The organism is Micromonospora globosa, assembly GCF_000717585.1.
In the GTDB taxonomy this organism is placed as follows: domain Bacteria; phylum Actinomycetota; class Actinomycetes; order Mycobacteriales; family Micromonosporaceae; genus Micromonospora; species Micromonospora aurantiaca.
Genome location: NZ_JNZR01000034.1, coordinates 56825 through 114495 on the forward strand (window position 1 = coordinate 56825; position 57671 = coordinate 114495).

53 protein-coding genes and 1 pseudogene (1 of these 54 cut by a window edge) are annotated in these 57671 nt (G+C 72.9%); 35 read left to right on the forward strand and 19 right to left on the reverse strand.

Annotation, left to right across the window (positions count from 1 at the left end; genetic code table 11):
* Positions 1-90 precede the first annotated feature (90 nt).
* The gene (recQ, locus tag IF06_RS0126145; RefSeq protein ID WP_030274157.1) at positions 91-1947 is read right to left on the reverse strand and encodes a DNA helicase RecQ; all 1857 of its coding nucleotides are present in this window, start codon (positions 1945-1947) and stop codon (positions 91-93) included.
* A gap of 200 nt (positions 1948-2147) precedes the next feature.
* Here recQ and rapZ point away from each other — a divergent pair, with 200 nt between their 5' ends.
* The 8 genes from rapZ to IF06_RS0126185 all read left to right on the forward strand — a co-directional run bounded on the left by rapZ (position 2148) and on the right by IF06_RS0126185 (position 9239).
* Positions 2148-3059 (forward strand): RNase adapter RapZ, encoded by a 912-nt coding sequence (gene rapZ, locus IF06_RS0126150; protein WP_221488539.1) that lies wholly within the window; start codon positions 2148-2150, stop codon positions 3057-3059.
* Positions 3056-4060, forward strand: a complete 1005-nt coding sequence (locus IF06_RS0126155; RefSeq protein WP_030274159.1) for a gluconeogenesis factor YvcK family protein — start codon at positions 3056-3058, stop codon at positions 4058-4060. The genes rapZ and IF06_RS0126155 overlap by 4 nt, the downstream gene beginning before the upstream one ends.
* Before the next feature lie 54 nt (positions 4061-4114).
* A complete protein-coding gene (whiA, locus tag IF06_RS0126160) occupies positions 4115-5095 on the forward strand; it encodes a DNA-binding protein WhiA (RefSeq protein ID WP_013287467.1) in 981 nt (326 codons plus the stop codon).
* A gap of 264 nt (positions 5096-5359) precedes the next feature.
* Positions 5360-6364, forward strand: coding sequence for a type I glyceraldehyde-3-phosphate dehydrogenase (gene gap, locus IF06_RS0126165; RefSeq protein ID WP_013287466.1), 1005 nt, complete (start codon positions 5360-5362; stop codon positions 6362-6364).
* A gap of 52 nt (positions 6365-6416) precedes the next feature.
* Complete coding sequence (locus tag IF06_RS0126170; protein WP_030274162.1) at positions 6417-7616, forward strand: phosphoglycerate kinase; 1200 nt, start codon at positions 6417-6419, stop codon at positions 7614-7616.
* Complete coding sequence (gene tpiA / locus IF06_RS0126175; RefSeq protein ID WP_013287464.1) at positions 7617-8408, forward strand: triose-phosphate isomerase; 792 nt, start codon at positions 7617-7619, stop codon at positions 8406-8408.
* Between the two features lie 95 nt (positions 8409-8503).
* A complete protein-coding gene (gene secG, locus IF06_RS0126180) occupies positions 8504-8764 on the forward strand; it encodes a preprotein translocase subunit SecG (RefSeq protein ID WP_013287463.1) in 261 nt (86 codons plus the stop codon).
* A gap of 130 nt (positions 8765-8894) precedes the next feature.
* The gene (locus IF06_RS0126185; RefSeq protein ID WP_013287462.1) at positions 8895-9239 is read left to right on the forward strand and encodes an RNA polymerase-binding protein RbpA; all 345 of its coding nucleotides are present in this window, start codon (positions 8895-8897) and stop codon (positions 9237-9239) included.
* Positions 9240-9305: 66 nt separating this feature from the next.
* Here IF06_RS0126185 and pgl read toward each other — a convergent pair whose 3' ends face one another.
* The 6 genes from pgl to tkt all read right to left on the reverse strand — a co-directional run bounded on the left by pgl (position 9306) and on the right by tkt (position 17727).
* Complete coding sequence (pgl, locus tag IF06_RS0126190; RefSeq protein WP_030274165.1) at positions 9306-10076, reverse strand: 6-phosphogluconolactonase; 771 nt, start codon at positions 10074-10076, stop codon at positions 9306-9308.
* A 69-nt stretch (positions 10077-10145) separates the two neighbouring features.
* A complete protein-coding gene (locus IF06_RS0126195) occupies positions 10146-11162 on the reverse strand; it encodes a glucose-6-phosphate dehydrogenase assembly protein OpcA (protein WP_013287460.1) in 1017 nt (338 codons plus the stop codon).
* The gene (gene zwf / locus IF06_RS0126200) at positions 11159-12673 is read right to left on the reverse strand and encodes a glucose-6-phosphate dehydrogenase (protein WP_013287459.1); all 1515 of its coding nucleotides are present in this window, start codon (positions 12671-12673) and stop codon (positions 11159-11161) included. The genes IF06_RS0126195 and zwf overlap by 4 nt, the downstream gene beginning before the upstream one ends.
* A gap of 50 nt (positions 12674-12723) precedes the next feature.
* Positions 12724-14292, reverse strand: a complete 1569-nt coding sequence (locus IF06_RS0126205) for a hypothetical protein (RefSeq protein WP_030274167.1) — start codon at positions 14290-14292, stop codon at positions 12724-12726.
* A 101-nt stretch (positions 14293-14393) separates the two neighbouring features.
* The gene (gene tal, locus IF06_RS0126210; protein WP_030274169.1) at positions 14394-15572 is read right to left on the reverse strand and encodes a transaldolase; all 1179 of its coding nucleotides are present in this window, start codon (positions 15570-15572) and stop codon (positions 14394-14396) included.
* Between the two features lie 16 nt (positions 15573-15588).
* Positions 15589-17727, reverse strand: coding sequence for a transketolase (gene tkt / locus IF06_RS0126215; protein ID WP_013475882.1), 2139 nt, complete (start codon positions 17725-17727; stop codon positions 15589-15591).
* Between the two features lie 263 nt (positions 17728-17990).
* Here tkt and IF06_RS0126220 point away from each other — a divergent pair, with 263 nt between their 5' ends.
* From IF06_RS0126220 to IF06_RS0126230, 3 genes are all read left to right on the forward strand, one after another.
* On the forward strand, positions 17991-18950 hold the full coding sequence (locus tag IF06_RS0126220) for a heme o synthase (protein ID WP_013287455.1): 960 nt from the start codon (positions 17991-17993) through the stop codon (positions 18948-18950).
* Positions 18951-19169: 219 nt separating this feature from the next.
* The gene (locus IF06_RS0126225) at positions 19170-19502 is read left to right on the forward strand and encodes a hypothetical protein (protein ID WP_013287454.1); all 333 of its coding nucleotides are present in this window, start codon (positions 19170-19172) and stop codon (positions 19500-19502) included.
* Between the two features lie 10 nt (positions 19503-19512).
* Positions 19513-20430: an ATP-grasp domain-containing protein gene (locus IF06_RS0126230; RefSeq protein ID WP_030274172.1), complete on the forward strand. Its 918-nt coding sequence runs from the start codon at positions 19513-19515 to the stop codon at positions 20428-20430.
* Between the two features lie 40 nt (positions 20431-20470).
* Here the strand turns inward: IF06_RS0126230 and IF06_RS0126235 are convergent, their stop codons facing one another.
* A complete protein-coding gene (locus IF06_RS0126235; RefSeq protein WP_013475885.1) occupies positions 20471-21064 on the reverse strand; it encodes a TetR/AcrR family transcriptional regulator in 594 nt (197 codons plus the stop codon).
* A 62-nt stretch (positions 21065-21126) separates the two neighbouring features.
* Between IF06_RS0126235 and IF06_RS0126240 the strand changes: the two genes are divergently transcribed.
* Positions 21127-21843: a CPBP family intramembrane glutamic endopeptidase gene (locus IF06_RS0126240; protein WP_013287451.1), complete on the forward strand. Its 717-nt coding sequence runs from the start codon at positions 21127-21129 to the stop codon at positions 21841-21843.
* A gap of 25 nt (positions 21844-21868) precedes the next feature.
* On the opposite strand, the gene IF06_RS0126245 is transcribed toward IF06_RS0126240, so the two are convergent.
* Both IF06_RS0126245 and IF06_RS0126250 read right to left on the reverse strand, forming a co-directional pair.
* A complete protein-coding gene (locus IF06_RS0126245; RefSeq protein WP_030274174.1) occupies positions 21869-23536 on the reverse strand; it encodes a right-handed parallel beta-helix repeat-containing protein in 1668 nt (555 codons plus the stop codon).
* 73 nt (positions 23537-23609) lie between these two features.
* On the reverse strand, positions 23610-24572 hold the full coding sequence (locus IF06_RS0126250; RefSeq protein WP_030274176.1) for a COX15/CtaA family protein: 963 nt from the start codon (positions 24570-24572) through the stop codon (positions 23610-23612).
* Positions 24573-24670: 98 nt separating this feature from the next.
* On the opposite strand from IF06_RS0126250, the gene IF06_RS0126255 reads away from it, so the two are divergent.
* The 12 genes from IF06_RS0126255 to IF06_RS0126310 all read left to right on the forward strand — a co-directional run bounded on the left by IF06_RS0126255 (position 24671) and on the right by IF06_RS0126310 (position 38945).
* The gene (locus IF06_RS0126255; RefSeq protein WP_013287448.1) at positions 24671-25447 is read left to right on the forward strand and encodes a helix-turn-helix transcriptional regulator; all 777 of its coding nucleotides are present in this window, start codon (positions 24671-24673) and stop codon (positions 25445-25447) included.
* Positions 25444-26874 (forward strand): Fe-S cluster assembly protein SufB, encoded by a 1431-nt coding sequence (gene sufB / locus IF06_RS0126260; protein WP_013287447.1) that lies wholly within the window; start codon positions 25444-25446, stop codon positions 26872-26874. The genes IF06_RS0126255 and sufB overlap by 4 nt, the downstream gene beginning before the upstream one ends.
* A gap of 59 nt (positions 26875-26933) precedes the next feature.
* Positions 26934-28076, forward strand: a complete 1143-nt coding sequence (sufD, locus tag IF06_RS0126265; RefSeq protein WP_030274179.1) for a Fe-S cluster assembly protein SufD — start codon at positions 26934-26936, stop codon at positions 28074-28076.
* Complete coding sequence (locus IF06_RS0126270; RefSeq protein WP_013287445.1) at positions 28076-28420, forward strand: non-heme iron oxygenase ferredoxin subunit; 345 nt, start codon at positions 28076-28078, stop codon at positions 28418-28420. The genes sufD and IF06_RS0126270 overlap by 1 nt, the downstream gene beginning before the upstream one ends.
* Positions 28420-29193 (forward strand): Fe-S cluster assembly ATPase SufC, encoded by a 774-nt coding sequence (sufC, locus tag IF06_RS0126275; protein WP_013287444.1) that lies wholly within the window; start codon positions 28420-28422, stop codon positions 29191-29193. Before IF06_RS0126270 ends, sufC begins: the two co-directional genes overlap by 1 nt.
* An 8-nt stretch (positions 29194-29201) precedes the next feature.
* Positions 29202-30506, forward strand: coding sequence for a cysteine desulfurase (locus IF06_RS0126280; protein ID WP_030274182.1), 1305 nt, complete (start codon positions 29202-29204; stop codon positions 30504-30506).
* Entirely contained in the window at positions 30506-30979 is a 474-nt protein-coding gene (gene sufU / locus IF06_RS0126285; RefSeq protein ID WP_013287442.1) for a Fe-S cluster assembly sulfur transfer protein SufU, read from the forward strand. Before IF06_RS0126280 ends, sufU begins: the two co-directional genes overlap by 1 nt.
* Entirely contained in the window at positions 30976-31422 is a 447-nt protein-coding gene (locus tag IF06_RS0126290) for a metal-sulfur cluster assembly factor (RefSeq protein WP_013287441.1), read from the forward strand. Before sufU ends, IF06_RS0126290 begins: the two co-directional genes overlap by 4 nt.
* Positions 31423-32114: 692 nt before the next feature.
* Entirely contained in the window at positions 32115-32786 is a 672-nt protein-coding gene (locus tag IF06_RS0126295) for a LysE family transporter (protein ID WP_030274186.1), read from the forward strand.
* A 349-nt stretch (positions 32787-33135) separates the two neighbouring features.
* Complete coding sequence (locus tag IF06_RS32325) at positions 33136-36840, forward strand: M12 family metallo-peptidase (RefSeq protein WP_232236773.1); 3705 nt, start codon at positions 33136-33138, stop codon at positions 36838-36840.
* Positions 36841-36925: 85 nt separating this feature from the next.
* Positions 36926-37564, forward strand: coding sequence for an acVLRF1 family peptidyl-tRNA hydrolase (locus tag IF06_RS0126305; RefSeq protein ID WP_030274190.1), 639 nt, complete (start codon positions 36926-36928; stop codon positions 37562-37564).
* A gap of 163 nt (positions 37565-37727) precedes the next feature.
* Complete coding sequence (locus IF06_RS0126310) at positions 37728-38945, forward strand: RCC1 domain-containing protein (protein ID WP_030274192.1); 1218 nt, start codon at positions 37728-37730, stop codon at positions 38943-38945.
* A gap of 71 nt (positions 38946-39016) precedes the next feature.
* On the opposite strand, the gene IF06_RS0126315 is transcribed toward IF06_RS0126310, so the two are convergent.
* Positions 39017-39931, reverse strand: coding sequence for a neutral zinc metallopeptidase (locus tag IF06_RS0126315; protein ID WP_013287436.1), 915 nt, complete (start codon positions 39929-39931; stop codon positions 39017-39019).
* A 247-nt stretch (positions 39932-40178) separates the two neighbouring features.
* Here IF06_RS0126315 and IF06_RS0126320 point away from each other — a divergent pair, with 247 nt between their 5' ends.
* Positions 40179-41786 carry an ABC-F family ATP-binding cassette domain-containing protein gene (locus IF06_RS0126320; protein ID WP_013287435.1) on the forward strand — a complete coding sequence of 536 codons (1608 nt, stop codon included), beginning with the start codon at positions 40179-40181 and terminating at the stop codon, positions 41784-41786.
* Positions 41787-41962: 176 nt separating this feature from the next.
* Here IF06_RS0126320 and IF06_RS33250 read toward each other — a convergent pair.
* A pseudogene (locus tag IF06_RS33250) lies at positions 41963-42421 on the reverse strand (cadmium resistance transporter); the annotation flags it as partial.
* Between the two features lie 277 nt (positions 42422-42698).
* Here IF06_RS33250 and IF06_RS0126335 point away from each other — a divergent pair.
* The 3 genes from IF06_RS0126335 to IF06_RS0126345 all read left to right on the forward strand — a co-directional run bounded on the left by IF06_RS0126335 (position 42699) and on the right by IF06_RS0126345 (position 45852).
* Positions 42699-42926: a helix-turn-helix domain-containing protein gene (locus IF06_RS0126335; RefSeq protein ID WP_007072022.1), complete on the forward strand. Its 228-nt coding sequence runs from the start codon at positions 42699-42701 to the stop codon at positions 42924-42926.
* 43 nt (positions 42927-42969) lie between these two features.
* Positions 42970-43737, forward strand: a complete 768-nt coding sequence (locus IF06_RS0126340; RefSeq protein ID WP_013287433.1) for an enoyl-CoA hydratase/isomerase family protein — start codon at positions 42970-42972, stop codon at positions 43735-43737.
* A 132-nt stretch (positions 43738-43869) separates the two neighbouring features.
* Entirely contained in the window at positions 43870-45852 is a 1983-nt protein-coding gene (locus IF06_RS0126345) for an ABC transporter ATP-binding protein (RefSeq protein ID WP_030274200.1), read from the forward strand.
* Here IF06_RS0126345 and mug read toward each other — a convergent pair.
* The 6 genes from mug to IF06_RS0126375 all read right to left on the reverse strand — a co-directional run bounded on the left by mug (position 45849) and on the right by IF06_RS0126375 (position 50173).
* Positions 45849-46469 (reverse strand): G/U mismatch-specific DNA glycosylase, encoded by a 621-nt coding sequence (gene mug, locus IF06_RS0126350; RefSeq protein ID WP_030274202.1) that lies wholly within the window; start codon positions 46467-46469, stop codon positions 45849-45851. The genes IF06_RS0126345 and mug overlap by 4 nt on opposite strands.
* Before the next feature lie 58 nt (positions 46470-46527).
* A complete protein-coding gene (locus IF06_RS0126355) occupies positions 46528-47289 on the reverse strand; it encodes an SDR family oxidoreductase (RefSeq protein WP_030274204.1) in 762 nt (253 codons plus the stop codon).
* A 31-nt stretch (positions 47290-47320) separates the two neighbouring features.
* Positions 47321-47767 carry a hypothetical protein gene (locus IF06_RS0126360; protein ID WP_013287429.1) on the reverse strand — a complete coding sequence of 149 codons (447 nt, stop codon included), beginning with the start codon at positions 47765-47767 and terminating at the stop codon, positions 47321-47323.
* A complete protein-coding gene (locus tag IF06_RS0126365; protein ID WP_030274206.1) occupies positions 47764-48582 on the reverse strand; it encodes a DUF692 domain-containing protein in 819 nt (272 codons plus the stop codon). The genes IF06_RS0126360 and IF06_RS0126365 overlap by 4 nt, the downstream gene beginning before the upstream one ends.
* A complete protein-coding gene (locus tag IF06_RS0126370) occupies positions 48579-49496 on the reverse strand; it encodes a TIGR04222 domain-containing membrane protein (RefSeq protein WP_030274208.1) in 918 nt (305 codons plus the stop codon). The genes IF06_RS0126365 and IF06_RS0126370 overlap by 4 nt, the downstream gene beginning before the upstream one ends.
* Positions 49497-49600: 104 nt before the next feature.
* On the reverse strand, positions 49601-50173 hold the full coding sequence (locus tag IF06_RS0126375; protein WP_013287426.1) for a TetR/AcrR family transcriptional regulator: 573 nt from the start codon (positions 50171-50173) through the stop codon (positions 49601-49603).
* Between the two features lie 104 nt (positions 50174-50277).
* On the opposite strand from IF06_RS0126375, the gene IF06_RS0126380 reads away from it, so the two are divergent.
* From IF06_RS0126380 to IF06_RS0126390, 3 genes are all read left to right on the forward strand, one after another.
* Positions 50278-51123 carry a carbon-nitrogen hydrolase family protein gene (locus tag IF06_RS0126380; protein WP_030274210.1) on the forward strand — a complete coding sequence of 282 codons (846 nt, stop codon included), beginning with the start codon at positions 50278-50280 and terminating at the stop codon, positions 51121-51123.
* A 59-nt stretch (positions 51124-51182) separates the two neighbouring features.
* The gene (locus IF06_RS0126385; RefSeq protein WP_013287424.1) at positions 51183-51827 is read left to right on the forward strand and encodes an HAD family hydrolase; all 645 of its coding nucleotides are present in this window, start codon (positions 51183-51185) and stop codon (positions 51825-51827) included.
* 212 nt (positions 51828-52039) lie between these two features.
* Entirely contained in the window at positions 52040-52969 is a 930-nt protein-coding gene (locus tag IF06_RS0126390) for a serine protein kinase RIO (RefSeq protein ID WP_030274212.1), read from the forward strand.
* Positions 52970-53020: 51 nt separating this feature from the next.
* On the opposite strand, the gene IF06_RS0126395 is transcribed toward IF06_RS0126390, so the two are convergent.
* Positions 53021-53269: a DUF2630 family protein gene (locus tag IF06_RS0126395; RefSeq protein ID WP_013287422.1), complete on the reverse strand. Its 249-nt coding sequence runs from the start codon at positions 53267-53269 to the stop codon at positions 53021-53023.
* 311 nt (positions 53270-53580) lie between these two features.
* Here IF06_RS0126395 and IF06_RS0126400 point away from each other — a divergent pair, with 311 nt between their 5' ends.
* From IF06_RS0126400 to IF06_RS0126415, 4 genes are all read left to right on the forward strand, one after another.
* Positions 53581-54918 (forward strand): cytochrome P450, encoded by a 1338-nt coding sequence (locus tag IF06_RS0126400; protein WP_030274215.1) that lies wholly within the window; start codon positions 53581-53583, stop codon positions 54916-54918.
* Positions 54915-55790: a terpene synthase family protein gene (locus IF06_RS0126405; protein ID WP_013475907.1), complete on the forward strand. Its 876-nt coding sequence runs from the start codon at positions 54915-54917 to the stop codon at positions 55788-55790. Before IF06_RS0126400 ends, IF06_RS0126405 begins: the two co-directional genes overlap by 4 nt.
* Positions 55787-57346: a prenyltransferase/squalene oxidase repeat-containing protein gene (locus IF06_RS0126410; RefSeq protein ID WP_030274217.1), complete on the forward strand. Its 1560-nt coding sequence runs from the start codon at positions 55787-55789 to the stop codon at positions 57344-57346. Before IF06_RS0126405 ends, IF06_RS0126410 begins: the two co-directional genes overlap by 4 nt.
* A gap of 80 nt (positions 57347-57426) precedes the next feature.
* Positions 57427-57671, forward strand: the 5' end (the start) of a protein-coding gene (locus IF06_RS0126415) for a nitrate- and nitrite sensing domain-containing protein (protein WP_013287418.1). It continues 2248 nt past the right edge of the window; the window shows 245 of its 2493 coding nt (coding positions 1-245); its start codon is at positions 57427-57429; the stop codon falls past the right edge of the window.

Here is a 57671-nt window from a genome sequence, read left to right on the forward strand (position 1 = left end):
CCAGAGCACCACCGCGTGAACCCCAGCGAGGCCACAGCACACCGGAAGGGCCCGACCCCCACCGCGGGGTCGGGCCCTTCCGTGCGTGCGTCAGGATTCGGCGAGGACGGCCAGGATCGCCTCGCCGTACTTGGCGAGCTTGTTCTCGCCGACCCCGTTGAACCGGGACAACTCGGCGAGGGAGGTGGGCGGCTCGGCGGCGATCTGCCGCAGGGTCGCGTCGTGGAAGATGACGTACGCTGGGACGCCCTGCTCCTTGGCGGTGGCCGCGCGCCACGCGCGGAGCCGCTCGAAGACCGGCGCGGCGGCGGGGGACAGGTCGGCGACGACGGTGGCAGCGCCCCGGGGTTTGGCGGACCGGCCGGCGGCCGGGCGCTCGGGCTCCTTGCGCAGCGTGACGGTACGGCGGCGGCCGAGCACGTCCGCGCTGGCCTCGGTCAGCGCCAGCGTGCCGTAGTCGCCCTCGACTGCGAGCAGACCCTCGGCCAGCAGTTGCCGCACCACCCCACGCCACTCGGCCTCGCGCAGCTCGGTGCCGATGCCGAACGTGCTGAGCGCGTCGTGGCCGTACTGGTCGATCTTGTCGGTGTGCTTGCCGAGCAGGATGTCGATGCTGTGCCCGGCGCCGAACCGCTGGTTGCGCTCGCGGTCGAGCCGGAAGACGGTGGACAGCAGCTTCTGCGCGGCGACGGTGCCGTCCCAGGACTCCGGTGGTTCGAGGCAGGTGTCGCAGTTGCCGCAGTCGGCCACGCCGGTCTCGCCGAAGTATTCGAGCAGCTGGGCGCGGCGGCAGCGGACCGTCTCGCAGAGCGCCAGCATGGCGTCCAGGTGGGCGGCGAGGTTGCGCCGGTGCGCCAGGTCGCCCTCCGACGTCTCGATCATCTTGCGCTGCTGCACGACGTCCTGGAGCCCGTACGCCAGCCAGGCCGTGGACGGCAGCCCGTCGCGCCCGGCGCGGCCGGTCTCCTGGTAGTAGCCCTCCACCGACTTCGGCAGGTCCAGGTGGGCGACGAAGCGCACGTCGGGCTTGTCGATGCCCATGCCGAACGCGATGGTGGCGACCATGACCAGGCCGTCCTCGCGCAGGAAACGCTGCTGGTTGGCGGCGCGGGTCGAGGCGTCCAGCCCGGCGTGGTACGGCAGCGCGGGGATGCCGTTGGCGACCAGGAACTCGGCGGTCTTCTCCACCGAGGCGCGGGACAGGCAGTAGACGATGCCGGCGTCGCCGGAGTGCTCGTCGCGCAGCAGGCTGAGCAGCTGGCGGCGCGGCTCCCGCTTGGGCACGATGCGGTACTGGATGTTGGGCCGGTCGAAGCTGGCCACGAAGTGCCGGGCCTCGGTGAGCCGCAGCCGGGTGGCGATCTCGGTGCGGGTCGCCTGCGTCGCGGTGGCGGTCAGCGCGATCCGCGGCACGTCCGGCCAGCGTTCGTGCAGCATCGACAGGTTGAGGTAGTCGGGGCGGAAGTCGTGCCCCCACTGCGAGACGCAGTGCGCCTCGTCGATCGCGAACAACGCGACCCGGCCGCGTTCCAGCAGGCCGAGTGTGGACCGCACCGCGAGCCCTTCCGGGGCGAGGTAGAGCAGGTCCAGCTCGCCGGCGAGGTAGGCCGCCTCGACCCGGCGCCGCTGCGCGGGATCCTGGGTCGAGTTGAGGAACCCGGCCCGGACGCCGACCGCCGTCAGGGCGTCGACCTGGTCCTGCATGAGCGCGATGAGCGGGGAGACGACCACCGCCACACCGTCGCGGACCAGCGCGGGGATCTGGTAGCACAGCGACTTGCCGCCACCGGTGGGCATGAGCACCAGCGCGTCGCCGCCGGCCACCACGTGCTCGACGACCTCCTGCTGGAAGCCGCGGAAGGCGTCGTACCCGAAGACGCGGCGCAACACGTCGAGCGCGTCGCCGGCCGGTGGGGAGGTGGTCCGCTCGTCGGTGGGGGAGACCATCCGCGCAGTCTACGAGCGTCCCCCGACACCGACCGTCCCGGCGAGCCGTCACGAGCGCGGCGACTTGTTCCGGTCGTCACCCCGTGGAATCCCGGGCCGGGTCGCAGCCGTTAGAGTCGCTGATTGACCATGCGCGGCCGACCGGGCCGCGGCGCCACGGCTGGGGGTAGCGGGTGAGCGAGGCGCGTACAGCGGGTGACCTGGGGCCGACCGAGGCGGAGACGACGCCGGTGCGACCGGCGCCGGCCGAGTCGGACACCTCCCTGGTGGTGGTGACCGGCCTGTCCGGCGGCGGGCGCAGCACCGTGGCGCGGGCGCTGGAGAACGTCGGCTACTACGTGGTCGACAACCTGCCGCAGGCGCTGCTGCTGGACATGGCCGAGCTGGCGTTCAAGGCCGGTGGCGCGGCCCGGCGTACGGCGATGGTGCTGGACGTGCGCTCGCGCGCGTTCTCCACCGACCTGGCCGGGGCGATCCGTGAGCTGCGTGAGCGCGGCTTCCAGCCCCGGGTGGTCTTCGTCGACGCCGACGACGAGGTGCTGATCCGGCGGTTCGAGAGCGTGCGCCGCTCGCACCCGTTGCAGGGCGACGGGCGGCTGGCCGACGGCATCGCTGTCGAGCGGGCGCTGCTGGAGGAGGCCCGCGAGCAGGCCGACGTGATCATCGACACCAGCCACCTGAACGTGAACCAGTTGCGCCGCCGGGTCGAGGAGCTGTTCGGCGGCGAGGACGCCCGCCGGCTGCGGATCACCGTGATCTCGTTCGGCTTCAAGTACGGCCTGCCGCCGGACGCCGACTTCGTGATGGACGCCCGGTTCCTGCCGAACCCGTACTGGGTGCCGGAGCTGCGCGAGCACACCGGCCGCGAGGAGGCGGTCAGCGCGTACGTGCTGGGCCAGGAGGGCGCCGACGCGTTCGTGGCCGGGTACGCCGATCTGGTCAACGCCACCACCGCCGGGTTCGAGCGGGAGGGCAAGCGCTACCTGACCGTGGCGGTCGGCTGCACCGGCGGCAAGCACCGCAGCGTGGCCATCGCCGAGGAGCTGGCCTCCCGGCTGCGCCACTCCGGCATCGCCGCGAACGCCCAGCACCGGGACCTGGGGCGGGAGTGACCCTGACCAGGGTGGTCGCCTTCGGCGGCGGGCACGGGCTCTCGGCGTCGCTGCGGGCGCTGCGTCACTGCGTACCCGAACTGGACCTGGACATCACCGCGGTGGTCACCGTCGGTGACGACGGGGGCTCCAGCGGCCGGTTGCGCGCCGAGCGCGGCGGCCTGCCGCCGGGCGACCTGCGGCAGGCGCTCGTCGCGCTGGCCGGTGACCATCCGGCCACCCGGCGCAGCGCGGCGTTGTTCCAGCACCGCTTCGCCGCCGCCGTGCCGCAGGCGCCGACGCCGGCCGCGCCGGTGCCGGTCGCGGTCGGCGACTCGCTCGCCGGCCACGCGGTCGGCAACCTGCTGCTGCACGGGCTCACCGAGCTGCTCGGCGACCCGGTGGCCGCGCTCGACCACGCCGGGGCGATGCTCGGCGGGGTGGGGCGGGTGCTGCCGATGTCCCGCCAGCCGGTGGGCATCGAGGCCCGGGTCCGCGGCGCCGACCCGGAGCACCCGGACGAGGTGTCCACGGTGCGCGGCCAGCACCAGGTCGCGGTCACCCCGGGCACCGTCGAGTCGCTGCGGCTCAACCCGTCGGCGCCGGCCGCGTGCGCCGAGGCGGTGACAGCGGTACGCGCCGCGGACTGGCTGATCTTCGGGCCGGGCAGCTGGTACACGAGCGTGCTGCCGCACCTGCTGGTGCCGGGGCTGGCCGACGCGATCGTGTCCAGCCCGGCGCGGCGGCTGGTGACGCTCAACCTGGTGGCCGAGAAGGAGACCTCGGGGCTCTCCCTGCCCGACCATCTGGACACACTGCGGCGCTATCTGCCCGAGCTGAAGGTGGACCGGGTGCTCGCCGACTCCACGGCGGTGGGTGATCCCGCGGCGGTCGAACGTGCGGCAGAATCGCTGGGTGCCCGGCTGGTCCTCGCTCCCGTCGCCGTCCTGGACGGCACGCCCCGTCATGATCCAGCCGCCCTGGGCGCCGCGCTGGTGCCTGTCCTGCGCGCCGATCGTTAGACACGTACGTAATCACCGGCGACACGCCGGAACCGGTCCGTGAGGGGGCGCACTATGGCGATGACGGCTGCGGTCAAGGACGAGCTGAGTCGGGTCGACGTGCCCAAGCCCTGCTGTCGGCGGGCGGAGATGGCCGCCCTGCTGCGTTTCGCCGGCGGCCTGCACATCGTGTCGGGCCGCGTGGTGGTCGAGGCGGAGCTGGACACCGGCGCGGTCGCGCGCCGGCTGCGGCGGGAGATCGCCGAGGTGTACGGCTACTCCAGCGAGATCCACGTGCTCGCCTCCGGCGGGCTGCGCAAGGGCAGCCACTTCATCGTGCGGGTGGTCAAGGACGGCGAGGCGCTCGCCCGGCAGACCGGCCTGCTCGACGTGCGGGGCCGCCCGGTGCGCGGCCTGCCGCCGCACGTGGTGGCCGCGAACGTCTGCTGTGCCGTGTCGGCGTGGCGGGGCGCGTTCATGGCGCACGGCTCGCTCACCGAGCCGGGCCGCTCCAGCGCGCTGGAGATCACCTGCCCCGGTCCGGAGTCGGCGCTGGCGCTCGTCGGCGCCGCCCGCCGGATCGGCATCACCGCCAAGAACCGCGAGGTGCGCGGCGTGGACCGGGTGGTGGTCAAGGACGGTGACGCGATCGCCGCGCTGCTCACCCGCATAGGCGCGCACTCCAGCGTGCTGGCCTGGGAGGAGCGCCGGGTACGCCGGGAGGTGCGCGCCACCGCGAACCGGCTGGCCAACTTCGACGACGCCAACCTGCGCCGTTCCGCGCGCGCCGCGGTGGCCGCCGCCGCCCGGGTGACCCGCGCGCTGGAGATCCTCGCCGACGACGCGCCGAACCACCTGACCTCGGCCGGGCGGCTGCGCCTGGAGCACCGTCAGGCCTCGCTGGAGGAACTGGGCGCGCTCGCCGAGCCGCCGCTGACCAAGGACGCCATCGCCGGCCGGATCCGCCGGCTGCTCGCGCTGGCCGACAAGCGTGCCCGTGACCTGGGCATCCCGGATACGGAAGCGGCAGTCACGCCGGACATGCTCGTGGTCTGATAGGACTCGGGCGGCAGTGCACCGCGAGCGGGATCACCACCCGCCGCAGCGCGACGCCGCGCGCTCGGATATGGTCGCTGCGTACGGCAAGGGGGCCGGAACAGGCGCTCCTCGCCGTGCTCACCGCCTCGGGCGGTCAGGTCTCCGTGACCGCGGCGGGGTGGCCGAGATGACATGTCGACGGCCGGCTCCAACGGTCGGCGCACACACCTCCGCCGGCAGCGGTCTGGCGCCGGCGGACCAGAACGCGAGGAGATGGGACCTGTGACCATCCGGGTTGGCATCAACGGCTTCGGCCGGATCGGCCGCAACTTCTTCCGGGCAGTGCTGGCGTCCGGCGCTGACATCGAGGTCGTGGCGGTCAACGACCTGACCGACAACGCGACGCTCGCCCACCTTGTCAAGTACGACAGCATCCTGGGCCGCCTCCCGCACGAGGTGAAGGCCACCGCCGACGAGATCACCGTGGGCGGCAAGACCATCAAGGCGTACGCCGAGAAGGACCCGGCGAAGCTGCCGTGGGGCGAGGTCGGCGCCGACGTGGTCATCGAGTCCACCGGCTTCTTCACCGACGGCACCAAGGCGAAGGCGCACCTCGACGGCGGGGCCAAGAAGGTCATCATCTCCGCTCCGGCGAAGAACGAGGACGTCACCGTGGTGATGGGCGTCAACCAGGACCAGTACGACCCGGCCAAGCACAACATCATCTCGAACGCCTCCTGCACCACCAACTGCCTCGCGCCGATGGCGAAGGTCCTGCAGGACACGTTCGGCATCAAGCAGGGTCTGATGACCACCATCCACGCGTACACGCAGGACCAGAACCTGCAGGACGCGCCGCACAAGGACCTGCGCCGGGCCCGGGCCGCCGCGCTCAACATCGTGCCGACCTCGACCGGTGCCGCGAAGGCCATCGGCCTGGTGCTGCCGGAGCTCAAGGGCAAGCTGGACGGCTACGCGCTGCGCGTGCCGATCCCGACCGGCTCGGCCACCGACCTGACCGTCGAGGTCGGCCGGGAGACCACTGTGGACGAGGTGAACGCCGCGCTCAAGGCCGCCGCCGAGGGCCCGCTGCGGGGCATCCTCACCTACAACGAGGACCCGATCGTCTCCGCCGACATCGTGACCGACCCGGCGTCGTGCATCTTCGACGCGCCGCTGACCAAGGTGATCGGCAACCAGGTCAAGGTCGTCGGCTGGTACGACAACGAGTGGGGCTACTCGAACCGCCTGGTCGACCTGGTCAAGCTGGTCGGTCAGTCCCTGTGAGTGCGAGGAGCGAGCTTGCGAGCCCCGCAGTCACGAACGGAGGGCTAGCTCTGTGACGATCCGCAACCTCGACGACCTGCTCGCCGAGGGGGTGTCGGGTCGGCGCGTGCTGGTGCGCGCCGACCTGAACGTCCCGCTCGACAAGCAGACCGGGGACATCACTGACGACGGCCGGATCCGGGCCGTCCTGCCGACGCTGAGCGCGCTGGTGCAGGCCGGCGCGAAGGTGGTCGTCTGCTCGCACCTGGGCCGCCCGAAGGGCGCGCCGGACCCGCAGTTCAGCCTCCGCCCGGTCGCCGGGCGGCTCGGTGAGCTGCTCGGTGCCCCGGTGCACTTCGCCGAGGACACCGTCGGCGACTCGGCGCGGTCCACCGTGGCCGACCTGGCCGACGGCCAGGTCGCGCTGCTGGAGAACCTGCGCTTCAACAAGGGCGAGACCAGCAAGGACGACGCCGAGCGGGGCGCGTTCGCCGACCAGCTCGCGGCGTTCGGCGACGCCTACGTGGACGACGCGTTCGGCGCGGTGCACCGCAAGCACGCCAGCGTGCACGACGTACCGGCCCGGCTGCCGCATTACGCGGGCTGGCTGGTGCTGCGCGAGGTCGAGGTGCTCAGCCGCCTCACCGGCGAGCCGGAGCGGCCGTACGTGGTGGTGCTGGGCGGCTCGAAGGTCTCGGACAAGCTCGCAGTGATCGAGGCGCTGCTGCCGACCGTGGACCGGCTGCTCATCGGCGGCGGGATGTGCTTCACCTTCCTCAAGGCCCAGGGCCACGAGGTGGGCACGTCGCTGCTGGAGAAGGACATGGTCGAGACCTGCCGCAACCTGATGGAGCGCGCGCCGGGCAAGATCATGCTCCCGGTCGACGTGGTGGTCGCCGACGCGTTCGCGCCGGACGCCGCGCACGACACCGTGCCCGCCGACGGCATCCCGAGTCACCGGCTGGGCCTGGACATCGGCCCGGAGACGGTGGCCGGTTTCGCCGCCGCGCTGTCGCAGGCGAAGACCGTCTTCTGGAACGGCCCGATGGGCGTGTTCGAGATGGCGGCGTTCGCCAACGGCACCCGCGGCGTGGCCGAGGCGATCACCAAGGCCGACGCGTTCAGCGTGGTCGGCGGCGGCGACTCGGCCGCGGCGGTGCGCGCGCTGGGCCTGGACGAGTCCTCGTTCGGGCACATCTCCACCGGTGGTGGCGCCTCCCTGGAATACCTGGAGGGCAAGACCCTCCCCGGCATCGCGGCCCTGGAGAACTGAATGGCGAGCACGACCCGCCGGCCGCTGATGGCCGGCAACTGGAAGATGAACCTGAACCACCTCGAGGCCAACCTGCTGGTGCAGAAGCTGGCCGCGAGCCTGAACGAGAAGCAGCTCACCGACGTCGAGTGCGTGGTGCTGCCGCCCTTCACCGACCTGCGTACCGTGCAGACGGCCGTGGACGGCGACAAGCTGCTGATCGGCTACGGCGCGCAGGACCTGTCGCCGCACCCGTCCGGCGCGTACACGGGTGACATCGCCGGGCCGATGCTCGCCAAGCTGGGCTGCGGCTACGTGGTGGTCGGGCACTCCGAGCGGCGGCAGTACCACAACGAGGACGACGCGCTCGTCAACGCGAAGGTGTCGGCGGCGCTGGCGAACGGGCTCACCCCGATCCTCTGCATCGGTGAGGGCCTGGAGGTCCGGGAGCAGTCGGGTCAGGTGCGGCACTGCTGCGACCAGCTCGACGGCGCGCTGAAGGGGCTCACCGCCGAGCAGGTCACCAAGGTCGTCGTGGCGTACGAGCCGGTCTGGGCGATCGGCACCGGCAAGACGGCGACCCCGGACGACGCCCAGGAGGTCTGCGGCGCGGTGCGCAAGCGCATCGCCGAGACCTACGACGAGGGCACCGCCGAGCAGGTCCGGATCCTGTACGGCGGGTCGGTAAAGGCGTCGAACGTCGCCGCGATCATGGCGCAGCCGGACGTGGACGGGGCTCTGGTCGGGGGCGCCAGCCTGGACGCGGAGGAGTTCGCGCAGATCTGCCGGTTCCCGGAGCACATCACCCGCTGATCGCTCGCTATCCTTGACGCTGCCCGTCCACCGGTCGGTGCCGCCGTGCCCGACAGGTCCGGGCAGTGATCGCAACGAGAGGACTGACCCCCGCCATGCCGATCTGGTTCGCCTACACGATGATCGTGTTGCTGGTCATCACGAGCGTCCTGCTCACCCTGCTGATCCTCCTGCACCGCGGCAAGGGCGGCGGGTTGTCGAGCATGTTCGGCGGCGGCGTCAGCTCCAGCCTGGCCGGTTCGTCGGTGGCCGAGAAGAACCTCGACCGCTACACCGTTCTGGTGGGAATCGTCTGGTTCGCGTGCATCGTCGGGCTTGGGCTCTGGCTGCGACTGCAGATGGCCAGCGGCACCTGAGCCGACGCTGAGAAGCGTACAATCTGCGCGCGGTCCGTCACGGACCGCGCGCAGTTTTGTTTCTCCGCACGTCGCCCGTCGCCCACCCCCTCCGGCGACGGTCCCCTCCGACGACAGGGAGCGAGCAACCGTGCCCAGCAACAACGTCATCCGCGGCACCCGGATCGGGTCCGCCCCCGAGCGGTTCGACCAGCGGGTCGAGCCCGCGCCGCGCCGGCCGGTCGTCTACTGGTGCCGCCACGGGCACCGCGTCGAGTTCCTGATCGCCGCCGAGGCGGAGACGCCCGCCGCCTGGGAGTGCCCTCGCTGCGGCGAGCCGGCCGGCCCCGACCCGGGCGACCCGCCGGGCCGCCAGCGCGCCGAGCCGTACAAGACCCACCTGGCGTACGTGCAGGAGCGGCGTACGCCGGAGGAGGGGGAGGCGCTGCTCGCCGAGGCCCTCGACGCGCTACGGCGTCGCCGCGGCCGCGCCTGACCCGAGGTGTTAAGGAGGGGCCCCTTCTCTACCGGAGACGTTAAGAAGGGGCCCTTCCTTACATGCTCAGCGCAGGCTGCGCAGCCGCGGCGGCACGCTGGCCGCAGCGGCCCGGTCGAGGAGCCAGAGGGTACGGGAGACGCCCCGCACCCCGGCGGCAGGCAGCTGCACCGGCCCGGCCCCGGCCAGCGCCATGCCCACCGCCCGGGCCTTGTCCGCCCCGGCGGCGATCAGCCAGACCTCCTCGGCCGTGTTGATGGTCGGGAGCGTCAGCGTGGTCCGCACCGGCGGCGGCTTCGGGCTGCCCCGCACGGCGCTGACCGGCCGGTTGTCGTGGTGCACCGGGTGTTCCGGGAACACCGACGCGACGTGCCCGTCCTCGCCGACGCCGAGCATCAGCACGTCGAAGTGCGGCACCACCGCGTTCCCGGGCCGGGCCGCGGCGGCCAGCTCCCGCGCGTACCCGGCGGCAGCCGCCTCCGGGTCGTCGCCGGCCGGGCCGTCCGACGCCGGCATCGGGTGCACCCGGGCCGGGTCGAGCGGCACCGAGTCCAGCAGCGCCGCCCGTGCCTGCGTCTCGTTACGCTCCGGGTCGCCGCCGGGCAGGAACCGCTCGTCGCCCCACCACACGTCGACCCGGGACCAGTCGACGGCGTCCCGGGCGGGCAGCTGCCCGACCGCCCGGTACACCGCCGCGGCGATCCGCCCGCCGGTCAGCACCACCGACGCCTGGCCGCGCTCGGCCTGCGCGTCGAGCAGCTTCACCACCAACCGGGCCGCCACCGCCTGCGCCAGCAGGTCGGGGTCGGCGTGTACGGCGACACTCGCCTCAGTCATCCGTCGAGCCCTCGTGTTCCGACCGCCCACCGGCGGTCACCTGTGCCTCCGACCACCCGGTCCGGGCGGTCACTCGTTCGCGGTCGCGCCCGCGTGCGCGGTCACGCCGGCCTCGGCCCGCTGGGCGGTCGCCGGATCCTTCCACACGTGCACCCGCTGGGCCGGACGCTGGTCGAGGCCGGTGATCCCGGCCGCAGCGCCGAGCGCCTCCGCGTACACCTGGTCGGCGTCGAGGCGGCGCAGCTCCTCGGCCAGCTCGTCGCCGAGCGGCCGGCGCACCAGCGGCAGCGTGCGGTCCTCCTGCCCGGTACGCCGGAACACCGCGACGCTGTCGTCCCGGGTGAGCGTCAGCTCGTCGCCGTTGGCGCAGCGCAGCTGCACCTGGCGCATCCGCGGGAACTCCTCGGTGGCGGTCAGGACCGGGTCGATGCCGAGCCGGGCCTTGAGCCAGCCGCGCATCAGCGCCGCCGTCGGGTCCGACGGGGGCGCCACCACGCTCGCCTCGGTGACCCGGGCCTGGGTGGTGTCGAACGCGCCCGCCACGAGCGTGCGCCACGGGGTGATCCGGGTCCACGCCAGGTCGGTGTCGCCCGGGGCGTAGTCGTGGGCCCGCTGCCGCAGCTCGGCGATCGGGTCGGCCGCCTGCGCCGCGTCGGTGATCCGCCGGTCCGCGACCACGCCGAGGAAGTCGGTGGAGATCTCCTCCGGCGGCTCGCCGTGCCACCACGTCACCACCGGTACGTCCGGCACCAGCAGCGGCATCACCACCGACTCGGCGTGCAGCGCGAGCCGCCCGTACATCCGGGTCACCACCGCCTCGCACGGCCCGAGCCGGCCACCCACGACGATCTCCGCGTCCAGCCGGTTGCGGTCGCGCTCCACGTCGGAGCGGACCACCACGAGCAGCCGGCACGGGTGCGCCGCCGCGGCGATGGTGGCCGCCGCCTCGGCCTCGCGTACCCGCTTCTCGTCCACCACCACGATCAGCGTGAGCGCCATGCCACTGGCCACCCCGCCCGCGCTGCGCCGTTCCGCGGCCAGCGCCTTGACCACCTCGTTGCCGGTGGTGTCCCACAGCCCGATCATGCTCTTCTCCAAGCCCGGCCCTCGCGGGCCAGCATCTCGTCGGCGGCCCGGGGCCCCCACTCACCGGCCCGGTACGGCTCCGGGGTCGTGCCCTCCCAGGCGTGCTCCAGCGGGTCGACGACCTGCCAGCTCTGCTCCACCTCGGCGGCGTCCGGGAACAGCGTCCGGTCGCCGATCAGCACGTCCAGCACCAGCCGCTCGTACGCCTCGGGGCTGGACTCGGTGAACGCCTCGCCGTACTGGAAGTCCATCGCGATGTCGCGGACCTCCATCGTGGTGCCCGGCACCTTGGAGCCGAACTTCAGCACCACGCCCTCGTCCGGCTGTACCCGGATGACGAGCTGGTTGGGGCCGAGGGACTCCATGTCGGCGGCGTTGAACGGCAGGTGCGGCGCCTTCTTGAACATGATGGCCACCTCGGTGACCCGCCGGGGCAGCCGCTTGCCGGCCCGGATGTAGAACGGCACCCCGGCCCAGCGGCGGTTCTGGATGCCCAGCTTCACCGCCACGTACGTCTCGGTGGTGGAGCCCTCCGGGACGCCCTCCTCCTCCAGGTAGCCCTTGGCGCGCTCGCCGCCCACCCATCCGGGTAGGTACTGGCCGCGCACGGTGTCCTCGGAGACGTCCCGCGGCACGGTGATCGCCTTGAGCACCTTGAGCTTCTCGGCCCGGATCTCGTCGGCGTCGAAGCTCGTCGGTTCCTCCATCGCGACCAGGGCGAGCAACTGGAGCAGGTGGTTCTGGAGCACGTCGCGGGCGGTGCCGACCGAGTCGTAGAAGGCGGCGCGGGTGCCGATGCCGACGTCCTCGGCCATGGTGATCTGCACCGAGTCGACGTACTTGGAGTTCCACAGCGGCTCGAACAGGTTGTTCGCGAAGCGCAGCGCCAGGATGTTCTGGACCGTCTCCTTGCCCAGGTAGTGGTCGATCCGGAACACGTCCTGGCGGGTGAAGACGTCGTCGACCAGGTCGTTGAGCGCCTTGGCCGAGGGCAGGTCGTTGCCGAACGGCTTCTCCACCACGACCCGCCGCCAGCCGCCGGACTTGGCGTTGTCCGCCATGCCGGTGCGGGCGAGCTGCTTGAGCACCACCGGGAAGGCCGCCGGGGGGATGGAGAAGTAGAAGGCCGCGTTGCCGGGGATGCCGTGCGAGCCGCGCAGCTCGTCGAGCGTGGCGGCGAGATGGTCGAACGCGGCGTCGTCGTCGAACGAGCCGCCGACGAACTTGATGTTGCCGGCCAGCCGGGCCCACACCTCCTCCCGCCACGGTGTGCGGGCGTGCTTCTTGGCCGCGTCGTGCGCCACCGACTCGAAGTCGCCGTCGCCCCAGTCGCGGCGGGCGAAGCCCAGGACCACGAAGCCGGGCGGCAGGAGCCCTCGGTTGGCCAGGTCGTAGACCGCCGGCAGCAGCTTCTTGCGGGCCAGGTCACCCGTCACCCCGAAGATCACCAGGGCACACGGCTCGGGGATCCGGGGCAGCCGCCGGTCCTGCGGATCGCGCAGCGGGTTCACCGGGCCACCTCCTCCTGCGTCTCGGTCCGCTGATTCCAGGTCGTTGATCGTCACGTGCGTGTCCGTCCGGCCGTTTCCAGGAGCTGGGCGACGCCCGTCGCCCGCTCGGTCAGGTGCAGTCGCAGCACCGGTCGCTCCCGGCCGGCCAGGGCCCGCCGGTCGCCGGCGGCCTGGGCCGCCTGGAGCTGCGCGAAGGTGTACGGACGACCGGGCACCTCCAGATCATCGGTGACCGCACCGGTGATCTGGAGGTGCCGGCCGTGGATGTCGGTGTGTTGCGGCCGGCGCGGTCCCCAGCCGAAGGTGACCGGCCGTCCGGCGGCCCGCGCCAGCAGCGGGCGCAGCCCGGCGACCGCCGCGTCGGCGTGCCGGTCGAGGTACGCGGTCACCACGAGGTGCTCCCGTTCACCCAGCCCGTCGAGCAGCCAGCGCAGCGCGCCGGTCAGGTCGGCCGGGGCGCCGCTCGGGGCGTACACCTCGATCGCGCCCTCGACCGACGACGGCGGCCCGCTCTCCGGCGCGTCGCCGGCCACTGCGGCGGCGGGCGCCGCGAACGGGTCGGTCCGCAGCGTCACCGCGGCGGTCGCCGCCGCGTAGGCCCAGGTGAGCAGGTGCGCGCCGAGTGGTCCGTTGACCGCGACGTCGGCGGACACGCCCGGTCCGACACCGGCGCCGAGGGCGCCGCCGAGACCGACCGTCAGCACGCCCGGCCCGGTGGCGCCGGGGGAGTCGGGGGACTCCGCGACCACGGGCAGCAGCCGTCCACCAGTCGCGTCGGCGAGCAGCGCGCCGGCCCAGCGGCCCAGACCGTCGAGGCCGGTGCCGTCGGGAACCAGCGCGATCGTGTCCCGGCCGGCGCCGGGCGCCGCGCCCAGTGCCGCGCCGAGCGCCAGGGCCGGATTGTCCCGGTCCCGGTCGAGCGCGCCGGTGAGCGCCTCGGCCTCGTCCAGCACCTCGGCCACCGGGGCGCCGGCCAGCGCCGCCGGGACCAGGCCGGACGCGGTGAGCGCGGCCCACGGCCCGGACACGCCGGGCTCGGCCGGGATCACCATCGCGCCCAGCTCGTCGGCACGCGCCGCGAGTTCCGAGCCGGGTTCGGTGACCACCACGACGTGCCGGGCGGCGTCCGGGCCCTCGTCCGCCCACGCCTGCCGGTAGGCGCGCAGGTGGGCGTCGGTGGCCGGGTCGAGGCCGTGCCGTGCGGCGAGCACCAGGAGGGTACGCGCCGGACGGTCGGCGAGCGCGGCCCGGATCGGTCCCGGGTCGGCGGTGTCGAGCACCGTCAGCGGCCGGCCCAGGCACTCGGCCAGCACCTCCGCGGCGAGCGTGTCGTCGTGTGCGCCGGCCAGCACCACGTGGTCCAGGTCGCCCAGCTCGGCGGCCAGTTCGGCGAGCTGGGGGAGCAGGTCCCGGCTGCGCCGGTGAGCGTGCAGCCAGCCCAGCCGGTCGAGGGCCGCCGGCTCGGCGGCGGGCCCCCAGAGGGCCGGGTCCGCGGCGGCGAGCCGGGCCGGGACGTCGTGGGAGACGAGCGTGGCGCGCGTGGACGCGCCGAGAGCGTCCGCGCCGCGCACGGCCAGGCCGGCGGCCATGTCCGCCCGCCCGGCCAGCAGGTCACTCACCGCGCCACCTCGGCTCGCTCAAGGCAGACCACCTCACCCGGTCCACGGTACGGCGCGACGCGTCCCGGGGCCGGGCCCCGGGACGCGTCGGACGCCGTCGGTCACGCGTTGCCGCCGGCCTGCTGCGCCGCCTGCGCGTTCTTCCCGGCGGCCCGGTGCGGGCTGCCCGAGCCCTTGGCCGCCTCGGCGAGGGACTTCTTGACCCCCTCCAGCAGCTCCACCCAGCTCGCCTCGAACTTCTCCACGCCCTCGCGCTCCAGCGTGGCGATCACGTCGGACAGGTCCACGCCCACCGCCAGCAGGTCGTCGAAGACCTGGCGGGCGTCGTCGTAGGCGACGGTGACGGTGTCCGCCTTCGTCTCGCCGTGCTCGGCGTAGGCGTGGATGACCGGCTCCGGCATGGTGTTGACGGTGCCGGGCGCGATCAGCTCCTCGACGTAGATGACGTCCCGGTAGTCCGGGTTCTTCGTCGAGGTGGAGGCCCACAGCGGGCGCTGCGGGTGGGCGCCCGCGTCGGCCAGCTTCTGCCAGCGCGCCGAGGAGAACACCTCGCCGTAGCGCTCGTACGCCAGCCGGGCGTTGGCGACCGCGGCCTTGCCGCGCAGCGCCTTGGCCTGGTCCGAGCCGATCTTCTCCAGCCGCTTGTCCACCTCGGTGTCGACCCGGGAGACGAAGAACGAGGCGACCGAGCCGATCTTCGACAGGTCGTGCCCGTTGGCCTGCGCCTGCTCCAGGCCGGCCAGGAAGGCGTCCATCACCTGCGAGTACCGGTCCAGGCCGAAGATCAGCGTGACGTTGACGCTGATCCCCTCGGCCAGGGTCGCGGTGATCGCGGGCAGGCCCTCCTCGGTGGCCGGGATCTTGATGAACAGGTTCGGCCGGTCGACCAGCCACCACAGCGCCTTGGCCTCGGCGACGGTCTTCGCCGCGTCGTGCGCCGAGCGCGGGTCCACCTCGATCGACACCCGGCCGTCCACGCCGCCGCTGACGTCGTACGACGGGCGCATCACGTCGCAGGCCCACCGCACGTCGTACGTGGTGAGCATGCGGACCGCCTCCTCGACGTCCACGCCGCGTACGGCGAGGTCACGAAGCTGCCAGTCGTACTCGTCGGCGTCGCTCAACGCCTTCGCGAAGATCGTCGGGTTGGTGGTCACCCCGGCTACGTGGCTCTCCCGGCGCAGCTTGTCCAGCCCGCCGGAGGTCAGCCGTACCCGGGAGAGATCGTCGAGCCAGATCGCCACACCGGCGCCCTGGAGCTCCTTCAGCCTGTCCGTCATGCCGTCCACGCTCCCCTCAGTTGCCGGTCGTGAAACCGGTGATGTCGCCCACCCGGGTCAGCGCCGCGTGCGCGGCGGCCACGATCCGGTCGGGGGTGAACCCGAACTGCTCGAAGAGCACGGTGTGCGGCGCGCTGGCGCCGTAGTGCTCGATGCTCACGCACTCGCCGCTGTCGCCGACGATCGCGCGCCACGACATGGCGATACCCGCCTCCACGCTCACCCGTGCCTTTACCCCGCGAGGCAGCACCGACTCCCGGTACGCCTCGTCCTGGGCGAAGAACCACTCCTGGCAGGGCATGGAGACGACCCGGGTGGGGGTGCCGTCGGCCTCCAGCCGCTCCCGCGCGGTGAGGCAGAGCTGCACCTCGGAGCCGGTGCCGACGAGGATCACCTGCGGCTTGCCGTTCGACGCCTCGGCCAGCACGTACCCGCCCTTGGCGACGCCCTCGGCGCCGGCCAGGTCGGTGCGGTCGAACGTCGGCAGCGCCTGGCGGCTGAGCGCCAGCGCGGTCGGCCGGTCGGTGTGCTCCAGCGCCTGCCGCCACGCCCAGACCGTCTCGTTGGCGTCGGCCGGGCGGACCACGTCCAGGCCGGGGATGGCCCGCAGCGCGGTCAGGTGCTCGATCGGCTGGTGCGTCGGGCCGTCCTCGCCGAGGCCGATCGAGTCGTGCGTCCAGACGTACGTCACCGGCAGCTTCATCAGTGCGGCCAGCCGCACCGCCGGGCGCATGTAGTCGCTGAACACCAGGAACGTGCCGCCGTACGGGCGGGTGCCGCCGTGCAGGGCGATGCCGTTGAGGATCGCGCCCATGGCGTGCTCGCGGATGCCGAAGTGCAGCGTGCGGCCGTACTCGTCACCCGGGAAGTCCTTGGTGGCGTGCGCGGCCGGGACGAACGACGGCTCGCCCTTCATCGTGGTGTTGTTGCTCTCGGCCAGGTCGGCCGAGCCGCCCCACAGCTCGGGCAGCACCGGCGCGAGGGCCTCCAGGATCTTGCCGGAGGCGGCCCGGGTGGCGACGCCCTTGGCGTCCGCCGGGAAGGTCGGCAGCGCGTCGGTCCAGCCGGTCGGCAGCGTACGGGTGGCCATCCGGTCCCACAGCGCCTTGCGCTCCGGGTTGGCCTGCGCCCAGGCGTCGAACCCGGTGGTCCACTCGGCCTGCTCCTGCGCGCCGCGCTCCAGCACCTGACGGGCGTGCTTGAGCACCTCCTCGTCGACCTCGAAGGTGCGCTGCGGGTCGAAGCCGAGGATCTCCTTGGTGGCCTTCACCTCGTCCGCGCCGAGCGCCGAGCCGTGGATCTTGCCGGTGTTCTTCTTGTTCGGCGCGGGCCAGCCGATGATCGTGCGCAGCGCGATGAACGACGGCCGGCCGGTCTCCGCCTTGGCGGCCAGCAGCGCCTCGTACAGCGCCTCCACGTCCTCGTGGTAGTCGCCCTGGTCGGCGTCGCCGCGGCGCCAGTCGACGGTCTGCACGTGCCAGCCGTACGCCTCGTAGCGGGCCGCCACGTCCTCGCTCTTGGCGATGCGGGTGTCGTCCTCGATCGAGATCTCGTTGTCGTCGTAGATCACGCAGAGGTTGCCGAGCTGCTGGTGACCGGCGAGCGCGCTGGCCTCGTGGGTGATGCCCTCCTCGATGTCACCGTCGGAGGCGATGCACCAGATGTCGTGCCGGAACGGCGAGTCGGCGCGGTCCGGCTCGGGGTCGAACAGGCCGCGCTCGCGGCGGGCCGCCATCGCCATGCCGACCGCGTTGCCGAGGCCCTGGCCGAGCGGACCGGTGGTGGTCTCCACGCCCGGGGTGTGGCCGTGCTCCGGGTGGCCCGGGGTGAGCGAGCCCCACTGGCGCAGCGCCTTGAGGTCGTCCAGCGCCAGCGGGTAGCCGGAGAGGAAGAGCTGGATGTAGAGAGTCAGGCTGGAGTGCCCGGCCGACAGCACGAACCGGTCGCGTCCGGCCCAGTTCGGGTCGGCGGGGTTGTGCCGCATGACCCGGTTGAAGAGCAGGTACGCCACCGGGGCGAGGCTCATCGCCGTCCCCGGGTGGCCGTTGCCGGATTTCTCCACGGCGTCCATGGCCAGCACGCGGACCGTGTCGACGGCCCTGCGGTCGAGGTCGGACCAGTTGAGAGCGGGAAGCTCGGGTCGGTTGGCAGCCACGATGGTTGTGCTCCTCGGCAGATGGGCGGAACCCTCACTGATGACCCTATCGAGCGGTGCTAAACGTCCGCCCGGGGATCTCAGCATGCTGTTCTGTACGGATCGCGGACGTTCGGTCGTTCAACCCCAGGTGTGACGGCTCGCACCGTTGCCGGGTCCACGGGGCAGCGAAAACGACGCCGCGTAGTGTGTGGGGCGGTGTGTGGACCCGCAGCGGTCCGGGCCGAACGACCTCCCCCGCCGATGCCGGAAGGTGGCAATCCGTGAGCATGATCACCGAGCGCCCCGTCAGCAACCCTGCCGGGCAGTCGCCGGTGGGCGCGGTGGCGGAGGCGCCGGCGAGCGGCCGGCGGGACGTACGCGCCGTGGTGGCGGCGTACGTGACGCTGACCAAGCCGCGGATCGTCGAGCTGCTTCTGGTCACCACAGTGCCGGCGATGATGCTGGCCCACGGCGGGATGCCGTCGCTGTGGCTGGTCGCCGTGGTGCTGGTCGGCGGGTCGCTCGCGGCCGGCGCGGCGAGCGTCATCAACTGCTACATCGACCGCGACATCGACCAGCTCATGCGGCGCACCAAGCGCCGCCCGCTGCCCGCGCACACCGTGTCGCCGCGCAGCGCGCTGGTCTTCGGCCTGGTGCTGGCGGCCGTGTCGGTGGCGCTGATGGCGGTGGCGACGAACTGGCTGGCGACGGTGCTGACGGTCGCCGCGATCGCCTACTACGACCTGGTCTACACGCTGTGGCTGAAGCGGACCACCGCCGCCAACACGTTCTGGGGCGGCATCTGCGGCGCCGCTCCGGTGCTGATCGGCTGGGCCGCTGTCACCGGCACGCTGGCACCGGCCGCGTGGGGCCTGTTCGCTGTCGTCTTCTTCTGGCAGATGCCGCACTTCTACGCGCTGGCCATCAAGTACAAGGCCGACTACGCCCGCGCCGGGGTGCCGATGCTGCCGGTGGTGGCCTCGGTCCGGCGGGTGAACGCCGAGATCATCGGCTTCTCCTGGCTGACGGTGCTCTCCTCGCTGGCGGTGTGGCCGCTCGGGATGAGCCCGATCTACGGCGTCACCGCGCTCGTGGTCGGCGGGATCTTCCTCGTCGAGGCGCACAAGCTGTGCCGGCGCGCGACGCGCGGCGAGGCGGTCAAGCCGATGCGGCTGTTCCACTGGTCCACCACGTACCTCACGATCCTCTTCGCGGCCGTCGCGCTCGACGCGCTGCTCTGACCCGCCCGTCCGGCGGTTCATCAGAAATTTTTTTCGGGCTTCCCCGGACGTATCCAACCCGGACAGATTGTGACGATCCCGCCCGTCCGCTTCGCCCGGATATAAGCGACATATGCAGGCAAATTACCTGTGGTTCTTCTTAAACCGATGGGTAATTGGCATCACATTCAGTTCATGGTTCTCGCACATCCGGGTGGAACTCTGCTTAGGCTTCGCGTCATGGCAGATGGTTCCGATACGACGCTGACGGCTGACAAGACCGCCGAGCAGGCCCCCAACGGCCTGGTCGCGGGCATCAAGTCGTTCGCCGCCGGACACGGCGGCGCGAAGGCGGTCATCGAGTACGTCGGCAAGCGCGGCGCACGGATCGTCCTCGTGGGTTCCGACGGGGTATGGGCGGACCAGTTCGCCGACGGCACGGACGTCGCACGCCAGGCCTGCGCCAAGGCCGGGGTCGACGTCGAGAACGCCTGGGAGCGTGAACTGATGGACCAGATGCGTCCGAGCAACGACCTGTGGCGGTCGATGGCCCGGCGCACGATGGCCCGTTGACATATACCGAATGACCGACCACCACCAGTCGACCCGGGGGAGACCCCGGGTCGCTTTCGTCACCTGCGCCGAGCTGCCCGACCTCGACCCGGACGACCGGCTCGCGCTCGGCCCGCTCGCCGCCCGCGGCGTCACCGCCGAGATCGCCGTCTGGGACGACCCGGCAGTCGACTGGTCCGGGTACGACCTGGTCGTGCTCCGCTCCCCGTGGGACTACGCCCTGCGGCGGGACGAGTTCGTGGCCTGGGCGCGTACCGTGCCGGCCCTGGTCAACCCGGCCGACGTGGTCGCCTGGAACACCGACAAGCGCTACCTGTCCGAGCTGTCCGCCGCCGGGGTGCCCACCGTGCCGACCGAGTGGGTCGAGCCGGGGCAGGCGTGGACGCCGCCGCCCGGGGGCGAGTACGTGATCAAGCCGGCCGTCAGCGCCGGCAGCCAGGACACCGGCCGCTACGACCTGACCGACCCGGAGCACCGCGAGCTGGCGCCGGCCCACGTCCGGCGGCTCTCCGACGCCGGGCGGGTCACCATGGTCCAGCCGTACCTCGACGCGGTGGACATCGCCGGGGAGACCGCGCTGCTGTTCCTGGCCGGGCCCGGCGGCCTGGCGTTCAGCCACGCGATCCGCAAGGGCCCGATGCTGACCGGGCCGGACCTGGGCGAGGCCGCGCTCTACAAGGAGGAGCGGATCGACGCCCGCGCCGCCACGGCGGAGCAGCGCGCGGTGGCCGACAAGGTGCTCGCGGTGGTGCCCGGCGGCCCGGACCGCCTGCTCTACGCCCGCGTCGACCTGATCCCCGGCCCGGACGGCGAGCCCGTGCTGGTCGAGCTGGAGCTGACCGAGCCGAGCCTGTTCGTCGGGTACGCCGACGGCGCCCCGGACCGGCTCGCCGACGCGGTGCTCACCCACCTGGCCCGCCGCCGCTGACCCCGGGCCCGGTCGAGCCGGGTCGCGGATGCCGGCCGTCTCAGGTGCCGGCCGTCGTGAGCCGGGCCAGGTGGGCGTCGATCTCCGCACGTGCGTCCGCGGGATCCAGGCCGGTGGTCAGGATCCGTACCGTGACGCCGTCCAGCAGCGTCGCCAGCGCGGCGGCCTCGGCCCGCGCGTCCACGTGCCCGGCGATGCCACCCGCGGCCCGGCCGAGCGTGAGCAGCCGCTCGACGTTGGCCCGCATCTGCGCCTCGCTCTCCGCCAGGATCGCCGCGACCTGCTCGTCGACGAGCGCCTCGGCGGTGAGGACCAGCCAGACGCGGGCCTCGAAGGCGCGTTCGGCGTCCAGCGGGACGAGTTGGCGCACCGCCTGCCGGATCACCTCCGGCGTGACCGGGTCGGCGGGGATCGTCCGGGCCCGCGCCACCACGCGTCCGGCCAGGTGGTCCATTGCCGCCCGGACCATCAGTTCCCGAGCCGGCAGGTAGTGCTGCGCGGTCGCCAGCGGCATGCCGGCCTCGGCGGCGACGGCCCGCACCGTCATCCCGGCCGACCCCGCCCGCGCCAGTACGACGCAGGCCGCCGCGCCGAGATGACGCCGCCGCTCCTCGTGGTCCACAACCTTGGGCACGAGGTGATCATAGATTGTCGGTCATTTGACCGATATAGGTCGGCCGCCTAACGTTGCCCGGCATGACCGCACCCCTCACCGACACCGCACGCGACACCCGCCGGTTCAGCTACCTCGACATGGCGCTCGTGCTCGCCGTCGGCGTCGGCCTGGCCAACTCGGCGGTCGCGGACCTGCTGGCCCGGGGACCGGCGCGGCTGGGCATGCCGGAGACGGCGGCGTCCACCATCGCCTGGGCCCTGATCAACGGCACCCAGCTCGCTGTCGGCCTCGCGGTGGTGCGCCACCGCTTCGGCGAGATCGCCCGGCCGCTGCGGCTCGTCCGCCCGGCGGGCCGCCAGGTGGGCGCCGCGGTGGGCTGGGGCCTGGCCAAGGCCGCGCTCACCCTCGTGCTCGTGGTGGCGCTGCCCGCGGCGCTCGTCGAGGGCGGCGGTGGTGAGGGCGGCTACCCCGCCGGAAGCCTGCTCGCGCAGTTCGCCTTCGCGTTCGCCTTCGGCGCCGTCGTCTCCCCGCTCTACGAGGAGATCCTCTACCGGGGTGTCTTCTACCAGGGGCTGGCCGCGCGGCTGCCCGCCGTGGCCGCCGTGGTGCTGTCGGCGGCCTTCTTCGCCGTCGTACACCTGCCCCGGGTCTTCAACACCGTCAGCGCGCTCTTCGCCGGGCTGCTGTTCGCCTGGCTGCTGCACCGCCACCGCAACCTCTGGGTGCCGATCCTCGCCCATGCCGTCAGCAACGGAACGCTCGTCGCCCTGGCGTTCGCCGCCGAGGCGTCCGCCTGACCGCCCGGAGGCGGCGACAGCCCGCTCAGTCGCGGTCGCTGTGGTTACGTGCCCAGCGACCACCGATCGGCGGGGTGTCCAGCCGCAGCGCGGCCTCGGTGCCGGCCAGGTCGTTGTCCTCGAACGCGCAGGACACGCAGCTGCCCGCCTCGGTGACCCAGATCCCGTACGCCTGGGTGTCGGCGTCCCGGTGCCAGATCCGGTTGCCGCGCACGGTGGCCGAGTCGAACGGCGCGGCGATCGTGATGCCGCCGCACGCCGGTGGCGAGTCGGGCAGCTCGTACGCCGTGCCGGGCCCCGGTGTGTCCGCGCTCCAGCCGGTGGAGCCGTCCGGGCGTACCTCGGCCAGGGAGAGCCCGGTGGCGCTGTTGTCGGACACCACCGCGTCCCGCGAGCCGACCCGGACCACCTTGCCCCGGTGCCCGCCGGCCGGCCAGTCGGCGTTGCCGTCGGCGACCTCGCGCGGGCCGTACCGCACCGCCTCGCCGGAGCCGGAGCAGGCCGGGGCGGAGCGGCGGCCGTTGTCCCGGATCCGGTTCCCGACGATCGACGTGTCGAGCATCGGCCGGTCGATCCGGATGCCGTCCAGCGCATTCTCCCGGATGTCGTTGTCCTGGATCACCACGTCGGCCGCCGCGCCCCGGTAGCCGTGGCCCAGGTCGTGCTCGTGGTAGCCGAAGCCACCGTTGCGGCTGATCCGGTTCGCCTGCACCGCGTACGGGCCGGGGGTGTTGCCCATGCTGATGCCGTCGCCGACGTTGTAGTCGATCACGCAGCCGGTGACCAGGCCGCCGCGCCCGGCGACCCCGGCGGTGCCGTTGCCCGACACGTCGAAGCCGGCCTCCAGGTTGTTGGTCATGGTGCAGGCGGAGACGATCAGCCCGTCCGCTCCCCAGTCGGAGATGCCGAACCGGTTGGCCTGGCTGTGGCAGCCGACGATCCGGATGCCGCGCGGCGGGGTCCAGTAGTCCTTCTGCAGCTCCAGGAAGATGCCGTTGGTGCCGTTGCCGATGGTGGTGCAGTTGGCGATGGTGAGGCGCTCCACGTCGCCCCAGCCGCCGATGCCGACGCCGATCCCCGCGCCGCCCATCTGGTCGCCGTTGTCCAGCCGGCCGCATCCCACCACGACCACGCCGTCGATCAGGCTGTCCTGGAGGAAGTCACAGCCCAGGCCGGTCGCCCCGGTGTGGTGGATGTAGAGGTTGCGGAACACGCCGCGCACCACGTACTGCAGGCCCAGCCCTTTGGCCAGGTAGTCGTAGGACGTCTGGGCCACGCCGGAGCCGTCGATCTCGAAGTCGGCGAACGAGCAGTCGGCGATGTGCCGGTCCCGGTCCGCGCCGTGCTGCACGGTGGTCCAGAAGGCGAGCGGGACCGGTGCGCTGCGGTTGCCCTCGTTGCTGAGCAGGAAGCGGGTCGCTGCCGGTCCGGCGCCGATCAGCGAGACGCCGCTGCGCCAGACGGTGCCGGCGTCGCGGATCGAGTACAGGCCGGGCGGGCAGTAGATCACCCGGGCCCGGCCGTCGGCGTCGTACCCGGCGCCGAGGCGGTCCACCAGCGCCGCCAGGGCGGGCTGGTCGTTGGTGACCCCGTCGCCGGTGAGGCCGTGCTCGCGGGCGTCGCACCACAGCGGCGCGCCGGCGACCGGGGTCAGCCGTTGCGGGGTGGTGGTGGAGAGGCTCTTGCGCGACACGGGGAGCTCCCCTCGGGCGACTGTCGGTGGCCCGTGCCGCTTTCCCGCTCCCGCCGCGCGGTAACGCCCGCGCTCAGGCGGCGGCGCCCACCCGTTGCGCGGAGGGCGCGGCCGGGGCCTCCGGGGCGGCCGGCAGCCGCCCCCGGGTGGCCCAGAGCACGCCGAGGGTGGCCAGCAGCACCAGGCAGGAGCCGAGCATGTGCGCGCCGACCAGCACGGCGGGCAGGTGGGTGAAGTACTGGACGAAGCCGATCACGCCCTGGCCCAGCTCGACCGCGATCAGCACCGCGGCGGCCCGGGCCGCCCGCGCAGCGCCGACCGCCCGGAACGCGAAGTACAGCGCCACCGACAGGCCGATCAGCAGGAAGACGCCGTCGGCGTGCACCTGGGAGATCGCCGCCGGGTCCAGGCCGTTGCGGGCCGCGCCGTGGTCGCCGGCGTGCGGTCCGCTGCCGGTCACCCAGGTGCCCACGACGAGCACCGACGCGCTCGCCGCCGTGGTGATCCAGGCGAGCGTACGCAGCGGCGCCGGCACGGTCGGCGCCACCGGCCCGTCCGGGTCCTTGATGCGCCGCCAGAGCGCGTACGCGACCGCGATCACCGCCATCGAGGCGAGGAAGTGCAGCCCGACCACCCACGGGTTGAGGTTGGTGAGCACCGTGATGCCACCGATGATCGCCTGGGCCGGGATGCCGAACAGCACGCCCACGGCCAGCGGCAGCGTCCCGCGGCGGCGGGGGCGGTGCGCCAGCACGGCCAGCACCACGGCGAGCGCGATGATCCCGACCGCGAAGGTGAGCAGCCGGTTGCCGAACTCGATCACCCCGTACACGCCCATCTCGGGTGTCGTGGTGTAGGAGTCCTCGGTGCACCGGGGCCAGGTGGGGCAGCCGAGGCCGGAGGCGGTGAGCCGGACGGCCCCGCCGGTGACCACGATCGCGACGTTCGCGATGATCGAGGCGAGCGCGAGGCGGCGCAGCAGCGTGGCGGAGACCGGAAACCGGACGGATCGCTTCACGAAGCGAATCCTACGCACCGTAGTTGATCCCGATCGGGTGACTCCGGCACACCGGTGGTCGGAATCACCGGACCCCGGGTTTGCAGGCCCTCGGCGAATTACGTAACGTTGCTGTTGTGAAAAACGCGGCGGCGCTCTCCCGAACGCCGGTGACCGGTCCGGTCGCCGGTGGCTCGCGCGCACGTCGCGGCGTACGGCCCGGCGAGCGGGAGACCGCTCCGGCCGACCTGTCGACCCGCGACCGGGTCACCCAGCTGCTGCTGGAGCGTGGCCCCACCACCGCCGCGCAGCTCGGCTCGGCGCTCGGCCTGAGCCCGGCCGCGATCCGCCGCCACCTCGACGCGATGCTCGCCGACGGTGACGTGGTCGCCCGCGACCAGACCGTCCGCGGCAGCCGCGGGCGCGGCCGCCCGGCCAAGGTCTTCGCGCTCACCGAGGCGGGCCGCGGTCGCTGCGGCACCCACCACTACGACAACATGGCCACCGCCGCGCTGCGGTGGATCGCCCGCACCGGCGGCACCGAGGCGGTCGCGGCGTTCGCGGCCGAGCAGGTCTCCGCGCTGGAGGCCCGCTGCCGGTCGGCCATGGAGGACGCCGGAGACGCCCCGCTCGCGCGGGCGGAGGCGCTCGCCGGCGCGCTGACCGCCGAGGGTTACGCTGCCAACGCGTCCACGATCGCCTCCGGCGGCCAGCTCTGCCAGCACCACTGCCCGGTGGCGCACGTGGCCGCCGAGTTCCCTCAGCTGTGCGAGGCCGAGACCGAAGTGATCTCCCGTCTGGTCGGCACTCACGTACAGCGCCTGGCCACCATCGCGCACGGCGACGGCGTGTGCACCACGCACATTCCCGCCCAGTCCGGTTCCACCGTCACCACTGTGAGGACAGATAGATGACCGAGCAGATCGTCCAGCCCCTGACCCAGGAGGAGCAGCTCGCGGCCCTCGGCCGTTACGAGTACGGCTGGGCCGACCCCGACGTCGCCGGGGCGTCCGCCCAGCGCGGCCTCAGCGAGGCGGTGGTGCGGGACATCTCGGCCAAGAAGAACGAGCCGGCCTGGATGCTCGACCTGCGGCTCAAGGGCCTGCGGCTGTTCGGCCGCAAGCCGATGCCGAACTGGGGCGCCGACCTCACCGGGATCGACTTCGACAACATCAAGTACTTCGTGCGGTCCACCGAGAAGCAGGCCACCTCCTGGGAGGACCTGCCCGAGGACATCAAGAACACCTACGACAAGCTCGGCATCCCGGAGGCGGAGAAGCAGCGCCTGGTCGCCGGTGTCGCGGCGCAGTACGAGTCCGAGGTGGTCTACCACCAGATCCGTGAGGACCTGGAGGAGCAGGGTGTCGTCTTCCTGGACACGGACACCGCGCTCAAGGAGCACGAGGACCTGTTCAAGGAGTACTTCGGCACGGTGATCCCGGTCGGCGACAACAAGTTCGCCGCGCTGAACACCTCCGTCTGGTCCGGTGGCTCGTTCATCTACGTGCCGAAGGGCGTGCACGTGGACATCCCGCTGCAGGCCTACTTCCGGATCAACACGGAGAACATGGGCCAGTTCGAGCGGACGCTGATCATCGTCGACGAGGGCGCGTACGTGCACTACGTCGAGGGTTGCACCGCGCCCATCTACTCCTCCGACTCGCTGCACAGCGCCGTCGTGGAGATCATCGTCAAGAAGAACGCCCGGTGCCGGTACACGACCATCCAGAACTGGTCGAACAACGTCTACAACCTGGTCACCAAGCGCGCCGTGTGCCACGAGGGCGCGACCATGGAGTGGGTCGACGGCAACATCGGCTCCAAGGTCACCATGAAGTACCCGGCGGTCTACATGACCGGCGAGCACGCCAAGGGCGAGGTGCTCTCGGTGGCCATGGCCGGCGAGGGCCAGCACCAGGACGCCGGCGCCAAGATGGTGCACGCCGCGCCGCACACCTCCTCGACCATCGTGTCGAAGTCGATCGCCCGGGGCGGCGGCCGCACCTCGTACCGCGGTCTGGTGCAGGTGCTGGAGGGCTCGACCAGCAGCAAGAGCACGGTCAAGTGCGACGCGCTCCTGGTCGACACGATCTCCCGCTCCGACACCTACCCGTACGTCGACATCCGCGAGGACGACGTGTCGATGGGGCACGAGGCGACCGTCTCCAAGGTCAGCGAGGACCAGCTCTTCTACCTGATGAGCCGGGGCCTGAGCGAGGACGAGGCGATGGCGATGATCGTGCGCGGCTTCATCGAGCCGATCGCCAAGGAGCTCCCGATGGAGTACGCGCTGGAGCTCAACCGCCTGATCGAGCTGCAGATGGAGGGCGCGGTCGGCTGACGCCGGCCGCCCACCCTCCGACTCACTGACACCTCGTCGCAGAACAGACCAAGGAAGAGATGACTACCCAGGCTTCCGCGCCGCCCACGACCAAGTCGCAGGCGCTCCGCTCGTACGACGTCGCCGACTTCCCGGCCCTGACCGGCCTGGAGGAGGAGTGGCGCTTCACCCCGCTCAAGCGCCTGCGCGGCCTGACCGGGTCGGCGCAGGGCGCGACCGGCGCGGTCCGGCATGAGTACGGTGACCTGCCCGAGGGCGTCACCGTCGACCGGATCGGCCGGGACGACCCCCGGGTGGGCAGCGTGCTCACCCCGTTCGACCGGGTCAGCGCGCTCGCGTACGGCGGGGCCGACGGCGCGCTGCTGGTGCGCGTCGACCGCGACGCGGTGGTGGAGCAGCCGGTGCGCCTGCGGGTGGTCGGCGAGAACGCCGAGACGCTCGCCTTCGGTCACACGTTCGTCGAGGTGGACCGGTTCGCCGAGGCCACAGTGGTGATCGAGCACGTCGGCTCGGCCACGCTGGCCGACAACGTCGAGGTGACTGTGGGCGACGGGGCGAAGCTGACCCTGGTCACCGTCGCCGACTGGGCCGACGACGCGGTGCAGGCGCAGCACCTCAAGGTACGGCTGGGCCGCGACGCCCGGATCCTGCACGTGCAGGTCAGCCTCGGCGGCGACCTGGTCCGGCAGTACACGTCGGTGGAGTACACCCAGCGCGGCGGCGAGGCCGAGCTGTACGGCGTCTACTTCGCCGACTCCGGCCAGCACCTGGAGCACCGGCAGCTGGTCGACCACACCGTGCCGGACTGCCGCAGCAACGTCGGCTACCGGGGTGCGCTGCAGGGCGACGACGCGCACACGGTCTGGGTCGGCGACGTGCTGATCCGCGCCGAGGCGACTGGTACCGACACGTACGAGATCAACCGGAACCTGCTGCTCACCGACGGCGCGCGGGCCGACTCCGTACCCAACCTGGAGATCGAGACCGGCGAGATCGCCGGCGCCGGGCACGCCAGCGCGACCGGCCGGTTCGACGACGAGCAGCTGTTCTACCTGATGGCCCGGGGCATCCCGGAGGCCGAGGCGCGGCGCCTGGTGGTGCGCGGCTTCTTCGCCGAGCTGATCAACAAGATCCCGGTCGAGGACCTGCGCGAGCGCCTCGGCGACGCCATCGAGGCGCGGCTGGCGAAGGCCGGCGCCTGATGCTCAAGATCTGCTCTACCGAGGACGTGCCGAAGGGCACCGTGATCAGCGCCGACGTGGACGGCGTGCAGGTCGCGATCGTGCACGGCGAGGACGACGTGTTCTACGCGGTGCACGACGAGTGCTCGCACGCCGCCGTGGCGCTGTCCGAGGGCGAGGTCGAGGGCTGCACGCTGGAATGCTGGCTGCACGGATCCCGTTTCGACCTGCGTACCGGTGAGCCCACCGGGCTGCCCGCGACCGAACCCGTACCCGTCTATCCCGTCGAAGTCCGCGACGGCGACATCTACCTTTCCGTGGACGGCGACGGCCGTCCGCTGCCGAGCAATGGAGTGACCCGCTGATGAGCACCCTGGAGATCCGCGACCTGAAGGTGTCGGTCAAGCTGCCCGAGGGTGAGCTCAAGCCGATCCTGCACGGGGTCGACCTGACCGTGCGCTCCGGCGAGACGCACGCCATCATGGGCCCGAACGGCTCCGGCAAGTCCACGCTGGCGTACTCGATCGCCGGTCACCCGAAGTACGAGATCACCGGCGGCGAGGTGACCCTCGACGGCGAGGACGTGCTGTCCATGTCCGTCGACGAGCGGGCCCGCGCCGGCCTCTTCCTGGCCATGCAGTACCCGGTCGAGGTCCCCGGCGTGTCGGTGGCCAACTTCCTGCGTACCGCCAAGACCGCCATCGACGGCGAGGCGCCGAAGCTGCGCACCTGGGCCGGCGAGCTGCGCGGCGCCATGGAGAAGCTCCAGATGGACCCGGCGTTCGCCCAGCGCAACGTCAACGAGGGCTTCTCCGGCGGCGAGAAGAAGCGGCACGAGATCGTGCAGCTGGAGCTGCTCAAGCCGAAGATGGCGATCCTCGACGAGACCGACTCCGGCCTGGACGTGGACGCGCTGCGCGTGGTCAGCGAGGGCGTGAACCGGGTGCGCGACACCGGCGACACCGGCCTGCTGCTGATCACCCACTACACGCGCATCCTGCGCTACATCAAGCCGGACTTCGTGCACGTCTTCGTGGCCGGCCGGATCGTCGAGCAGGGCGGCCGGGAGCTGGCCGACAAGCTCGAGGAAGAGGGCTACGAGCGGTACGTCGCCGGGGCCGGCGCGGCGCGGGCCTGAGACTCGACATGACCTCGATGGCCATCCCGGCGGGCATGCCGCAGTACGACGACGTGCCGCGCTTCGACGTGGCGAAGGTGCGGGCCGACTTCCCGATCCTCGACCGGGAGGTCAACGGTCACCCGCTCGTCTACCTGGACAGCGCGAACACCTCGCACAAGCCGCGGCAGGTGCTCGACGTGCTCGCCGAGCACTACGCGCTGCACAACGCCAACGTGTCGCGCTCGGTGCACACGCTGGGCACCGAGGCGACCGAGGCGTACGAGGGCGCGCGGGCGAAGATCGCCGCGTTCATCAACGCGCCGAGCGTGGACGAGGTGGTGTTCACCAAGAACTCCACCGAGGCGATCAACCTCGTGGCGTACGCGTTCTCCAACGCCTCGCTGCGCGCGGACGGTGACCCGCGGTTCCGGCTCGGCCCCGGCGACGAGATCGTGATCTCCGAGATGGAGCACCACTCGAACATCGTCCCGTGGCAGTTGCTGGCGGAGCGTACCGGCGCGACGCTGCGCTGGTTCCCCGTCACCGACCAGGGCCGGCTCGACGAGTCCGGCCTGGACGACCTGGTCACCGAGCGGACGAAGATCGTCTCGCTGGTGCACATGTCGAACATCCTGGGCACCGTCAACGCCACCTCTCGGATCACCGCGCGGGTCCGCGAGGTCGGCGCGCTGCTGCTGCTCGACTGCTCGCAGTCGGTGCCGCACCTGCCGATGGACGTGGTCGGCTACGACGCCGACTTCATCGTCTTCACGGGGCACAAGATGTGCGGGCCGACCGGCATCGGCGTGCTCTGGGGCCGGGGCGAGCTGCTCGCCGCGATGCCCCCGGTGATGGGTGGCGGCTCGATGATCGAGACCGTGACGATGGCGGGCTCGACGTTCGCCGCGCCGCCGGCCCGGTTCGAGGCGGGCACCCCGCCGATCGCCGAGGCGGTGGCGCTCGGCGCGGCCGTGGACTACCTCACCGCGATCGGCATGCCGGCTGTTCAGTGGCACGAGAAGGAACTGACGGCGTACGCGCTCGATGCCCTCGCCACAGTGCCGGACCTGCGGATCTTCGGCCCGACGGTGCCTGTCGGCCGGGGCGGGACGATCTCGTTCGCGCTCGGTGACGTGCACCCGCACGACGTCGGGCAGGTGCTCGACTCGCTCGGCGTGCAGGTGCGGGTGGGCCACCACTGCGCCAAGCCGGTGTGCACCCGCTTCGGGGTGCCGGCCACGACGCGGGCGTCGTTCTACCTCTACACCACCACCGGGGAGATCGACGCCCTGGTGGCGGGTCTGGAGCGGGTGCGGAAGGTGTTCCAGTGATGCAGCTCGAATCCCTCTACCAGGAGATCATCCTGGACCACTACAAGCACCCGCACGGCCGTGGCCTGCGGGAGGCGGCGGATCCGGCCGCCCGGGTCGGCGAGGCGCACCACGTCAACCCGACCTGCGGCGACGAGATCACCGTGCGGGTGGCGACCGACGGCAGCGTGTTCACCGACATCTCGTACGACGGGATGGGCTGCTCGATCAGCCAGGCGTCGGCGAGCATCCTGCACGAGCTGCTGCGCGGCAAGGCCGCGAGCGACGCCGCTGTGGTGCACGAGGCGTTCGTGGAGTTGATGTCCGGGCGGGGCCAGGTCACGCCGGACGAGGACGTGCTCGGAGACGGGGTGGCGTTTGCGGGTGTCGCGCGCTACCCGGCCCGGGTGAAGTGCGCGCTGTTGTCGTGGATGGCGTTCAAGGACGCCGCGGCACGCGCCGGGGTGGGCGTGAGCCCGGAGGTGAAGGCATGAGCGACGAGAACATGACCTCGGAGACCGGCGCGGTGGCGACCGACGGCACGGTTGCCGGTGGCGCGGCCGTCAACGGAGCTGACGGTGCGGCCGCGGGTGCGGCGGCGCCGGCCGGCGGCAAGGCCGCGATCGGTGACATCGAGGAGGCGATGAAGGACGTCGTCGACCCCGAGCTGGGCATCAACGTGGTCGACCTCGGCCTGGTGTACGGCGTCCACGTCGACGACGAGAACGTCGCCACCCTGGACATGACGCTGACCTCGGCGGCCTGCCCGCTGACCGACGTGATCGAGGACCAGGCGCGGCAGGCGCTGACCACCGGTCCCGGCGGCGGCCTGGTCAACGACATCCGGATCAACTGGGTCTGGCTGCCGCCGTGGGGCCCCGACAAGATCACCGACGAGGGGCGCGACCAGCTCCGCTCGCTCGGCTTCAACGTCTGACCGTTCTCCGGTCACCGTCAACGGGCGCGGCACACCCCTGCCAAGGGGTTGCCGCGCCCGTAGTGTCTGCGGGCTTGATCGACACCGTTATGCCGAAGTGGTGTGGTCGAAGTGGCTCTGATGCCGCTACCTCGGCGAAGTGGTGTCGATCAAGCTGGGCTGACGGCACTGCCGCCGGCGTCGGGCCGGGAACGGCGAGATCTTGGTACGAAATCGCCCCTTGGGTGGCCGTTTTCTTCCGAGGCCTCCTCGCCTCCCTCATGCCGGGATCCGGCTCCCTCGTTGTGGGAAACTGTCCGCCTTTTCGGCTTGATCGACACCGTTTCGCCGAAGTGGTGTGGTCGGAGTGGCTTTGATGCCGCCACCTCGGCGTAGTGGTGTCGATCAAGGTGGCTGACGGCACTGCCGCCGGCGTCGGGCCGGGAACGGCGAGATCTTGGTATGAGATCGCCCCCGAGGAGGCAGATTCGTACCAAGATCTCCAGCCCAGCCCAGCCCAGCCCAGCCCAGCCCAGCCCAGCCGCGGGGTGCGCGTGCGGGCGCGTGGGAAAAGCGGTCGCCGAGTGAGGGAGCCGGGTGCAGGATGAGCGGGTGATCGAGGCGTACCCGAAGCAGGCTCCTGTCCGTGCGGCCACCGCCGCGCGTCGACAGCGCACCCTGCCCTCGGCCGCCTCGGCCCATCACCCGTCGTCGTGACCGGGGCGTTCCTGGCCGGCCTGGTCGCCGGCTACGGCGTCGCCATTCCGGTCGGCGCGATCGCGATCCTCATTCTCGGACTCAGCGCGCGTACCTCGTTCCGGGTCGGTGCGGCGGCGGCACTCGGCGTGGCCAGCGCCGACGGTCTCTACGCGGCGCTGGCGGCGCTCGGCGGGGCGGCGGTGGCGAGCGGGCTCGCGCCGTTCGCGGGTCCGCTGCGGCTGGTCGCCGCGGGGGTGCTGCTGGCTCTCGCCGGCCTCACCGCCCGGCGCGCGCTGCGTCCACCGGCCACAACGCACCCGCCGAGCCCGTCGGCCACCACGCACCCGTCGGGCACGACGCAGGAGCCGCGCGCGCGGGGTGGTCTGGACACGCCGGTGCGGGCGTTCGCCGCGGTTCTCGCGCTGACCCTGCTCAACCCGGCCACTGTGGTCTACTTCGTGGCGCTCGTCCTCGGCCGGGGTGACGTGCTCGGCTCCGGCCCGGCGGGCGCTGCCGCCTTCACCGCCGGGGTCTTCCTCGCGTCGGCGAGCTGGCAGTTGCTGATCGCCGGGGGCGGCACGCTGATCGGCCGGGCCCTCACCGGTCCCCGTGGGCGGCGGGTCACCGCGCTGCTGTCCAGCGTCATCATCGCGGCTCTCGCGGTCGCCACTGTGCTCGGCGTCTGACCGACGGGGACGGCCCGACATGTCGGGCCGATGACGGGGCCGTTCGCGATCCGTTACGGGGGATCGGCCGAACCGGCAGTCACGGGCGGCGGAGAGATCCAGTCCCGGTCCGGCGTCCGACCGCAGGTGTCGTCGGCCGTCAGGCCGGCCGGCTCGCCCTTGCGAAGCGCGGATCCCGCAGGCCGGGACGGCGCGGATCACCGTCCAGGTAGAACCGCATCGTCTTTCCGGTTGATGTTCGAGGTCGCGAGTGGTCCTAGGGTCACGGAACGATCCGTGGACCGTTCACGTACGCCCGGTCATCCCCGCCGGTCGTGCATCAGTCCACACCCGACCGCAGGGAGAAGACTTGAGGATCACCCTGGGGCGTCCGCCGCGCGACCGGCAACCCGCCGGCCGGGCTCGGCGCGGACGGACCGCTGCCCTCCTCGTCGCCGCGCTGGCCGCGGCGACACTTCCCGTTCTCGCCGCGCCCGCGCCCGTCTCCGCCGCGCCCGCTGTCCACGGACCGTGGCAGAAGGTGGACGGCAAGCCGGCCGCCACCAAGGCGGGCCGCAAGGCCGCGATCAAGGCCAAGCGGCTGACCGCGTACAAGCTGGACCGCGGCAGCATGAAGGGCCTGCTGGACAAGGCTCCGGCCGAGAAGCGCGTCGCGGTGGCCCGCGTGGCGAAGCAGGTGGTGTCGCTGCCCGCTCCGGACGGCACGTTCCAACGGTTCGAGCTGGTCGACTCGCCGGTGATGGAGGCGGGCCTGGCCGCGAAGCACCCGGAGATCACCACGTACGCCGGCAAGGGCCTGGACGACCCGACCGCGACCATCCGCGCGGACCTCACCCCGCTCGGGTTCCACGCCTCGGTCCGCTCGGCCGAGGGCAACTGGTACATCGACCCGTACTACCAGCGCGACCAGAGCCTGTACGCGAGCTACTTCGCCCGCGACCTGGAGCACCCGGAGGGCGAGTTCGTCGAGCGTGAGGACGTCACGCAGGAGGCGCACGCGCTGGCCGAGGAGATCGCCGAGGCGGAGGTGCCGGCCGGGCCGCTGGTGAAGCTGCGCACCTACCGGGTGGCGCTGGTGACCGACCCGTCGTACGCCACCTACTTCGGCGCGGAGAACGTCACCGCCGCGAAGGTGACGCTGATGAACCGGGTCACCCAGATCTACGAGGACGAGACCGCGATCCGGCTCGTCCTGATCAACGACACCGACAAGACCAACCTGAACACCCCGGCTCTCGCCACCGAGCCGAACGGCCCGTGCGGCGCGGCTGCCTGCTTCACGCCGGCGCAGCTCACCTCTTGCGGCGGCGGCACGCTCAGCCGTAACCGGATCGTGCTCGGCCAGCTCGTCGGCGCGAGCAACTACGACGTGGGCCACGTCGGCCTGGGCGTCAACGGCGGCGGTGTGGCCAGCCTCGGCGTGATCGGCGGCAACGGCAAGGCGCAGGGCTGCACCGGCCTGCCGACGCCGGTCGGCGACTTCTACGCGGTCGACTACGTCTCGCACGAGATGGGTCACCAGTTCGCCGGCAACCACACCTTCAACGGCACGCAGTACAACTGCTCGGGCGGCAACCGCAGCGCGGCCAACTCGTACGAGCCGGGCAGCGGTTCGTCGATCATGGCGTACGCGGGCATCTGCCAGCAGGACAACCTCCAGCCGCACAGCGACCCGTACTGGTCGCACCGCAGCTACACCGAGATCACCAACTACGTCACGTCGAACCGCCCGGCGATCAACGAAGTGCAGAACGTCTCGCTGTACGGGTTCGACGCCGACGGTGACTCGTTCACCGTCCGCTACGCGGGCGCCGACTCGGCGCCGATCGTGCGGGGCGTCAACTACACCACCGCCGGCATCAAGGCCGCCGTCGAGGGCATCGCCGGCTGGCCGGCCGGCGCGACGGTCACGGTGGCCGCGTTCGGTGGCAGCGGCACGCTCAACGACAACGGCTTCCAGGTGACCTTCGGCGGCACGCTGGCCACCACGAACGTGGCGTCGCTGGAGCTGACGAACGCCTCCGGCGCCTCCGGGTTCGTCGGCGAGACGGCCAAGGGCGGCGCCATCGACAACGGCGGCTGGCTGGTCGAGGAGACCTCGAACCACGCCCCGGTGGTCACCGTCCCGGACACCGTCACCATCCCGGTGCGGACGCCGTTCGCGCTGACCGGCAGCGCCACCGACGCCGACGGGGACACGGTCACGTACCTGTGGGAGCAGAACGACAGGGGCGCCACGACCGGCACCGCGCTGACGAACAACACGAAGGTGAACGGTCCGCTGTTCCGGGTGTTCGGCGAGGCGGCGATCGTGTCGCCGACCGACACGCTGAAGTACTACTCGCCGGGTCTGAACTCGGTCACCACCGACTCGACCCGGGTCTTCCCGGACATGAGGCAGATCCTGGCCGGCAACACCAACGCCGCCACCGGCACCTGCCCGGCGCCCCCGGCACCGCCGGCCACCGGTGGCGCCTCGAACGTGCCGGCCGAGCTGGTCGACTGCTACTCGGAGTTCCTGCCCACCCGCGACTGGGTCGGCATCGCCGGTGACCGGACCCTGCACTTCAAGCTCACCGCCCGGGACGGGCGGCTGGGTGGCGGCGGCATCGGCAGCGCGGACGTCGCCGTGGTGCTGGCACCGGACGCGGGTCCGTTCCTGGTGACCTCCCAGGACACCGCCGCGGTCCTGGACGGCGGCTCGACCCGGACCGTGACGTGGGACGTCGCCGGCACCGACGTGGCGCCGGTGAACGCCGCGCAGGTGAAGATCTCGCTGTCCGCCGACGGCGGGCTGACCTTCCCGTACGTGCTGGCCGAGCAGACCGCCAACACCGGCACCGCGACTGTGACGCTGCCGAACGTGGCGACCGAGAAGGCCCGGATCAAGATCGAGGCCGTCGGAAACGTCTTCTTCGACGTCAACGACGCCGACTTCACCATCCGGTCCGCCCCGGTCGTCACCAGCACCGCCCCCGGCGGTGGCGTGAGCGTGCAGTACAGCGACGCGCTCTCGCCGGCCGTCACCGTCACCGCGACCGACGGCGACACCACCGGCGCGGACCTGACCGCCGCCGCCACCGGGCTGCCCGCCGGCCTGTCCCTGGCCGTCACGAGCACCTCGGCGACGGACGCCCGTCCGGGTACGCGTACCTGGACGGGCGCCGGCACGACCACGGCGGCCCCGGGTGACTACCCGGTCACCGTGACCGTGTCCGACGGCTCCGGGCTGACCGGCAGCACCTCGTTCACCGTCACCGTCGCCGCCGAGGACGCGGCGGTCAGCTGGGCCGGTGACACGCTCGTGAACACCGCGACCGGCGGCGCGTCCGGCCAGGCGCTGCTACGGGCCGTGCTCCGGGACGGCTCGGTGCTGCCCGGCGCCACGGACACCACAGCCGGTGACATCCGTACCGCCACAGTCACCTTCACCAGGGACGGCGTGACGCTGTGCACCGCCGTGCCGGCCCTGCTCGGCACGGCCACCACCACCGCGTCCGCGGCGTGCACGGCCACCCTGCCGAAGGGCACGCACACCGTCACCGCGACGGTGGGCGGCAACTACACGGGCAGCACCACCGCCCAGGTCACGGTCGCCGTCTCCGACGGCGGGTTCCTCACCGGCGGCGGCGAGTTCACCGCCACCCGCTCGGCGGGGACCTACCCGGCCGACGTGAACTCCACAGTCGAGGTGGAGCTGAACGCGAAGCCGGGCAAGGCGAACAAGCCCGCCACGGGCAGGGCCGAGGTCGAGTTCCGCTCCGGCGGGAAGTCGTACACGATCAAGGCCGGCACCGTCGACGCGCTCGGCGTCACCTCGGCGGGCCGGACCGCCCAGGTGCGCTACCAGGCCGCCCTGTACGACAACAAGGGCAAGCTGGTGGCCTCCGGCCTGACCCTGGCCGTGACGGTGACCGACCGGGGCGCCCCCGGTAGGAACGACACCGTCGGGGTCACGCTGTGGAAGGGCGGCTCCCTGCTCCTGTCGTCCGACTGGACGGGCGGCGCGACCGCCGAGGTCAAGCTGAAGGGCGGCAACCTCACCGTCCACTGATCCACGCGGTAGACGCGGGAGGGCACCGGCAGCGGTGTCCTCCCGCGTTGCGTTCCCGGGTCCGTGGATGGCGTACCGTCGGGCCATGAGCAGCCGACCCGCCGCCGGGGGCGGCCGGTGGGTCAAGGTCGACCCCGGCCGCGTCGCCCGCTGGGTCGAGGGTTTCACCGGCCGGCACGGCCCGCCGACGACGACCGCGCAGGAGTACGGGCTCCTGCTCACCGCCCCGGACGGCGCCACCGCCGAGCTGCACACCCCGCCCGGCGCGAGCGCGTCGGCGGACGTACCCGGATTCGTCGCCTCGGCCACGGCGGCCCGCCGGCTCGGCCTGTTGCTGGCCCGCAAGGGCGCTGTGGCGGTCGGCGTCGCCGACGGCACCGACCTGGTGGTCTCCAAGGTGGACACCCGGTACGTGCAGGGGCGTACCGCGGCAGGCGGCTGGTCCCAGCAGCGGTTCGCCAGGCGGCGCGACAACCAGGCGAAGGCCGCCCTGGGCGACGCGGCCGAGCTGGCCGTACGCCTGCTGTTGCCGGAGGCGGGCACGCTGGCGGCGCTGGTGTGCGGCGGCGACCGGCGCGCGGTGGACACGGTGCTGGCCGACCGGCGGCTGGCCCCGCTCGCGGCACTGCGCGCGCCGCGACTGCTCGACGTGCCGGAGCCCCGGCACGCGGTGCTGGTGGCGGCAGTCGCCGCCGCCCGGGCGGTCCACATCCTGGTCCGCTGAACAGGAAAGATCACCTCAAGACGGCGCAATCCCGCTCGTCGATGATGCATCGAATCGACTCGATGCATAAGGTCGGTGTCATGAAGCGGCGGGTCTCCGGGCGACCCGCAGGGCCAGCTTCGCCTCCGCCATCACGCCGACATCGTTGGGAGAGAACAACTTCATGAGCGGATATCAGGACGGCCGGCTGCGGACCCGGTGGCGCCGTGCGACGAGGCTCCTCGTCGCGGCGGCGGCGATGAGCGCCGGAAGCCTCGTGCTCACCGCGACACTGACGGCCGGCACGGCGAACGCGGCCGCCGGCCCGGTCGAGCGCGCCGCGCTCGCCGCGCCCGCAGTCACCAGCGTCACCGCGGGCGGGGCGCACACGTGCGCGATCAGCACCGACGGGGGACTGTGGTGCTGGGGCTCGAACTACGGCGGCCAGCTCGGCGACGGGACCACCACGAACCGCAGCGCCCCGGCGCGGGTCGGCACCGCCACCTGGACGAATGTCGACGCCGGCTCCGGGCACACCTGCGCGGTCCGCACGGACGGGACGCTGTGGTGCTGGGGCTCGAACTTCCGGGGCCAGCTCGGCGACGGCACCACCACCAGCCGCAGCGCCCCGGTGCAGGTCGGCACCGCGACCAGCTGGGCCAGAGTCGACGCCGGCCCCTCGCACACCTGCGGGATCCGCACCGACGGCACGCTCTGGTGCTGGGGATTCAACCGGACCACGCAGCTGGGCGTCGGCACCTCGCCGTACGTCGCCAACACCCCGTTGCGGGTCGGCACGGCGACCGACTGGGTGAGCGTCTCGGCCGGCTTCGGGCACACCTGCGGTATCCGGACCGGCGGCACGCTCTGGTGCTGGGGGTCCAGCTCGGACGGCCAGCTCGGCCTGGGCAACCTGGCGCCCCAGACGGCGCCCGCGCAGGTCGGCACCACGACCGGGTGGACCGGCGTCGCGGCCGGGTACGCGCACACCTGCGGGGTCCGTTCCGGCGCGCTGTGGTGCTGGGGTGAGAACGGATACGGGCAGCTCGGCGTGAGCGGCACGTACCGTACCGCGCCGGTGCAGATCGGCACCGTCACCACGTGGAGCCGGATCGCCGCCAGCAGCGACACGTCCTGCGCGTCGCGTACGGACGGCAGCGTGTGGTGCTGGGGCAAGAACTCGGCCGGACAGGTGGGCGACGGCAGCACCACCCACCGGTCCGCGCCCGCCCAGGTCGGCACGGCCACCACCTGGACCGGCGGCCTCGCGGTCACCGACCACGGCTGCGGGATCCGCACCGACGGCGGCCTGTGGTGCTGGGGCGACAACAGCGGTGGCCAGCTGGGCGACGGGACGACTGTCAACCGGTCCACCCCGGGTCAGGTGACCCTGCCCGCCTGACCGGCCCGGTCAACGGCACCGGCCCGCACCGCTGACCTGGGTCAGCGGTGCGGGCCGGTGCGCGGAGCGGCTCAGGCCCCCGAACCGAAGGTGTCGCAGGACTTCGGGTCACCGGTGGTGAAGCCCTTGGTGAACCACTGCTTGCGCTGCTCCGAGCTGCCGTGGGTGAACTCGTCCGGGTTCACCGGCCGGCCGGACCGCTGCTGGATCGCGTCGTCGCCGATCTTCTCGGCGGTGTCGATGGCCTGCGAGATGTCCTGCTCGGTGATGCTGGTGAAGATCTTCTGCCCCTTGTCGTCGGCGGTGCCGGTGGCGTTCTTCGCCCAGGCCCCGGCGTAGCAGTCGGCCTGGAGTTCCAGCTTGACCGAGAGCGCGTTCGCGCTCTGCGGGTCGCGCTGCTGCTGGCGGCGCATCTGCGCCTCGGTGCCGAGCAGGTCCTGCACGTGGTGGCCGTACTCGTGGGCCAGCACGTACGGCTGGGCGAACTCGCCCTCCGCGCCGAGCTGATCGGCGAGCAGCTTGTAGAAGCTGAGGTCGATGTAGACCAGGTCGTCGGCCGGGCAGTAGAACGGGCCCACGCCCGAGTCGGCAGCGCCGCAGGCGGTGCTCACGTTCTGACTGAAGAACACCGTCTTCGACGGCCGGTACTGCTCGCCGAACGCCTCCGGCATGGCGGTACGCCAGTACGCCTGGATCGAGTTGACGTAGAGCGCGTTGCGGCAGTCGAGCTGCTTCAGCGCGTCCTGCGCCGAGCACTTCTGCTCCAGCGAGGTGTTGTCGCCCTGCTCGGAACCGCCGCCGTTGGTGGCGGCGTTGAGGCCGAACCCGCCGCCCACCAGGGCGACGAGCACGGCGATGATGATGCCCACGATCCCGCCCCGGCCGCCGCCGATCGGGATCGGAATGCCCATCCCGCCGCCTCCGCCGGACCCTCGCCGGTCGTCCACCTGGCTGGTGTCGACCCGCGCGTTCTCGTTCAGCTCCATGTTGACCCCGATCACCGATGTGTCCGTATGTGGTGGTTGCGGTACCGGACCGGGTCCGGACGGCGGTTTCCGTACCCGATGATCTTGCACGGTAATCCGGGGGAGTGGCCCCGCGGAGCCCGGTACACTTGCCCCCGTGCTGCGCTGCGAAGGCTGAACGGCCCCGCGCCGACGGGAAATCACCACCCGCCGGCGCTTTCGCGTGCCCTGAGTCAGCCCTTCCGGACCCGAGAGCGAGTACTCCGAGATGATCACTGCCACCGGCCTGGAACTGCGCGCCGGTTCCCGGATCCTGCTGTCCGACACCACCCTGCGGGTGCAGCCGGGGGACCGGATCGGCCTGGTCGGCCGCAACGGCGCCGGCAAGACCACCACGCTCAAGGTGCTCGCCGGGGAGGGACAGCCGTACGGCGGCCAGATCGACCGGCGCAGCGCCATCGGCTACCTGCCGCAGGACCCGCGTACCGGTGACCTGGACGTCACCGGCCGGGACCGGGTGCTCTCCGCCCGGGGCCTGGACGTGCTCATGGCGCAGATGAAGGAGCTGGAGGACAAGCTCGCCGAGGGCGCCGACGACGAGCGGCTCGTCCGCCGCTACGGCGCGCTGGAGGACCAGTTCGCCTCGCTCGGCGGCTACGCGGCCGAGGCCGAGGCGGCCCGGATCTGCGCCAACCTCGGCCTGCCCGACCGCGCCCTGGCGCAGACCATCGGCACGCTCTCCGGCGGTCAGCGCCGCCGCATCGAGCTGGCCCGGATCCTGTTCCGCGACGCCGGCGAGAACGGCGGCGGCATCCTGCTGCTCGACGAGCCCACGAACCACCTCGACGCCGACTCGATCACCTGGCTGCGCGGCTTCCTCGCCAACCACAAGGGCGGCCTGATCGTGATCTCCCACGACGCCTCGCTGCTGGAGGCGGTGGTCAACAAGGTCTGGTTCCTGGACGCCACCCGGTCCGTGGTCGACACGTACAACCTGGGCTGGAAGGCGTACCTGGAGGCGCGGGAGACCGACGAGCGGCGCCGCCGCCGGGAGCGGGCCAACGCCGAGAAGAAGGCCGGCGCGCTGATGGCGCAGGCGGACAAGATGCGGGCCAAGGCCACCAAGACCGTCGCCGCGCAGAACATGGCCCGGCGCGCCGAGCGCCTGCTCTCCGGCCTGGACGAGGTCCGCGTCGCGGACAAGGTCGCGAAGGTACGGTTCCCGAGCCCCGCGCCGTGCGGCAAGACGCCGCTGACCGCGAACGGCCTGTCGAAGTCGTACGGGTCGCTGGAGATCTTCACCGACGTGAACGTGGCTGTGGACCGGGGTTCCCGGGTGGCCATCCTCGGCCTCAACGGCGCCGGCAAGACCACGCTGCTGCGGATGCTCGGCGGGCTGCTGGAGCCGGACACCGGCGAGGTACGCCCCGGGCACGGGCTGCGGCTGGGCTACTACGCCCAGGAGCACGAGACGCTCGACGTGGACCGGACGATCCTGGAGCACATGCGCAGCGCCGCGTCCGACCAGACCGACACCGACCTGCGCAAGATCCTCGGCGCGTTCCTGTTCTCCGGCGAGGACGTGGACAAGCCGGCCGGTGTGCTCTCCGGCGGCGAGAAGACCCGGCTGGCGCTGGCCACGCTGGTCTGCTCCGGCGCCAACGTGCTGCTGCTGGACGAGCCGACGAACAACCTCGACCCGGTCAGCCGCGAGCAGGTGCTCGACGCGATCGCCCGCTACCCGGGTGCGATCGTGCTGGTCACGCACGACCCGGGCGCGGTCACCGCGCTCAAGCCGGACCGCGCCATCCTGCTGCCCGACGGCGACGAGGACGCCTGGTCCGACGACCTGCTGGAGCTGGTAGAGCTGGCCTGACCCCCCACCCCACTTTTTTGTCGGTCGATCATGAAGTTGACGGCACTTCTGGAGATCCAGATCGCCGTCAACTTCATGATCGACGGGGTGGGCGGCGGGGTGGGTGGGCGCTGTCTCTTATACACATCTGACGCTGCCGACGAAGAGGATAGTGTAGATATCGACACGGCCACCAGCACGGCGAACACCAGCAGCCAGATCAGCCCGGTGACCGGGTCGAGGGCGCGGAACACCGGCACGTAGACGGCGATGTTGTCGGCGCCGTTCGCGATCGTCACCCCGGCGACGCCGAGCAGGCTGCCGACCACCGCCGGCGGTTCGTCGTCGTCGCGCCGGGTCAGCAGCGCGCGGACGCCGAGCGCGACCGGCAGCAACCCGAGCAGGCCGGGCCACGGATCCGGCACCACGAGCAGCCCGGCGGCGGCCACCACCGCGACCGCGACGAGCGCGCCGATGCCCGCGTACTGCCCGGCGACGATCTGCCAGGGCCGGGGCCGGCCGTTGTGCCGGGCCGCCACGAACAGCACGGTGAGCACGACGATGTCGTCGAGGTTGGTGGCGGCGAACACGCCGGCCGCACCCGCCGCGGCCGTGATCACGTCGAACACCCCGGGCACGATACGGCCCCCGCGCACCCGTCATCCGCATGATCCACACCAGCTCGCCGAACTGGAGGTGTCCGGAGCGCGGCGATGCCGCCACTTCGCCGAAGTGGCGCCGACGGGTTCGTCCGGCGGGTTCGTCCGGCGGGCCGGTACGGATCAGCCGGCCGGAAGGATCACTCTATCGGGAAGCTGACATTGCGTAGCGTGTCGGTTGGCGAATAGTTGATATCTGGCGCATGATCGTCCGAGGCGGTCTAATAGGTGGGACCGTATCCGAACCGCACAGTCTGGGACGTGAGGAATCAGCATGGCAGCCACCGGCACAGCCACCAGCACTGAGAAGGGTCGCCGGATCGTCGGGGCCGAGCGTCAGACGCTCGCCAAAGACCTGGTAAAGCGGTACACCGGCGGAGAGAGCATCCGTGCTCTGGCGGCCTCGACCGGCCGTTCCTACGGGTTCATCCACCGGGTGCTCACCGAGTCCGGGGTGCAGCTGCGGCAGCGCGGCGGCGCCCGGCGCCGGAAGAAGGCGTGACCCGCCCCCCAGCGTCGTCCATCAGCGCGTTCCGGGGTGTCCGGTGACCGCCGAGACGACCGGAGTGCGCTTCGACTGCGACGGGCCGGTCGCGACGGTGACGTTGTGCCGGCCCGACGTGCTCAACGCCCAGACCCCGGCGATGTGGCGCGCGATGAGCGACTTCTCCCGCGACCTGCCCGGCGACGTACGCGTCGTCGTCGTACGCGGAGAGGGGCGCGCCTTCTCCGCGGGCCTGGACCTGGCGGTCGCCGGTGCGACCGGGCCGGGCTCCTTCGCCGAGCTGGCCGCGATGCCGGAGGCGGAGTGCGCCGACCGGATCGCCGGCTATCAGGACGGTTTCACCTGGCTGCACCGGCCGGACGTGGTGTCGATCGCCGCGGTTCAGGGCCACGCCATCGGCGCCGGCTTCCAGCTGGCGCTGGCCTGCGACATGCGGGTGCTCGCCGCCGACGCGAAGCTCTCGATGGCCGAGGTGACCCTCGGCCTGGTTCCCGACCTGGCCGGCACGCGCCGCCTGGTCGAGCTGGTCGGCTACTCCCGGGCGCTGGAGATCTGCGCCACCGGCCGGCGGATGGACGCCGCCGAGGCGGACCGGATCGGTCTGGCCACGCTCGTGGTGCCGAACGACGAGCTGGACGGCGCGGTGCGTGATCTCTCCGCCGGGCTGCTCGCCAACAACCGGGACGCGATCATCGAGATCAAGGCGCTGCTCGCGGGCGCGGCCGTGCGCTCGCACGCCGAGCAGCAGCGCGCCGAGCGCGAGGCGCAGACCCGGCGGATCCGGGACCTGGCCGGGCGGGGCGAATAGCCGGTACGGCGATTTCGTAAGGACCGTTCGGGAAGATCCGGGTTACTCGCGAGGTTGTCACAGGCGTCGGGAGAATGGACTCCGACGGTTCATGCTGCCCCGACGACCCGGAGGTGACGAGTGTCCCACCCGATGGCCGGCGGCGGCATGGGCGGCTGGAGCATGCTCCGGTCGCTGCGTAACCGTGACGAGGTCTCCGCCCACGAGCTCAAGCGCGGCACCGCCCGGCGGATCGTCGCGTTCGCCCGGCCCTACCGGCGCGACATCGTCGTCTTCCTGATCACCGTGATCGTCGCCGCTGTGATCGGCGTGGCCACGCCGCTGCTCGCCGGCGACGTCATCGACGCGATCGCCGGGGGCGGCCCGGACGCCCGCTCGACAGTGGTCCGGCTCGCCCTGATCATCGCCGCGCTCGCCGTGGCCGACGCGCTGTTCTCCCTGGTCCAGCGGTGGTATTCGGCCCGCATCGGCGAGGGCATCATCCTCGACCTGCGCACCCGGGTGTACGACCACGTCCAGCGGATGCCGTTGCAGTTCTTCACCCGCACCCAGACCGGCGCCCTGGTCAGCCGGCTCAACAACGACGTGCTCGGCGCCCAGCGCGCGTTCACCTCGACGCTGTCCGGCGTGGTCAGCAACGTCATCCAGCTCGTGCTCACCGCCGGGGCGATGCTCGTGCTGTCCTGGCAGATCACCGTGATGGCGCTGGTGCTGCTGCCGATCTTCATCATCCCGGCCCGCCGGGTCGGCCGGCGGCTGGCCGAGATCACCCGCGAGTCGTACAACCTCGACGCCAAGATGAACGCCACGATGACCGAGCGGTTCGGCGTCGCGGGCGCGCTCCTGGTCAAGCTGTTCGGCGCGCCGGAGGTGGAGGCCGACCGGTTCGCCCGCCGGGCCGAGCGCGTACGCGACATCGGCATCCAGTCCGCGATGTACTCGCGGACGTTCTTCGTCGCGATGCTGCTCGTCGCGTCGCTGGCCCAGGCGCTGACGTACGGCGTGGGCGGCTGGCTGGCGGTCACCGGGGCGGTCAGCGCCGGCACCGTCGTCAAGCTCGCACTGCTGCTGACCCGCCTCTACGGCCCGCTGACCGCGCTGTCCAACGTTCGGGTCGACGTGATGAGCGCGCTCGTCTCCTTCGACCGGGTCTTCGAGGTGCTCGACCTGCGCCCGTCCATCGCCGAGAAGCCCGACGCGGTACCGGTGCCGCGCGGCAACGGCCGGGTCGAGTTCCGCGACGTGCGCTTCCGCTACCCGAGCGCCGCCGAGGTGTCGCTCGCCTCCCTGGAGGAGGTCTCGACCCTCGACCGCACGGTGAACGAGCCGGTGCTCAGGGGTGTCTCGTTCGCCGTCGAGCCGGGGCAGATGGTGGCACTGGTCGGCCCCTCCGGGGCGGGCAAGTCGACGCTGTCCATGCTGATCTCCCGGATCTACGACGTCAGCGACGGCCAGGTGCTGGTCGGTGGCGTCGACGTGCGGGACGCGACGCTCGCCTCGCTGCGCGACGAGATCGGCGTGGTCACCCAGGACTCGCACCTGTTCCACGAGACGATCCGGGAGAACCTGCGCTACGCCAAGCCCGACGCCACCGACGACGAGATCTGGGCGGCGCTGGCCGGCGCGCAGGTCGCCGACCTGGTCCGGGCGCTGCCGGACGGGCTCGACACGACGGTCGGCGAGCGGGGCTACCGCTTCTCCGGCGGCGAGAAGCAGCGCATCGCCATCGCGCGGCTGCTGCTCAAGGCCCCGTCGATCGTGATCCTCGACGAGGCCACCGCCCACCTGGACTCGGAGAGCGAGGCTGCGGTGCAGCGGGCGTTGTCCGTGGCGCTGACCGGGCGTACCGCGCTGGTGATCGCGCACCGGCTCTCCACAGTGCGCGACGCCGACCAGATCCTCGTGCTCGACGAGGGCCGGATCGTGGAGCGCGGCCGGCACGACGAGCTGGTGGCGGTCGGCGGCCTGTACGCCGAGCTGTACCGCACCCAGTTCGCGGTCACCGACTCGCCGGCGCCCCACACCGAGGCCGAGCAGCCCGAGCCGGTGGTGACCACGGTGCCAATGGGCACCTACGTCGCCCACGAGGCCATGCCCCCGGCGGCCGCCAACTAGCCCGCGGCGACCGCGGCGCGCAGCTCGGCGAACGCGGCGCCGAGCGTCTCCGGCGTGAAGTGGGCGTTCAGGCCGCTCGGGTTGGGCAGCACCCAGAGCCGGGCCGCCGCGAGCGTCTCCGGCTGCGGCCCGAAACCGGCCTTCGGCCGGGCGAACCCGATCCGGTACGCGGTCACACCGACCACAGCCACCCAGCGCGGCCGGTAGCGCTCGACCTTCGCGGTGAGCGTGGCGGCGCCGTCGACGAGTTCGCCGGCGGTCAGTTCGTCGGCGCGGGCGCTGGCCCGGGCCACCATGTTGGTGATCCCGAGGCCCAGCGCCGGAAGCGTGTCCTGTTCGCTGGGGTGCAGCAGGCGTGGTGTGAAGCCGCCCCGGTGCAGGGCGGGCCAGAACCGGTTGCCCGGGCGGGCGAAGTGCCAGCCGGTGGCCGCCGACCACAGGCCCGGGTTGATGCCGACGAACAGCACGTCGAGGCCGGGCGCGATCACGTCGGGCAGCAGCCGGTCGGCCGCCGCGGCGAGCTGCTCGCGGCTGGGCCGGGGGTGGCGGCGGGCGGGCGTGCCCGGTCCGGGCGCGGCCTCGGGCCGCCCACCGGCCGGCCGCCGTCGATCGCTCACCGGCCCACCGTCCCGGGTGACCGGCCCGCCGCGGGAAGCCCGACCACCGCAGCCACCGTCACAGCCCGCGCAGCGCGCCGCCGTCGACCGGAACGGTGATCCCGGTGACGTACCCGGCGGCGGGGGAGAGCAGGAACGCGGCCACCCTGCCGAACTCCGCCGGGTCGCCGATGCGCCCGAGCGGGATCGCCGCCTCGGCCTGCGCGCGGGCCCGCTCGGGATCGCCGGAACCGGCAAGCAGCTCCCGGTTGCGGTCGGTCATGATCCGTCCCGGCAGCAGGCTGACCACGCGGACGCCGCGCGGGCCGAACTCGTCGGCCATGTCCTTGGCCACGCCTGCCAGACCCGGCCGCAGGCCGTTGGAGATGCCGAGGCCTGGTAGCGGTCCGCGTACCGAGGTGGACAGCACCAGCCCGATCGCGCCGCCGTCGGTGAGCGCTCCGGCCACCGTACGGGCGAGCCGGACGCTGCCCAGGAAGACGGTCTCGAACGACTCCCGCCACTGCTCGTCGGTGACGGTGGCGGCGGTGCCGGGCGGCGGGCCGCCGACCGAGATCAGCGCGCCGTCGAGGCGGCCGAAGTGTTCGCGGGCGGCGGCGACGAGCCGTTCCGGGGTGGCGGGGTCGGCGAGGTCGGCGGTCAGCCCGATCGCCCGCTGCGGGTCGCCGAGCGCCTCGATCGCGGCGGCCACCCGTTCCGGGGTACGCGCGGAGATGACCACCCGGGCACCGTCGGCGACGAGGTGTTCGGCGGTGGCGAAGCCGAGGCCGCCGGAGGCGCCGGTGAGCACGTACACCCGGTCGGCGAGTCCGAGATCCATGCACCGATCCTGCCGTACCGGCGGGTGCCTGTCAGCGCGGGGCGGGCCGCACCAGGCGTACCCGGCCGGCGACCTGGACCGCGACGGCGCCGCCGACGCGGGCGAGTGCCGGCAGCCGGCGTGGCCGGGGCGGGCGGCGGCCGTCGTAGCGGCTTGCGGCCTCGCGCACGGCCAGCTCCTCCGTGCCCAGCGGCGGCAGCGCGTCCCGGTCGCGCAGGTCGCGGGCCAGGTCCCAGCCGTCGCGCAGCGACCCGTTCGTGGGACGGCCGTCGGCCCACGTGGTGAACGCGGCCGGCCAGTCCGGTCCGAGGCCGGCGGCGACCAGCGGCCAGTGCCGGGCCACGTCCCCGGCCCGCTTGCGCAGCAGCGCCCGGCGGGCCGCCTCGACCGGGGCCGGGGCGAAGCCGGGCGGCAGCGGTCCACCGGCGACGAGCGCGGCGACCAGCTCGGCCTGCCGGGCCGCCAGGTCACCGCTCACGTGACCACCGGGTGGCCGGACGCGGCGGCCAGCGCGTCCAGCTCGCCGCGCAGCTCGGCGGCGGGCGGGTAGTGCCCGTCGCGTTCCAGCAGCAGTGCGGGCGGCCGGCGCCGGGCGCACAGCTCGCGGACCAGGTCCAGCACGGCCTCGGGCACCGGATCGGTGTGCGTGTCGTGGTAGAAGCCGCCGTGCTCGGCGCCGCCCGCGACGTGCACGTAGGCGATGCGTTCCAACGGCAGCCGGTCCAGCAGCGCGGCCGGATCGCCGCCCCGGTTGCGGGCGTTGGCGTGCACGTTCGCGATGTCGAGCAGCAGCAGCGCGTCGGTGGCGTCGAGGATCTCGGTGAGGAAGTCCGCCTCGTCCAGCTCGTCGTCCGGCCAGTCGAACAGCGCCGCGATCGGTTCCAGGGCCAGCGGCACCGGCAGCTCCGCCTGCGTCCGCCGGACGTTCGCCACCACCGCGGCGACCGCCTCGCGGCTGCGCGGCAGCGGCAGCAGGTGACCGGCCTCCAGGCCGCCGGCCCGCACGAACGCGATGTGCTCGCTCACCAGCGGCGCGTCCAGGGCCGCGGCCACCCCGGCCAGGTGCGCCACCCGCGCCGGGTCGACCGGCTCGGCGCCGCCGAGGGACAGCCGCACCCCGTGGGGTACGACGTCGACGCCGCGTCCGCGCAGCTCGGCGAGCCCGTCCGGGAGCGGCCCGGCCGGGGCGACCGCCTCCGCGACCACCTCGACGAAGCGCAGCCCCGGCAGCCCGGCGACGAAACCGGCGATCTCGGGGCGCCAGCCGATGCCGACGCCGGACGGGCCGCTCATCCGCCGCACCCGCCGCCCCCGCCGCAGCCACCACCCCCGCCGCACGAGCTGCCGCCCCCGCAGGAGCCGCCGCCGGCGGTCGCCCCGCCGCCGCACGAGGTGCCGGAGCTGGCGCCACCCGCGTTGCCCATCGCCTGCCGCTGGATCTCGGCCTGCTCCGCGAAGCCCGGATCCATGGTCCAGAGCGTGGCGGTGCCGAACAGCGCCACGCCCAGCGCCACGTCCGTCGCGCCGTACGTGGAGTACGCGGGTCCGGCGGCCGGCCGCAGCCAGGCGTGCCGGCGGCGCATGTCGTTCAGCGCGGCGGTGGCCGCCCGGGTCCGCCAGGGCACGCGGTTGAGCAGCACGAACGCCAGGCCGAGCGGGAACAGGCTGAGCAGCAGCCAGCCGGTGGGCCGGTCGTTGAGCAGCCCGGAGATCGCGCGCACGATGCCGATCGCCAGCAGGGCTCCGACCAGCAGCGCGCCGCGCCGCAGCGTCCGGCGCCGCTCCTGGTCCAGTGCCAGGCCCCGGCGTACCAGGCCGTCGCGCAGGTCGTCGAGCGCGCGCCGGACCCACTCGTCGGCGGCCAGTTCCCGGGTACGCAGACCCCGGCTCGCCGCGTGGTGGACCGCCTGGTCCAGCGGGGTGGCCCCGGCCGGCAGCGGGCCGCCCGTGGTGAGCCGCCGGTCCGGTCGTACGCCGACCGCGCCGGAGTGGCGCAGCCCGCCGAGCGCGGCCCAGACGGCGAGCTGGTCACCACCGTTGAGGTACGCGACCTGCTGCGGACCCAGGTCGCCGTACGCGGTCACCGCCGTGCCCGCCAGCATCCGCCGCCGGTAGACGATCGCGCCGACCACCAGGACGACGGCGAGCAGCAGGTACCAGCGCAGGAAGACGGGGCCGGGGATGCCCCAGGTGTCGGAAGGGGTCATCGTCTGCTCCTGTCGCGCGGAGGGGTCGCGGCTCATTGTGGAGCAGGCGCGCCAGAGTCGATCTCCTGGAGCGGGGTAGTTACCGGACCGAGACCGGCGCCGGTTCAGTGCCGGCGGACGGCCTCCTCGACCAGGTCGAGCACCCGGGCCAGGTCGCCGGCCGGACGGCCCATCGCCAGGTGCAGCACCAGCCCGTCGTAGGCCAGCTCCAGGAACTGGGCCAGCACGTCGATCGGCACGTCGTCGCGGAGCACGCCGGCTTCGCGCTGGCGCAGCAGGCGCTCCCGGGTGGCCCCGGCGATGGCCTCGGAACGCTCCGCCCAGCGCTTGGCGAAGGCGGGGTCGGTGCGCAGCCGGCGGGAGACCTCCAGCTGGCTGCCGAGCCAGCCGGTGGTGTCCGGCGAGACGGCCCGGGCCAGCAGGTCGCGCATGACCTGCACGAGGCCGTTGCGGGCCACCGTCTCCACCATCGCGGCGGCGTCGTCCTCGGCCACGGCGAGGAAGAGGGAGTCCTTGTCCCGGAAGTGGTGGAAGATCGCGCCCCGGGACAGGCCGGTGGCCTCCTCCAGCCGCCGCACGGTGGCGCCCTCGTAGCCGTGCCGGGCGAAACACGCCCGCGCCGCCGCGAGGATCTCCTGCCGGCGCGCGTCGAGCTGGTCCTGACTTACTCTGGGCACGAACGGATCGTCGCAGGTGGAAGCGGCCGATGCAAACCGTACGTACGGCTTGAGATGCTCCGACGCTTGATCATCTGCCGCCGTCCGGTGGTTACGATCGGCGGGTGACCGCCCCTCCCGCGCGCCCGCTCACCGTCGCCGCCGTCCAGGCCCAGCCGGTCCCCGGCGACGTCGCCGGCAACGCCGGTGCCGCCGCCCGCCTCGTCGCCCGGGCCGAGGGCGCCCGCGTCGTGGTGCTGCCCGAGCTGTTCCTGCCGGCGTACCACCCGCCGACCCTCGGCGCCGATCCGGACGCCACGGACGTGGCTGCCGACGCCGACGGCCGGGTGACCGACGCCCGGCTGGACCCGCTGCGCTCCGCCGCCGCCGACGCGGGCGCGGCAGTGGTGATCGGCGCCGCCGTCCGCCACCCCGACCGGCGGCGCACCATCTCCTCGCTCGTCGTGGACCCGGCCGGCACTGTCACCGCCGCGTACGACAAGCAGCAGCTCTGGAGCGGCGAGCGGGAGCTGTTCGACGCCGGACGCCGGGGCGCCACGATCGAGGTCGACACGTGGCGGCTGGGTCTGGGCGTCTGCTACGACGGCTGTTTCCCGGAGCACGCGCGGGCCGCCGCCGGCGACGGCGCACACGGCTACCTCTGCCCGAGTGGCTACCTGGCCGGCTCGGCGCACCGCCGCGACCTCTACTACGCCGCCCGGGCGCTGGACAACACGATGTACGTGGTGTTCGCCAACTCGGTCGGCGGCACCGATCCGTGGCGGTTCAACGGCGGCGCGGCGGTGTACGACCCGGAGGGCCGGCCGCTGGCCCGGGGCGCCGACACCGGCGAGGACGTGCTGGTGGCCACGCTCGACCCGGACGCGCTGGCCGCCACCCGCGCGGCGCACACGATGCTGCTGGACCGCCCGCTCGACGCCGGGGCGGATCGCGCCGTCCTCGTCGCCTGATCGCCGTGGCGGGGCCCTCGGCCCTGTCGGTGCTCCAGCCGTTCCCGTAGGGTGCCCAGGTGCCGTTGCTCCTGCTCGATCTGGACAACACCCTGCTGGACCGCGACGGGCCGTTCCGCGCCTGGGGAGAACGCTTCCTGGACGGCATCGGCGCGCCCCGGGCCGACCTCGACTGGCTGGTGTCCGTGGACGCGGACGGGCTGACCAACAGGTGGGACGTGGCGGATGCGATCCGCGACCGGTACGCGCTGCGCATCCCCTCGATCGACCTGGTCGACGAGCTGCACGACGGCGTGGTGGCCCACATGCGGCTCGATCCGCTGGTGGCCTGCGCGCTGCGGATCGCGGCCGACGCCGGCTGGGTGCCGGTGGTGGTCACCAACGGCGCGTCCCGTCAACAGGACGCCAAGATCCGCAAGACCGGCCTGGACCGGTACGTCGCCGACTGGGTGATCTCCGAGGAGGCGGGCGTCAGCAAGCCGAACCCGAGGATCTTCGCGCTCGCCGCCCAGCGGGCCCGGATGCCGCTGCGGGGCGCGTGGGTGGTCGGCGACAGTCCGGAGGCGGACATCGGCGGCGCGACCGCCGTGGGCCTGCCCAGCGTCTGGCTGCACCGGGGACGCCGCTGGTCCGACCCGAGGTTCGCGCCCACCCGGATCGAGGACGGTCTGATTGCGGCCGTCGCGGCCGTACTGGCCGGCTGACGGCGGCAGCGGCGCGGCCGGCAGGCAGCGCGGCGGCACAGCGGCGCACCACGCGGAAAATCCGTTGACCCGCCGCGGGCGGGGCACGAGCATGGTGCCGCGCGAGTGCGCAGCCGGGTGTGCCCGGTCGAGGAGAGGGGGTCGGTCATGGCCGTTTTCGCAGGGTCGTACCACCTGCCTCCACCAGCCTCGATCGAAGGACAGATCCACCCGTGCGCGATCACGACATCCCGGCGCCGCAGCGCCGTGGCCGCGGCAAGAGCCGCTTCGACGACGACGAACCCGACTTCCTGAAGCGGGGGCGGCACACCCCGCCGACCCTCACCGACCCGGACGCCGAGCCCGAGGCGGAGGACGCCTGGTCCTCCTGGGACCAGGCCGTCCACGGCCCCCAGCCGTACCCGGAGTGGCTGGTCACCGAACTGGCCGCCCGGGACACCGAGCTCGGGGTGCTCAAGACCGGCAAGGAGGCGGACGTCCACCTGGTCCGCCGCGCCGTGCCGGGCACCGACCGCGCGTGCCTGCTGGCGGTCAAGCGGTACCGCGACGCCCAGCACCGGCTGTTCCACCGGGACGCCGGTTACCTGGAGGGCCGCCGGGTACGCCGGTCCCGTGAGATGCGGGCGATGACCGGCCGCACCGCGTTCGGCCGGCAGATGATCGCCGGGCAGTGGGCGGCGGCCGAGTTCGCCGCGTTGTCCCAGCTCTGGGAGATCGGGGCCGCCTCCGGGCGGATCGCCGTGCCCTACCCGGTGCAGCTGCTCGGCACCGAGCTGATGCTGGAGTTCGTCGGCGACGCCGAGGCGGGGGAGGCCGCGCCGCGGCTGGCCCAGGTCCGGCCCGACGACGACGAGCTGCGCGACCTGTGGGACCAGCTCGTGGAGGCGCTGACTGTGCTCGCCCGGGCCGGGTACGCACACGGCGACCTGTCGCCGTACAACCTGCTGGTGCACGCGGGCCGGCTGGTGATGATCGACCTGCCGCAGGTGGTCGACGTGGTGGCCAACCCGCAGGGGGCCGACTTCCTGGCCCGCGACGTGCGGGTGGTGGCCGCCTGGTTCACCGCCCGCGGGATGCCCGCGACGGTGACCGACCCGATGGCGCTGACCGAGGCGCTGCTGCGGGAGGCGGGCATCCGCTGACCGGCGGGCGTCCCGGGCGGGAGACCGCCCGGGACGCCCGTCCGGTCCGGGTCACTGGAGGTAGCGCTCGACCTCCGGCACCGGGCGCTCGCCCTGGGCGTCCGGGTCGCCGTGCGCCTGGCGGGCGGCCCGGCGGCGGCGCAGCAGGTCCCAGCACTGGTCCAGGGACTCCTCCAGCGCGCGCAGCCGCTCCCGCGCCTCGTCGTCGGTGCCGGCCTCGTGCTGCTGCGCGTCGGCACGCAGCCGGTGCTCCTCGTCGACGAGTTCCGAGATCCGGCTGAGGATGGTCTTGTCGTCCATGCCCGAAGCTTGGCACAGCGGACGAGTCCGCGCCCGCGTTCTGCCGCCGTCCGCCGGAGGTGAGCGTTGCTCGCTCTCCGCAACGGCCACTGTGTACGCGAGTGACGCATATCCCACCGGCTCCATTCTCGACAAAGAGATTGTTGCTACGTGAAATATCCTCCGACCTGCCTTTTGATCTGCGGCTCAGGATGGCATGCTCGCGAGCAACGTCACGGGTCGATACGGAGTCGCGACCCTGAGTCAACCGAGGGAGCGTTCAGGTGCCCGAACCGACGGACACACCGAGGCCCACCGGCCGACCCCGAACCGTGCCGCTGCGGCAGATCCTGCCGGCGGTGCTCCGCGACCCCGCCCGGGCCCTCATCGACATCGGTAACCGTACCGAAGGCGACCTGGTCCGGCTCAACCTCGGCTCGTTCCGCCCCTACCTGGTCACCCACCCCAAGCACGTGCAGCACGTCCTGCGCGACCGGGCGGACAACTACGAACGGGCCGGTGACGGGCTGTTCTGGCGCCCGGTCAAGCGGCTGTTCGGCGAGGGGATCCTCGGCGAGGGGCAGATCTGGTCGGCCAGCCGCCGGATGCTCCAGCCGATGTTCACCGCCAAGCGGGTCGAGGCGCTGGTCGACGGGATGGCCGACGCGATCCGCGACGCGGTGGAGGAGCTGGACGAGCCAGCCCGCGCCGGTCAGCCGGTCGACATCGGCGTGGAGCAGGCCCGGATCGTCAGCCGGGCGATCATGAAGGTGCTCTTCGCCGACCGGATCTCGGTGCCGGACGCGATGCGCGTGATCGAGGCGCAGGACCGGATCGCCACCGCCGTCATCCCCCGGATCATCGTGCCGTTCGCGCCTCTGTCCCTGCCGATGCCGGGGGACCGCACGTTCGCCCGCGCCGTCCGCATCGTCGACGACGTGCTGGTGCCGATCGTCCGCGAGACGCGCGAGTCCGCCGACCAGGGCGACGACGTCATCTCGACGCTCTGGCAGGCCCGCACCGACGACGGGCGGCAGCTCGACGAGCGGCAGGTCCGCAACGACACAGTGGCGATGTTCGCCGCCACCACGGAGACCACCATCAACGTGCTGACCTGGGCCTGGCCGCACCTGGACCAGCACCCCGAGGTGGCCGAGCGGCTCTACGCCGAGATCGACGAGGTGGTCGGCGGCGAGCCGGTACGCCGCGAGCACCTGAGCCGCCTCACGTACACCCGGATGGTGCTCGACGAGTTGCTGCGGCTCTACCCGATCGGGTGGATCATCCCGCGCCGCGCGGTCGCCGAGGACGTCATCGACGGCGTGCCGATCGAGCCCGGCGCCACGATGGCGGTCAGCCCGCTGATCACCCAGCGGATGCGGCAGTTCTGGGACCGTCCGGACGAGTTCGACCCGGAACGGTTCCGCCCCGAGCGGGTCCGGGCCCGGCACCGGTACGCCCACTTCCCGTTCGGCGGCGGGCCGCACCAGTGCCTCGGCATGTACCTGTTCTACCTGGAGGCCCAGCTCATCCTCGCCACCATGCTCAGCCGCTACCGGTTCCGGCTGCACCGCCCCGGCGTACCCGGACTGCGGCTGGCCGCGGCCCTGCGGCCGCGCGAACGCGTCGAGCTGACGCTCGTCGCCGCCGGGCGGACGGAGCCGGCATGACCGACGGGCCGACACCCGATCCGCTTGCGGTCGCCGCGGAGCAGGGCCGGGTCTGCGCGCTCGCCGCGCAGGGCCAGCGCGGCCTGCGCAGGGCCGCCGCCGCGCATCCCGAGCTGTTCCCCGGCGACCCGTTCGACGCGACGCTGTTCAGCAGCATCGCGCAGGCGATGGCGTTCAGCGCCCCCTGGCACACCGCCGCCGAACTCGCGGTGACCAACCGCGCGGTCCTCTGGGGCTTCGCCGTCGACTGGCTGGTCGACCACCAGGCCACCAGCCGGGCCGAGGTCGACCGGATCACCGGCGTCTGCCTGGACGTGCTCGACGGCGGCGAGTCCGCCGACCCGCTGGGCCGGTTCCTCGCCGAGTTGCGGGACGACGTCGCCGCCGCGCCCGCCTATCCGGCGCTGCGCGGCCACTGGCGGGACACGATGGCACGCACGCTCGACGCGATGGCCCGCGAGTGGGACTGGCGGCGCACCGGCCGCCCCACCCTCGACGACTATCTGGCCAACGCCGACAACCTCGCCGCCACAGTGGTGAACGTGGCGCACTGGATCCACACCGGATCGGTGTCCGACGCCGGCACGCTGGAGCGGCTGATCCAGGTCGGCGACGAGGTCCAGCGGGCCCTGCGCCTGGTCAACGACCTCGGCACCCACCGCCGCGACGCCGAGTCCGGCGACCTCAACGCGCTGCTGCTGGTCGACGACCCGGCCGAGGTCGAGCGGCGCTTCGCCGAGCAGGTCGACCACTGCCGCGTCCTGCTGGCGAAGCTGGCCGGCGAGGTGCCGCGGGAGGCCGACTTCCTGTCCCGGCAGCTCGGCTTCACCACCGGCTTCTACCGGAACACCGACTTCTGGGGCGTGCGGTGACGCTCACCGCCGGATCGGTGCCCGCCACCCGGTCCGGGACCACGCGCGACCTGATCACGGCGCTCGGCGGTGAACCGGAGGGGCAGACGTCGCCGTCGGTCTACGAGACCGGACGGCTGGTCGCGCTCGCGCCCTGGCTCGACGGCCACGACCGGCGCGTGGCCTGGCTGCTGGACCGGCAGCGTCCGGACGGCGGCTGGGGCGGTGCCGGCGGGTACGCGCTGGTGCCGACGCTGAGCGCGATCGAGGCGCTGCTGACCGTGCTGCACCGCGACGGCCCGGCCGCCGCGCCCGCCGCCGCCGCGCACCGAGGGCTGGCGTACCTGACCGGCGCGCTGCGCGCCGGCGCCCCGCCGGACCTGCCGGCCACCGACCTGATCGTGCCGGCGCTGCTGACCGCTGTGGACCGGCATCTCGACGGGCCGGCCGGTCCGCCACCCGGGCTGGCCGAGTGGGCCGGCCGGCCCCGTCTGCCGCTGCCGGCCGGTCTCGACGCGGCCCGGCTGACCCGGGTACGCGGACTGCTCGCCACCGGGAGGCCGGTACCGGAGAAGCTGGCGCACGCGCTGGAGGTGGCGGGCGAGCTGGCGTACCGCGCGCCCGGGGTGCGTCCCTCGGCCAGCGGCGCGGTCGGCGCCTCACCCGCCGCGACCGCCGCCTGGCTGGGCGGTCCGGAGCCCGGGCCGGCACTGGACTACCTGAACGCTGTCGCCCGGCCCGGTCCGGTGCCCTGCGCGAGCCCGATCACCGTCTTCGAACGGGCCTGGGTGCTCGGCATCCTGGTCCGGGCCGGCGTGCCGGTCGGCGCGCCCGACCCGGTGCTGACCGAGCTGCGCGCCGCTGTCGGACCGGCCGGTGCGGCCACCGCGCCCGGCCTGCCCGCCGACGCCGACACCACGGCGGTCACGCTCTACGCGCTGGCCCGGCTGGGCCGCGCGCCCGGCGTCGCGCCGCTGGCCGGGTTCGACACCGGACGGCACTTCTGCACCTGGCCGGGGGAGGACGGGGCGTCGCTGACCACGAACGCGCACGTGCTCGACGCGCTCGGCGAGCAACCGAGCGCGCCCGGCGTCACCGGCGCCCGGCGCCGGGTCACCGAGTGGCTGCTGGGCCGGCAGGAGCCGGACGGGCGGTGGGAGGACCGCTGGCACGCCTCGCCGTACTACGCCACCTACGCGGTGCTGCTGGCGCTCGCCGACCACGCGCCGGACGGCGCGGCGCGCGCCGCGGTCGAGCGGGGGGTGGCCTGGCTGCTGGACACGCAGCGCCCGGACGGCTCCTGGGGACGGTGGGACGGCACCGCCGAGGAGACCGCGTACGCGGTGCTCGCCCTGGCCGACGCGGGCCGGTCCGGCGACTCCCGGATCACGTCGGCGCTGGCGCGGGGGCGTCGCCGACTGTCCGAGCTGGACGGATGCGACGGTGAACCGGCACTATGGCACGACAAGGACCTCTACCGCCCGACGCGGATCGTGCGCGCCGCGGTGCTGGCGGCCTCCGGCCGTGCCGGGGCGACCCGGACCGGGGCCGCACCTACCATGATCAGGATCGCTTGAATGAGGTTCCCGACGGCTGCTAGCGTGCGCCGGAGTCGATCGGATTTCGGACCGACCGAAGACCGGGCCAGGACGGTGTGATGGGTTCCCGCAGTACGAATCTCCGTACGAAGATCATCGCGCTGCTGGCGTCGCTGACCGCGCTCTGGGCGTTCGCCGCATGGGTGACCGTACGGGACGGATTCAACCTGCTCGGCGTGCAGACGCTCAACGCGCGCGTCTTCGAACCGAGCGACCCGCTGCTTCTGGAGCTGCAGGCCGAGCGGCGGCTGTCGCTGCGCTACCTCGGCGAGTCCGACCCGAGCCGGTTGCAGGAGCTGGAGGC

Bases quoted from the DNA above. Each gene is read 5' to 3' on its own strand.
- IF06_RS0126230 (WP_030274172.1), top strand. From the start codon at position 19,513: ATGACCGACCACCACCAGTCGACCCGGGGGAGACCCCGGGTCGCTTTC.
- IF06_RS0126305 (WP_030274190.1), top strand. From the start codon at position 36,926: ATGAGCAGCCGACCCGCCGCCGGGGGCGGCCGGTGGGTCAAGGTCGAC.
- IF06_RS0126405 (WP_013475907.1), top strand. From the start codon at position 54,915: ATGACCGACGGGCCGACACCCGATCCGCTTGCGGTCGCCGCGGAGCAG.
- secG (WP_013287463.1), top strand. From the start codon at position 8,504: ATGCCGATCTGGTTCGCCTACACGATGATCGTGTTGCTGGTCATCACG.
- IF06_RS0126345 (WP_030274200.1), top strand. From the start codon at position 43,870: ATGGCCGGCGGCGGCATGGGCGGCTGGAGCATGCTCCGGTCGCTGCGT.
- IF06_RS0126195 (WP_013287460.1), bottom strand. From the start codon at position 11,162: ATGATCGGGCTGTGGGACACCACCGGCAACGAGGTGGTCAAGGCGCTG.
- IF06_RS0126280 (WP_030274182.1), top strand. From the start codon at position 29,202: ATGACCTCGATGGCCATCCCGGCGGGCATGCCGCAGTACGACGACGTG.
- recQ (WP_030274157.1), bottom strand. From the start codon at position 1,947: ATGGTCTCCCCCACCGACGAGCGGACCACCTCCCCACCGGCCGGCGAC.
- IF06_RS0126395 (WP_013287422.1), bottom strand. From the start codon at position 53,269: ATGGACGACAAGACCATCCTCAGCCGGATCTCGGAACTCGTCGACGAG.
- IF06_RS0126335 (WP_007072022.1), top strand. From the start codon at position 42,699: ATGGCAGCCACCGGCACAGCCACCAGCACTGAGAAGGGTCGCCGGATC.
- IF06_RS0126310 (WP_030274192.1), top strand. From the start codon at position 37,728: ATGAGCGGATATCAGGACGGCCGGCTGCGGACCCGGTGGCGCCGTGCG.
- IF06_RS0126365 (WP_030274206.1), bottom strand. From the start codon at position 48,582: ATGAGCGGCCCGTCCGGCGTCGGCATCGGCTGGCGCCCCGAGATCGCC.
- IF06_RS0126290 (WP_013287441.1), top strand. From the start codon at position 30,976: ATGAGCGACGAGAACATGACCTCGGAGACCGGCGCGGTGGCGACCGAC.
- tpiA (WP_013287464.1), top strand. From the start codon at position 7,617: ATGGCGAGCACGACCCGCCGGCCGCTGATGGCCGGCAACTGGAAGATG.
- IF06_RS0126370 (WP_030274208.1), bottom strand. From the start codon at position 49,496: ATGACCCCTTCCGACACCTGGGGCATCCCCGGCCCCGTCTTCCTGCGC.
- IF06_RS0126240 (WP_013287451.1), top strand. From the start codon at position 21,127: ATGACCGCACCCCTCACCGACACCGCACGCGACACCCGCCGGTTCAGC.
- IF06_RS0126320 (WP_013287435.1), top strand. From the start codon at position 40,179: ATGATCACTGCCACCGGCCTGGAACTGCGCGCCGGTTCCCGGATCCTG.
- IF06_RS0126315 (WP_013287436.1), bottom strand. From the start codon at position 39,931: ATGGAGCTGAACGAGAACGCGCGGGTCGACACCAGCCAGGTGGACGAC.
- IF06_RS0126355 (WP_030274204.1), bottom strand. From the start codon at position 47,289: ATGGATCTCGGACTCGCCGACCGGGTGTACGTGCTCACCGGCGCCTCC.
- sufU (WP_013287442.1), top strand. From the start codon at position 30,506: ATGCAGCTCGAATCCCTCTACCAGGAGATCATCCTGGACCACTACAAG.
- sufC (WP_013287444.1), top strand. From the start codon at position 28,420: ATGAGCACCCTGGAGATCCGCGACCTGAAGGTGTCGGTCAAGCTGCCC.
- sufB (WP_013287447.1), top strand. From the start codon at position 25,444: ATGACCGAGCAGATCGTCCAGCCCCTGACCCAGGAGGAGCAGCTCGCG.
- whiA (WP_013287467.1), top strand. From the start codon at position 4,115: ATGGCGATGACGGCTGCGGTCAAGGACGAGCTGAGTCGGGTCGACGTG.
- pgl (WP_030274165.1), bottom strand. From the start codon at position 10,076: ATGACTGAGGCGAGTGTCGCCGTACACGCCGACCCCGACCTGCTGGCG.
- sufD (WP_030274179.1), top strand. From the start codon at position 26,934: ATGACTACCCAGGCTTCCGCGCCGCCCACGACCAAGTCGCAGGCGCTC.
- tal (WP_030274169.1), bottom strand. From the start codon at position 15,572: ATGACGGACAGGCTGAAGGAGCTCCAGGGCGCCGGTGTGGCGATCTGG.
- IF06_RS0126270 (WP_013287445.1), top strand. From the start codon at position 28,076: ATGCTCAAGATCTGCTCTACCGAGGACGTGCCGAAGGGCACCGTGATC.
- IF06_RS0126225 (WP_013287454.1), top strand. From the start codon at position 19,170: ATGGCAGATGGTTCCGATACGACGCTGACGGCTGACAAGACCGCCGAG.